Consider the following 54,644-nt stretch of genomic DNA (forward strand, 5'->3'; position numbering starts at 1 on the left):
AGGTGATGGTCTTTCAGCCCGCCGGCGTTGCACCGGCAACCCTTTGATTTTGAAGCTGCGATTGGTCGGGACGGCCGGATTTGAACCGACGACCCTCTGCCCCCCAGGCAGATGCGCTACCAGGCTGCGCTACGCCCCGACGTCGCAAAGAACTTCACCCACCGTCGCGGTGGGCCGCGCATCATACCGGATTCATCCGCGGGCGGGCACCCCACCGCGTTCCTTCAATGGCGTAAGCCGCGGCCGCGCCTTCAGCGGCGCAGCAGCTGCAGGACTTCTTCCAGCTCCAGGCGCACCTGGCGCACGATCTGGTTGCTCAGGGCCGATTCCTGCTTGGCGCCCTCGCCTTCCAGGCGCAGGCGCGCGCCGCCGATCGTATAGCCCTGTTCGTAGAGCAGGCCGCGGATCTGGCGGACCATCAGCACGTCGTGGCGCTGGTAGTAGCGCCGGTTGCCGCGGCGCTTGACCGGCTCCAGGCTGGGGAACTCGGTCTCCCAGTAGCGCAGCACGTGCGGCTTGACGTCGCACAGCTCGGACACCTCACCGATGGTGAAGTAGCGCTTGGCCGGGATCGGCGGCAATTCCTTGTTGCTGCCGGGATCAAGCATTCGGGTTGCCTCCTGCGTACGCCTCGACGCGTTCCTTGAGTTTCTGGCCCGGGCGGAAGGTGACCACGGTGCGGGCGGAGATCGGGATCTCCTCGCCGGTCTTGGGGTTGCGGCCCGGGCGCTGGTTCTTGCGCCGCAGGTCGAAATTGCCGAAGCCGGACAGCTTGACCTGGCGCCCCTGTTCCAGGGCGTCACGCAGCACGTCGAAGTACGCGTCGACGAATTCCTTGGCCTCGCGCTTGTTCAGACCGACTTCGTCGAACAGGCGTTCGGCCATCTCCGCTTTGGTCAATGCCATTGGTATTTCCCCGAGAGCCTCATCCGCGCATGCCGGCGCCGTGTTCCTGCGCCAGGGCGGCCACCGTTGCGGCGACCACCTCGTCCACATCGCGATCGTTCAATGTGCGCGTGTTGTCCTGCAAAATCAAGCCCATAGCGAGGCTCTTTTGACCGGTTTCGACCCCGGCGCCGACGTAGCGGTCGAACAGCAGCACCTGCCTGAGCAGCGGGCCGGCCGCCTTCCACACCGTCCGCTCAATGGCGGCGAAGGGCACCGCCTCGGCCACGGTGAAGGCCAGGTCGCGGCGCACCGACGGGAAGCGCGAGAGCTCGCCCGCACGCGGGATCTGGCGCTGGACCAGCGGCGCCAGGTCCAGTTCGAACGCCAGCACCGGCAGATCCAGGTCCAGCGCCTTGAGCAGGCGCGGATGCAGCTGCCCGATCCAGCCGATCACCCGCCCCTCGCGCAGCACCCGCGCCGAGCGACCCGGATGGCCGAAGCCCTCGCTCGCCGGCTCGAACGTCAGCGCCGCGCCCGACGCCGCCGCCAGGCTCTCCAGGTCGCCCTTGAGGTCGTGGAAATCCACCGCGCGCGCCGGCACGCCCCACTGCTCGGCATGCGCGTCGCCGCAGACCGCGGCGGCGATGCGCAGCGTCTCGCGCGGCGCCTCGCCCTGCCCGGCCGCGGCGAACACATTGCCCAGCTCGAACAGGCGGATCCGGCTGGTCTGGCGCGCCGCATTGCGCTGCAGGGCGGCGACCAGACCGGGCAACAGGGAGGTGCGCATCACGCCCAGCTCACTGCTGAGCGGATTGGCCAGCGGCACCGCGCCTTCGGTCAGCTCCCAGCGCGCCAGCAGTTGGGCGTCGACGAAGGCGAAGTTGACCGTCTCCAGCAGATCGCGCGCGGCCAGCTGGCGGCGCACGGTGGCCTGGTCCAGCCGGGTCTCGCTGTCGGCGGCGATGCGGGTGGCGCCGCCGGGCAGCGTGGCCGGGATGCGGTCGTAGCCGTGGATGCGGGCCAGTTCCTCGATCAGGTCTTCTTCGATGCCGATGTCGAAGCGCCGGCTGGGCGCGACCACCGACCAGCCCGCGTCGGTGGCGTCGACCCGCATGCCCAGCGCGCGCAGGATGCGCTCGATTTCGGCGTCCGGGATCTCCAGACCGAGCACGCGCGCCACGCGGGCGCGGCGCAGCGCGATCGGCGCCGGCGTGGGCAGATGCTGATCCAGCGCCGCCTGCACGACCGGGCCGGGCTGGCCACCGGCCAGCTCGACGATCAGGCGCGTGGCCACCTCGATGGCCTGCGGCGCCAGCGCCGGATCGACGCCGCGCTCGTAGCGATGCGAGGCATCGGTATGCAGGCCCAGGCGCCGGCCGCGGCCGATGATGGCGGCCGGCGCGAAGTAGGCCGACTCCAGGAACACGTTGCGCGTGGCATCGCTCACCTTGGTGTCCTGCCCGCCCATGATGCCGGCCAGCGCGACCGGACGATCGGCATCGGTGATCACCAGGAAGCCATCGTCCAGCGCCGCGGTGCGGCCATCGAGCAGCTGCAGCGACTCGCCGCTGCGGCCGTGGCGCACGCCGACCGGACCGGTCAGCAGATCGCGGTCGAAGGCATGCATCGGCTGGCCCAGCTCCAGCATCACGTACTGGGTGATGTCCACCAGCAGCGACACCGGGCGCACGCCGCTGCGGCGCAGGCGCTCGGCCATCCAGATCGGCGTGACGCGGGTCGGATCGACGCCCTCGATGACGCGGCCGCAGTAGCGCGGCGCATCGGCGCCGGCGTCCAGCGTCACCCGCAGCGCATGCTCGTGCACGGCAGGCACCGGCGTGGCGTCGAACGGCACCACGTCGCTGCCGCTGGCGGCGGCCACGTCGAAGGCGATGCCGCGCACGCTGAAGCAGTCGGCGCGGTTGGGCGTCAGCTTGATCTCGATGCTGGCATCGGGCAGGCCCAGGTAGTCGGCGATCGGCGTCCCCAGCGGGGCATCGTCCGGCAGCTCCAGCAGGCCGGAGGCGTCGGCATCCACGCCCAGCTCCTTGGCCGAGCAGAGCATGCCGTTGGAGTCCACGCCGCGCAGCTTGGCGGCCTTGATCGAGATCTCACCCAGCCTGGCGCCGACCATCGCCAGCGGCGCGACCAGCCCGGGGCGCGCATTGGGCGCGCCGCACACGATCGGCAGGCGCTCGCCGGTGCCGGCATCGACCTGACAGATCTGCAGGCGGTCGGCTTCCGGATGACGGGCGCAGTCGACGATGCGCGCCACCACCACCTTGTCCAGGCCTTCGCCCAGCGCGGTGACGTCCTCGACCTCCAGGCCGATGGCGGTCAGCGTCGCCGACAGTTCCTCGCGCGTGGCGCCGGTGGGGACATGGCTGCGCAGCCAGTTTTCGCTGAATTTCATAGGGGCTGGGAATGGGGAATGAGGAATGGGGAATCGGAGGCGCGAACTACTGGGGCGGAGACGGTGAGGGGGACTGGCCTTTGCTCTTTTCCATTCCCGATTCCCGTTTCCCGACTCCCAGCCTCAGGCGAACTGCCTGAGGAACCGCACATCGTTCTCGAAGAACGCGCGCAGATCGCTCACGCCGTAGCGCAGCATCGCGAAGCGCTCCACGCCCATGCCGAAGGCGAAGCCGGTGTAGCGCTCCGGGTCGATGCCCACGCTGCGCAGCACGTTCGGGTGGACCATGCCGCAGCCCAGCACCTCCAGCCAGCGCGTGCTGCCGTCGGGCTGCTGCCAGGCGATGTCCACTTCCGCGCCGGGTTCGACGAAGGGGAAGTAGCTGGGGCGGAAGCGCATCTCGAAATCGCGCTCGAAGAAGGCCCGCACGAACTCGCTCAAGGTGCCCTTGAGGTCGGCGAAGGTCGAATGCTCGTCCACCAGCAGGCCCTCGCACTGGTGGAACATGGGCGAATGGGTCTGGTCGCTGTCGCTGCGATACACCTTGCCCAGCGCGATCATGCGCAGCGGCGGAGCGTGCTCGCCCATGTAGCGCACCTGCACGCCGGAGGTGTGGGTGCGCAGCAGGCGGCCATCGCCGAAGTAGAAGGTGTCGTGCATGGCGCGCGCCGGATGGTGCGGCGGGAAGTTCAGCGCCTCGAAGTTGTGCCAATCGTCCTCGATCTCCGGGCCGTCGGCCAGCTCGTAGCCCAGCCGGCCGAAGATCTCGGCGATGCGCTCGATGGTGCGGCTGATCGGATGCAGGCCGCCGCGCGTGCCGTCGCGGCCCGGCAAGGTCACATCGATCGCCTCGCCGGCCAGGCGCGCGTCCAGCGCGGCGTCCTCCAGCACGGTCTTGCGTTCGGACAGCGCCTGGGCGATGGCGTCGCGCGCGCGGTTGATGGCTTCGCCGGCGGCCTTGCGCTGATCGGCCGGCAGCGTGCCGAGCGCCTTGAGCTGGGCGGTGACCTGGCCGTTCTTGCCCAGCAGCGCCACGCGCAGGGATTCGACCGCATCGGGCGCGGTGGCGGCGGCGATGTCGGCCAGCGCCTGCGCGGTGAGGGATTCGATTTGGCTCATCGGTCCTTGGAGGTCCTGGTAGGAGTCCGGCGGCGACCCGGCTCACGCCTTCGGGTCGCCCAAAACAAAATGGGGAAGGACTCGCGCCCTTCCCCATGCATGCAATGCTGTTTCCGCCGAAGCGCCGCGCACGGCGGCCACTTCGATGGATCGACACTTATGCCGCGAGCGCGCCCTTGGCCTTTTCAGCCAGCGCCGCAAAACCGGCGGCGTCGTGGACGGCGATGTCGGCCAGGACCTTGCGGTCCAGGGTGATGCCAGCCTTCAGCAGGCCGTTCATGAAACGGCTGTAGCTCAGACCGTTGATGCGGGCCGCCGCGTTGATGCGGGTGATCCACAGCGAACGGAAGTTGCGCTTCTTCTGCTTGCGGCCGATGTAGGCGTACTGCTGGGCCTTGATGACGGCCTGCTTGGCGACGCGGAACACCTTGCGGCGCGCGTTGTAGTAGCCCTTGGCCTGGCTGATGATCTTCTTGTGACGGCGACGTGCGGTCACACCACGCTTGACTCGTGCCATGGTCTAGTTCCTCAGAGGTAGGGCAGCATGCGGTTCAGACGGCCGGAATCTTCGGCGCGAATGATGTTCGTCGCACGAAGACCACGCTTCCGCTTGGTCGCCTTCTTGGTGAGGATGTGGCTACGGTTGGCGTGGCCAGCCTTGAACTTGCCGGAGGCGGTCTTGCGGAAACGCTTCGCCGCCGCCCGGTGGGTCTTGATCTTGGGCATTGCTAGATCCTTGTGGGTTTCGATAACTGGCTTGGGCGGTGGCCTGCGCCACGCTTTCCGTCCTGCCCCAACCGGCTGGTAAGTCGCTGATCCGGAACGGATCGGCGACAGGTTCCTATGGCCTTTCGGCCGCCCGGCGATAAACCGGGCCGCGCATCATACATGGCCGGCGATTTCCTTGCAAATCAGCAGGTTCGCAAAGGGCCAGTTTGATGAACCGGGCGCGGGCCCGGTCAGGCGGCTTGCGCCACACGGCGCCCGCGAGGGGGCGCCAGGGCAGGCTTACTGCTTCTTCTTCGGCGCGATCATCATGACCATCTGCCGGCCTTCCAGGCGCGGACGGGACTCGATGATGATGTCCTCGCCCAGGTCGCGCTCGATGCGCGAGGCCATCTCGCGACCCAGCTCCTGGTGGCTCATTTCGCGGCCACGGAAGCGGATGTTGACCTTGACCTTGTCGCCCTCTTCCAGGAAACGGCGCATGTTGCGCAGCTTGATCTGGTAGTCGCCCTCGTCGGTGACGGGGCGGAACTTGAGTTCCTTGATCTCGACCTGCTTGGTCTTCTTCTTGGCCTCGTTGGCCTTCTTCTGGGCTTCGAACTTGAACTTGCCGAAGTCCATGATCTTGCACACCGGCGGATCGGCCTGCGGCTGGATCTCGACCAGGTCCAGACCCTCGTCCTCGGCCATGGACAGCGCCTCGTCGCGCGAGAGCACGCCGATCATTTCGCCGTCGCTGCCGATCACGCGCACGCGCGGGACGCGGATCTCCTGGTTCTTGCGGTTTTGCTTGTTATCGGGGGTACTGATGTTGCAGTCTCCGTGATGGAATGGGGCCGGCACCCCTGACGTGCCGGTTCCTTAAAGGTCAGGCCGCTTGCTCGGCCGCGAGGCGTTCGGCGAAGGCCTGGACCGACATTGTGCCCAAATCCTCGCCTGTGCGCGTGCGCACGGCCACGGCGCCATTGTCCCTCTCGCGGTCTCCGACCACCAGCAGATACGGCACCCGCTGCAGCGTGTGTTCGCGGATCTTATAGCCGATCTTTTCGTTCCGCAAATCCGAAACCACGCGGAAACCTTGATTTGAAAGGGTTTTCGCCACCTGCTCGACGTACGGCGCCTGGGCGTCGGTGATGTTGGCGACCACCGCCTGGACCGGGGCCAGCCAGGCCGGGAAGGCCCCGGCGTGGTGCTCGATCAGGATGCCGATGAAGCGCTCCATCGAGCCGACGATGGCCCGGTGCAGCATGACCGGGTGCCGTTTCTGGCTGTTTTCGTCCACGTACTCGGCACCCAGGCGGCCGGGCATCATGAAATCGACCTGCATCGTGCCCAACTGCCAGGTGCGGCCGATGGCGTCGCGCAGGTGGTACTCGATCTTGGGGCCGTAGAAGGCGCCTTCGCCGGGCAGTTCCTGCCATTCCACCCCGCAGCTGCGCAGGGCCGAACGCAGCGCGTCCTCGGCCTTGTCCCAGGTGGCGTCGTCGCCCAGGCGCGATTCGGGACGCAGGGCGATCTTGATCTGGATGTCCTCGAAACCGAAGTCGGCGTACACCTTCAGCGCCTGCTGGTGGAAGGCGGTGACCTCGGCCTCGATCTGGGCCTCGGTGCAGAAGATGTGGCCGTCGTCCTGGGTGAAGCCGCGCACGCGCAGGATGCCGTGCAGCGCGCCGGAGGGCTCGTTGCGATGGCAGGCGCCGAACTCGCCGTAGCGGATCGGCAGGTCGCGATAGCTGTGCAGGCCCTGGTTGAACACCTGGACGTGGCCCGGGCAGTTCATCGGCTTGACCGCGTAGGTGCGCTTCTCCGACTCGGTGAAGAACATGTTCTCCTTGTAGTTGTCCCAGTGGCCCGACTTCTGCCACAGCGACACGTCCAGGATCTGCGGACAGCGCACCTCGCCGTAGCCGCTCTCGCGATAGACCCGGCGCATGTACTGCTCGACCACCTGCCACAGCGCCCAGCCCTTGGGATGCCAGAACACCAGGCCCGGGCCCTCTTCCTGCAGGTGGAACAGGTCCTGCTGCTTGCCGATGCGGCGGTGGTCGCGCTTCTCGGCCTCCTCGATGCGCTGGATGTAGGCGTCCAGCTGCTTCTTGTCGGCCCAGGCCGTGCCGTAGATGCGCTGCAGCTGCTCGTTCTTGGCATCGCCGCGCCAGTAGGCGCCGGAGATCCGGGTCAGCTTGAAGGCCTTGAGGAAGCGCGTGTTGGGCACGTGCGGGCCGCGGCACATGTCCACGTATTCCTGGTGGTAGTACATGCCCATGGCCTGGATGTCCTCGGGCATGTCCTCGATCAGGCGCAGCTTGTAGTCCTCGCCGCGGGCCTTGAAGATTTCGATCACCTCGGCACGCGGGGTCATGCGCTTGATCACGTCGTAGTCCTGCGCGATCAGCTCGGCCATGCGCGCCTCGATGGCGGCCATGTCCTCAGGCGTGAAGGGGCGCTCGGAATAGATGTCGTAGTAGAAGCCCTCGGCGATCACCGGGCCGATGACCATCTTCACGTCCGGGTAGAGCTGCTTGACCGCATGGCCGACCAGGTGCGCGGCGGAATGGCGGATGATCTCCACGCCTTCCTCGTCCTTGGGCGTGATGATGCGCAGGGTCGCGTCGTGGTCGATGACGTCGCTGGCATCGACCAGCACGCCGTCCACGGCGCCGGCGACGGTGGCCTTGGCCAGGCCCGCGCCGATCGACTGGGCGACCTGCATGACGGAAACGGGGGCATCGAACTGACGGCGGCTGCCATCGGGGAGCGTGATCGTGATCATGGGCTTTTCAGGGACTTGGGGCCGCGCCGACGACCGGGCGTCGGGGGGCGAGGACATCTGGGGACGGGTCTGCGCAAACACAAAGGGCGCCACACGGGCGCCCTTGCAGGTGACCATGTGCGTGGATCAGCGGTGGGCGGTGGTAGTGCTCATGTCGCACGCTCGGCCGGCGCGGGGCGCGGGCCACCTGACTCATCGTCGAAACGGACCTGCATGGTAGCGCAAAGCCCGCCGCGGCGGGCAACGAGGCCCGCGGACGCCGCCGCTATACTGCCGGCCCACCTGCCCGCCCGCGCCCGCCCGTGTCCCCCGAACCCGTCGTCGCCGAACTGATCGAACTGCTCAGCCTGGAGCGCCTGGAGGAGAATCTCTTCCGCGGCCAAAGCCGGGACATCGGCACCAAGTACGTGTTCGGCGGCCAGGTGCTGGGCCAGGCCCTGTCGGCGGCGCAGGCCACGGTCGACCCGGCCGCCCAGCGCCGTGCGCATTCGCTGCACGCCTACTTCCTGCGCGCAGGCGACGTGGAAGCGCCGATCGTCTACGACGTGGACCGCACCCGCGACGGCGGCAGCTTCTCGGTGCGCCGGGTCACGGCGATCCAGCACGGCAAGGTGATCTTCTTCTGCGCCGCGTCCTTCCAGGGCGACGAGCCCGGGGTCGAGCACCAGCCGGAGATGCCGCAGGTGCCGGCGCCGGAGGACATCGACGAGCAGCCCTCGGTGCCGCCGCAGGTGATGGCCACCCTGCCGCCCAAGGTGCAGCGCTGGCTCAACCGGCTGGGGCCGTTCGAGTTCCGCCACGTGCAGCCGCGCAACGAGCTGGACCCGCAGCGCCTGCCGCCGCGGCAGCAGTTCTGGTTCCGGCTGTCCGAGCGGGTCGGCGATTCGCCCGAGCTGCACCGCACGCTGCTGGCCTATGCCTCGGACTACCAGCTGCTGGGCACGGCCAACTTCCCGCACGGCATCAGCTACTACCAGCCGAATGTGCAGATGGCCTCGCTGGACCATGCGATCTGGTTCCATCGCCCGTTCCGCGCCGACGACTGGCTGCTGTACGCCATCGACAGCCCGACCATGCAGAACGCGCGCGGCATGGCGCGCGGGCTGATCTTCGACCGCGCCGGTCGGCTGGTGGCCAGCACCGCGCAGGAGGGCCTGATCCGCGTGGTCCCCAGCGCCGGCGATGCGGCCCACGTGCCGGCCAAGGAATAAGGCAGCCCCGTGCGCCAGATCTTCACCAGCCAGCGCGTGGAAACCGTCGAGGGCGTGGCCCAGCTGCTCGAGCAGGCCGGCATCGCCACCTACATCAGCAACGGCCGCTCCTATCACGGCCGACGCGGCAGCCAGTTCAAGTATTCCGACCCCACGCCCAAGGCCAAGCAGCCCACCGTGTGGGTGCGCCATGCCGACGACCAGCTGCGCGCGCGCGAACTGCTGCGCGCCCAGGGCCTGCTGGAGACCACCCGGCCCGGCGTGGCGCAGCCGCTGGCCTTCGCCGAGCCGGACCAGGACGTCCACAACAAGCGCCGCTGGGCGCTGCGCATCCGCCTGGTGCTGCTGGCGCTGATCGTGGCCGCGGCGGCGTTCACCTTCCTGCACCACCGCGCCCTACGCCAGCAGGCGCAGGCAGAAGCGCAAGCGGCCGCGCAGGCGGCCGCCCGCCAGGCGCGCACGCCGCAGGACGATGGGCTGAAGGACGACGAGCAGCGCGTGCGCATCCCGATGCTGCCGCCGGCTTCGCCGCCGCGCTGATCCGGTCACATCCGCCGGGCCGGCGCGTCATGGAACGAGGATTTCGACTGGAAGCCTTGCCATGCAGGCCCTGACCCTGGATGCCACGCTGCACCACGAACTGCCCGCCGCCCGGCGCGGCGACACGGCCGCCTACGGCCGGATCGTGTCGGCCTGCCAGAACACGATCACCGCCATCGCCCTGTCGATCACGCGCGATGTGGCGGCCAGCGAGGACATCGCCCAGGAGGCCTTCCTGCGCGCCTGGCAGCGACTGGACCGGCTGAAGAACCACGACAGCTTCCTGCCCTGGCTGCGGCAGATCACCCGCAACCTGGCCCGCGACCACCTGCGCGCGCGCAAGTACGCCGCCATGACCGGGCAGGACGCCGAGCTGGCCATCGCCATCGCCGCCGATCCCGCGCCCGAACCCGGCGAACGGCTGCTGGTCACCGAACAGGAGACCGCCGCGCTGGCACTCATCGACGCCCTGCCCGCCGAGAGCCGCGAGACGCTGCTGCTGTACTACCGCGAGGGCCAGAGCTCGCAGCAGGTCGCCGCGCTGCTGGGCCTGTCGGACGCGGCCGTGCGCAAGCGCCTGTCGCGGGCGCGCGAGCAGGTGCGCAGCGAGCTGCTGGCGCGCTTCGGCGAATTCGCGCGCGGCTCGGCGCCGGCGGCGGCCTTCGCCCTGGTCGTGACCAGCGCGCTGACGGTCGGCACGCCGCCGGCCGCGGCGGCCACCGCGCTGGGGCTGGCCGGGTCGGTCGGCGCCAAGTCCGTGGGCAAGCTGCTGCTGGGCGGCCTGGGCAGCATCGGGATCGGCGCGGCCGGCGCGGGCCTGGGCGTCTGGCTGGGCCTCAAGCGCAACCTGCGCGGCGCACTGGATGAGCACGAACGCACGCAACTCAAGCGCAGCGCGGCGCTGAGCGCGCTGCTTTCGCTGGCCTTCGTCCTGGGCATGCTCGCCTATGCGTCCTGGGGCCACGGCTGGCTGGTGCCGCTGCTGCTGACGCTGGGACTGTTCGGCGGCGTCAGCTACCTGGGGCTGGTGATCGAGCCGCGCATCAAGGCGCGGCGCCATGCCGTGGAAGCGCAGCGCGATCCGGTCAAGGCCGCGCGCGATCGCCGCCGCGAGCGCTGGATGGCCTGGGCCGGCTTCGTGCTGGGCATGGCGCTGGGCGGCGGCGGCCTGGTCTGGGGGATGATGGCCAGCGGTCGCCTGCCGTTCTGAGGCAGGAGCACCTGGGAAGGACCGCGCCATGCGTCGAGGCGTGGTCGTCCTGAAAAGCAAAACCCCGCGCCGTTACCGGCGCGGGGCTGCTTGAACCGCCATCGACCCGTTACGACTTGGCCGGTGCGTCGGCCGGCGGCGGCGGGGGCGGCGGCACGCCGTCCGGGCCACCGCGATGCCCACGCGGACCGCGCTCGTCGCCCGGACCATGCATCGGGCGGTCCGGCTTGGCCGCGTCGAACTCGGCCTTGCTCAACAGGCCGTCCTTGTTGGTGTCGGCCTTGGCGAACCATTCGTCGCGACGCTGCTTGATCTTCTGTTCGAAGTCGGCCTTGTCGACGAACCCATCCTTGTTGACGTCCATCTCCGCGAAGCGAGCGGCGAACTTGGGATCGGCCTTGGCTTCGGCGGCGCTGATGCGGCCGTCGTGGTTGGTATCCAGCCTGGACAGCCAGCCATCGGGGCCCGGGCCGTGGCCGCGTTCACCGCGCGGCGGGCGCGGCAACTCGTCGCGGCTCAGGAAGCCGTCCTTGTTCTTGTCCAGGGCGTCGAACTGCTTGGCCAGCCAAGGGTTGGCGGCGGCTTCGGCACGGCTGATCTTGCCGTCCTGGTTGGTGTCCAGGGCCTTGGGCGACGGCGGCGGCGGCGGGGGCGGTGTGCCGGCGTCCTGGCCAGCGGCCCAGGCCGTGCCGGCGCCCAGCGCAGCGACTATGGAAAACGCGATCAGGGTCTTGCGCATGCGTGCTTCCTTCCAGTGTCGTGGCAACGTGCCACTGGCAAGGAGAACGCCGCATCGCGGCCCGCGTTGACCCCAGGCAAGGGCGCATTAAGACGGCGGACAGCCGCGTCAAGACGAGGCGCCGACCAGCGGCGATGGCGGCGGCGGGCGGCAGGTCGTCTGCCCGCGCCCCGACGCAGACCCGATCTCACATGGCGGGACGGCGAGGGCACAGTATGCTGAGGCCATGCCGATGCTCCTGCCCCATCCGCTCTGCAACGCCGATCCGCCGCGGCGCGCGTGCGGCGCGCGGGGAGAAGGAGGCGCGGCATGATGGGCAGCGGCGCCCTGCCGCCGCGCGACGACGTGCGGCTGTTCCATACCGGCGAACATGCCTGCGGCTACTGGCCCGAGCGCACGGCGCGCGACCTGGTGCTCGACCCGCGCGATCCGCGCCTGCCGATGTTCTACCCGACCGCGCTGTCGTGGGGCTTCCGCCGCTCCGGCGATCTGGTCTATCGCCCGCATTGCCATGGCTGCCGCGCATGCGTACCGGTGCGCATCCCGGTGGCGCATTTCACGCCCGACCGCAGCCAGCGTCGCTGCGCGGCGCGCAATGCGGGGGTCGAGGCGCGCGTGGTGCCCGCCCAGCGCAGCGAGGAGCATCTGGCCCTGTACCAGCGCTACCTCACCAGCCGCCATGTCGGCGGGGGCATGGACGATCACGGCGCGAACGAGTTCGAACAGTTCCTGGTCGGACGCTGGTCGCAGACACGCTTCCTGGAACTGCGCGAGGACGGCCGGCTGATCGCGGTGGCCGTCACCGACCTGGTGCCCGGCGCCCTGTCGGCGGTGTACACCTTCTTCGACCCGGACCTGGCCGCACGCAGCCTGGGCACGCTGGCGATCCTGCGCCAGATCGACTGGGCCCGACGCGACCTGCGCACGCATCTGTACCTGGGCTACTGGATCGATGGCCACCGCAAGATGGCCTACAAGCGCCGGTTCGCGCCGCTGGAAGCCTTCGACGGACGCACTTGGGACCGCATCGAGGATGTGGCCGGCTAGTCGCTGACCCACCCCATCGTCGTTCCCGCGAAAGCGGGAACCCAAGGACGTTGGCGCCTACGTGCGAAAGTCGCTGGAGTCCCGCCTTCGCGGGAATGACGGGCGTTGAAGGCTAGCCAGGCGCCGGGTGTCATCTGCGGCGCATAGAATCCTGCGATGCGACTGACTTCCCTGCTCTGCCTGATGGCCCTGTCCACGCTTGCCGGCTGCGCGCACGATGCTTCCGTGCCGCCCGCCCCCTCTACTCCGCTGCGGGTGGCGACCTACAACACCTCGCTGTATTCGGACCAAGCCGGCGGGCTGATCGCCGAACTGGAAGGCGACAGCGCGCACGCGCGCAAGATCGCCGCGGTGCTGCAGGTCGTGCGGCCCGATCTGGTGCTGCTCAACGAGTTCGACTACGACCCGGCGCAGCGCGCGGCCGATCTGTTCCAGCATCGTTTCCTCGAAGTCGCCCAGCCCGGCGGCGGCGCGCCGCTGCGCTATCCCTACCGCTATCTGGCCGAGGTCAACACCGGCGTGCCCAGTGGCCTGGACCTGGACAACGATGGCCAGGTCGGCGGACCGGGACGCGCGGGCGGCAACGATGCCTGGGGCTATGGCCTGCATCCGGGGCAGTACGGGATGCTGGTGCTGTCCAAGTATCCGATCGATGCGGACGCGGTGCGCAGCTTCCGCCTGCTGAAGTGGTCGCAGGTGCCCGGCGCCGCCAATCCGATCGATCCGCGCAACGGCAAGCCCTGGTATTCGGCCGTGGCCTGGCCGCAGCTGCGGCTGTCGTCCAAGTCGCATTGGGACGTGCCGGTGCGCACACCGGGCGGCGTGGTTCACTTCCTGGTCTCGCATCCGACTCCGCCGGTGTTCGACGGGCCGGAGGACCGCAACGGCGCGCGCAATGCGCAGGAAATCGCGCTGTGGGGCCATTACCTGGACAACGCGCCTAGCGCCGCCTGGCTGTGCGACGACGCCGGCCGCTGCGGCGGGCTGGAGGCGGACGCGCGGTTCGTCATCGCCGGCGATCTCAACAACGACCCGGTCGACGGCGACGGTCGCCATGAGGCCATCGTCGAACTGCTCGAACATCCGCGCGTGCTGCGCCATCCCACGCCGACCAGCGCCGGCGGCGAGGCGACCGCGCGCGCCTATGCCGCCAAGGGCATCGCCCATCGCGGCGCCCCGGCCCAGGTCACCGGCGACTTCGGCCCCAAGGCCGGCGCGATGCGGCTGGACTACGTGCTGCCGTCGGTAGGCTTCTCGTACCTGGGCGGCGGCGTGTTCTGGCCCGCCAGCGACGATCCGCACGCGGCCATCGCCGATGGCAGCGACCATCACCTGGTGTGGGCGGACCTGCAGCGCTGACGATCGGCGCCGCTCGCGCGTTCCCGAACTTCAGGGCGAGACCAACAGCCGCTCGCTGAGGAAGTCCACCCAGACGCGCAGCTTCGGCGAGAGCTGGCGGCTGGACGGCCACAGGATGGAGAACTGCCCCGGTGTCTCCATGAAGGCCGGCAGCACGGACACCAGGCGCCCGTCCTCGATCGCATCGCGGGCGAGGAACTCGGGCATGTAGGCGATGCCCATGCCGCCGATGGCCGCCGCGCGCAAGGCCTCCATGTTGTTGCAGGTCAGCACGGCGCTCACCGACTGACCCGCATCGCCTTCGACCCCCGACAGCGACCAGGGCTGCAGCTTGCCGGTGGTCGGGAAGCGGAAGCGCAGCGCGTCATGCGCCTGCAGTTGCGCCGGGGTGCGGGGCGTGCCGCGCAGGGCCAGGTAGTCCGGCGATGCGCACAGGACGAAGTGGAACGGTCCGAGCCGCCGCGACATCAGGCTGGAATCGGGCAGCACGCCGCTGCGGATCACCGCGTCCATGCCCGATTCGACGACATCCACGATGCGGTCGTTGAAGTCCAGGTCGAGCTCGACCTGCGGATAAAGGCGGCGGAACTCGGGCAGCAGCGGCAGCAGGAACCGGTAGCCGATCACCGGCAGGCCGATGCGCAGGGTGCCGCGCGGCGTGCGCTGGGCCTGCGACAGCATGGCCTGGGCATCCTGCAGCTCATCCAGGATGCGGCGGCAGCGCTCCAGGAACAGGTGGCCGGACTCGGTCAGCACGATGCGGCGCGTGGTCCGCTGGAACAGACGCGCGCCCAGCGATTGCTCCAGCGCGGCGATCCGCTTGCCCACCGCCGACGCCGACAGGCCGAGCGAAGCACCGGCGGCGACGAAGCTGCGCAGCTCGGCGGCCTTGACGAAGACGTTGATGGCGGACAACTGATCCATGCCGCGGCTATTGCGGAGATTTTTTCCTCAATCTACGGAAATCCTGGTGGTTTTTCGAGCGTTGCATACGCCATAGCGTGTCAGGACGTTTTCCGCGCCCTGATGCCATGTCCCACGTCTCCTCCCCATCCCCTGTCGCGCATGGCGGCCTGTTGCTGCTGGCCGTCTGCGCCGTCGCCCTGGCCATGCCGCTGAGCTTTTCCGCCGGCGCGCTGGCCGTGCCGGCCATCGCCCACGATCTGCGCGGCAGCGCCGCGGCCCTGAACTGGGTCACCAATGCCTTCATGCTGGCCTTCGGCAGCCTGCTGATGGTGGCCGGCGCGCTGGCCGACCGCTTCGGCCGGCGGCGTCTGTTCCTGGCCGGCACGGCCGGGTTCGCGGCCAGCTCGGTGCTGCTGTGCCTGGCGCCCAGCCTGCTGTGGCTGGATCTGCTGCGCGCCTGCCAGGGCGTCGCCGCCGCCGCGTCCCTGGCCAGCGGCAGCGCGGCGCTGGCCCAGCGCTTCGAGGGCCCGGCGCGCCTGCGCGCCTTCAGCCTGCTGGGCACCACCTTCGGCACCGGCCTGGCGATCGGGCCGCTGCTAGCGGGCAGCCTGGTGGTCTGGCTTGGCTGGCGGGCGGTGTTCGCCGCCGGCGCGCTGCTGGCGGGTCCGGCCTGGTGGCTGGCGCGCCGCGCCATGCGGGAAAGCCGGGCGCCTTCGAGTGGGCCATTGGACTGGCCGGGCGCAGCGGCCTTCACCGCGACCGTTTCGCTGCTGACCCTGGCTCTGATGCAGGTGCCGCTGCATGGCTGGCTCGGCGCCGGCACGCTGGGCTGCGCAGGCGCGAGCCTGGCGCTGCTGGCGCTCTTCATCGCGATCGAGTGCCGTCGTCCGCAGCCGATGCTCGACCTCTCGCTGTTTCGCTATGCGCGCTTCGTCGGGGTGCAGGTGCTGCCGGTGGCCACCTGCTATGGCTATGTCGTCCTGCTGGTGCTGCTGCCCCTGCACCTGATCGGCATCGAAGGTCTCGACCCGGCGCGTGCGGGACTGGTGATGCTGGCTCTGTCGGCGCCGATGCTGGGCGTGCCGATGCTGGCCGCACGGCTCGCGCGCGAGGTGTCCGCGGGCGCCCTGTGCGGGCTGGGCCTGCTCGTGGCGGCGCTGGGGCTGGCCTGGCTGGCGAGCCGGATCGGCGGCCCGCCGGCCAGTCTGGTGGCGCCGCTGCTGGTGATCGGCGCCGGCACGGGCCTGCCCTGGGGGCTGATGGATGCGCTGTCGGTTAGCGTCGTGCCCACCTCACGCGCCGGCATGGCCGCAGGCATCTTCGGCACGATGCGCGTGGCCGGCGAAGGCATCGCGCTGGCGCTGGTGGGTGCCCTGCTCGCCGCCTTGAGTCGATCGCACCTCGTGCACATGGGCGCAGCGGGCGACCACGCTCCGGCGGCGGCGGCCGCGCTGGCCGCCGGCGACCTGGGGCAGGCCGCGCGCCTGATTCCCACGCTGCCCGCGGCACGGCTGGTCGCGCTGCAGACCGAAGCACTGCAACTGCTGCTCTGGGTGCTCTGCGCCATCACCGGCGTCGCCGCGCTGGTGGTGCTTGTCATGCTGCGCCGACCGGCCGCGCCCAGCGACGCGCGCGCGACCGCATCGGCCTGAGCGTCCCTGCCGTCCGGAAAGCGCAAGCGTCGTCCGGAAGCAGGCACGCGCCTGCAATCAACCGCCCGCGACGGGCGGCGGCGTTGGATCGATGCCCGAATCCCACTCGAAGAAGCCAGACACGCCCAGGATCCGATCGGCGGCAGCACGCAGCGCGTCGCTGGCCTGCTCGCCCGAGCCGGTGAGCGCCTGGCGCAACAGCGCCGACAAGGCCGGGTCGGCTTGCGAGAGCAGCGCCAGGCGCTCCTTGGGCCGAGGCAGGAACTGGTCCTGCTGCAGGCTCCGGTAGGCCACCAGCGACTCGACGGCCAGCGCGCGGGCCTGCGCCGCGTCGGCCACGTCTGGCTCGGCGATGAAGTCCAGCGCATCCTCCACCAGCGTGGCCGCTGCGTAGCGCTTGCGCGTCAGCGCCTGTTCGTCCAGGCCGGGGCCACGCTGCAGCCGTTCCGAGGCCAGGCGCTGCAAGTCCGCCATCGCGCCGCGGGGATCGGCCACCAGGACGCCGGTGGCCAGCATGTGCGCCATCACCGGCCGGCCCGCATCGGCCTCGCTATGGATCGCATGCAGCAGCCAGGCGCGGGAATTGAAGAACAGCTCGGCCGGCACACCGTTGAAGCGGCGCTGCACGCGCCGACGCCACGCCCCGTCATGGAGGATGACCACATCCAGATCGCTGGACGGCCCTGGATTGCCGCGCACGATGCTGCCCGACACGACCACGCCCGCCGGCGCGACGATCTGCGGCACCCAGGCCAGGAGCTCGACGAGGGCCTGCCGATGCCGTGGCTGCAATGTTTCGCCCAGCACGGCCCACGACCTCTGCGTCTGCTCCTGCATCGCGGCTCGCTCAGGCCAGCGTGATCTCGATCGCCGCCGCGGCCTCGCGCGCCTTGGCGCGGGCGGCGTCGATATCGGCGCCGCGGGCCAGGGTGACGCCGACGCGGCGCTGGCCTTCTACGCGCGGTTTGCCGAACAGGCGCAGCGCGGTGTCGGGCGCGGCCAGGGCGGCCTCGACGTGGGCGAACACGGGCACGCCATGCCCTTGAGCCAGCATCGCGCACGAAGCCGAAGGCGCGGCGGTCGTGATCGTCTCGCCATCGCCCGCGCCGACCGGCAGGCCGAGGATGGCGCGCGCATGCAGGGCGAACTCGCTCAGGTCCTGCGACACCAGCGTCACCAGGCCGGTGTCGTGCGGGCGCGGGGACACCTCGGAGAACCACACCGCATCGCCCTTGACGAACAGCTCCACGCCGAACAGCCCGCGCCCGCCCAGGTCGTCGGTCACCGCGCGGGCGATCTGCTGGGCGCGCGCCAGCGCGGCCGCGCTCATCGGCTGCGGCTGCCAGCTCTCGCGGTAATCGCCGTCCTTCTGCCAGTGGCCGATCGGCGCGCAGAAGCTGGTGCCGCCGGCGTGGCGCACGGTCAGCAGGGTGATCTCGTAATCGAAGTCGATGAAGCCCTCGACGATGCAGCGACCGGCGCCGGCGCGACCGCCGGTCTGCGCGTAGTCCCAGGCCGGGGCGATGTCGGCCTCGCCGCGCAGCGTGCTCTGGCCCTTGCCCGAGGAGGACATCAGCGGCTTGACCACGCACGGCAGGCCGATCGCCGCGACCGCGGCGAGGTAGTCCTCGCGCGTGTCGACGAAGCGGTACGGCGAGGTCGGCAGGCCCAGCGTCTCGGCGGCCAGGCGGCGGATGCCTTCGCGGTCCATGGTCAGGCGCGCGGCGCGCGCGGTCGGAATCACGTGCAGGCCGTCGGCTTCCAGCTCGACCAGGGTCGGGGTGTGGATGGCCTCGATCTCCGGTACCACCAGGTGCGGCCGCTCCTGGGCGATCAGCGCGCGCAGCGCGGCCGGGTCGAGCATGTCCAGCACGTGGCTGCGGTGGGCGACCTGCATGGCCGGCGCGTCGGCATAGCGGTCGGCGGCGATGACCTCCACGCCGAAGCGCTGCAGCTCGATGGCCACCTCCTTGCCCAGTTCGCCCGAGCCGAGCAGCAGGACGCGGGTGGCGGAAGGCGAGCGCGGCGTGCCGAGCGTGGTCATGGGGGGGCGGATCCAGGCAGAAGGGGCGGCCATTCTAGCCAGCCCGTCTCTCCGCCCCCGGACCGACCGGGCCCGCCTGCGCCGACGGATGGCGCTTGCAGAACGATATCAATTTGATATCTTCCCCTCGACATCCGAGGACACCGCCATGAAAGAACAACCCGTCCGTTCCCTGCCCGGCCTTCCCTTCCTGCTGATGCTGCTGGTGCTGCTGGCCGGCGCGGTGTGGCTGTTCGCCACCGGCCTGGGCCCCGACCCGGACGGCGCCGGCGTGGCCTCTGCGAGCCGGGTAGTGGTGTCCATCGTGCTGGCCGCGGCGCTGCTGTTCTGCCTGATCGGCCTGTACACCCTGCAGCCCAACCAGGCCGCGGTGATCAGCCTGTTCGGCAAGTACGTGGGCACCGACAAGCAGTCCGGTCTGCGCTGGAACAACCCCTTCTACGCCAAGAAGAAGGTCTCCCTGCGCGTGCGCAACTTCGAGAGCGGCCGGCTGAAGGTCAACGAGCTGGACGGCTCGCCCATCGAGATCGCCGCGGTCATCGTCTGGCAGGTCAGCGTGGCCTCCGAGGCGGTCTACAACGTGGACGACTACGAGAGCTTCGTGCACATCCAGTCCGAGGCGGCGCTGCGCGCGATGGCCACCAGCCATCCCTACGACCAGCACGAGGACGGCCAGATCTCCCTGCGCAGCCATCCGGCCGAGATCAGCGAGCAGCTCAAGCACCACCTGGACGAGCGCCTGACCCAGGCCGGCGTGGACGTGATCGAGGCGCGCATCAGCCATCTGGCCTACGCGCCGGAGATCGCCCAGGCCATGCTGCAGCGCCAGCAGGCCAACGCGGTCATCGCCGCGCGCACGCGCATCGTCGCCGGCGCGGTGGGCATGGTCGAAATGGCCCTGGCCGAGCTGGAAAAGAGCGGCACCGTGCAGCTGGACGAGGAGCGTCGCGCCGCGATGGTCAGCAACCTGCTGGTGGTGCTGTGCGGCGATCGGGCGACCCAGCCCATCGTCAACGCCGGCAGCTTGTACTGAGCAACGCCAGTGCCTGCCCATGTCTCCGCTGCCGCACTCGTCGTGCTGATCGTCGTGTTCGTCGTCCGGCGTGGGCGCCGGAACACGGACGGCTGAGCCCGCATGGCAGAGAAGAAGGCCTACCCGCTGCGCATCAGCGCCGAGGTGCTCGCCGCGGCCCAGAAGTGGGCCGACGACGACCTGCGTTCGCTCAACGCGCAGATCGAGTACCTGCTGCGCGACGCGCTGCGCAAGGCCGGCCGCCTGCCCAAACCCCCGATCCCCGATCCACAGGAAGACGACGCATGAGCACCGACCGCCGCTGGAGCTATCTCACCGTCGAAGTGAAGCCCAGCCTGCTGGGCGCCCTGAAGACCGAGCTGGTCCAGGAGGAACTCACCAGGCAGGGCAATCAGGGCTGGGAGCTGGTCAACCTGATCGTGCCGGCGCCGGCGCAGCCGGTGGTGCTGGTCTTCAAGCGTCCGCAATGAACGCCGTCCCCGCACCGGCCGCGCCGCGCGGCGTGGACGATCTCAAGCTCGCCGCGGTCTGGGGCGTGCTCGCCGCGCTGGCGGTGGTGGCGCTGATGCCGTATCTGGCGCAGACCATGCCCGAGCGCTTCGCCAGGCTGCCGGTGCCGCTGGGGCTGGTCATGGTGCTGCAGGCGCTGCAGACCGTGGTCCTCATCGGTGCGATGGCCTGGCTGGGCCTGCGCATGGGCCACCGCGTCGGCCTGGGCAGCCCGGTGCTGCGCGCCTGGCTGGTCGATCACACCCCGCTGGACTGGACGCGGCTGCGCCCGGCGACCAGCGCCCTGCTGGGCCTGGGCGCGGGCCTGGCGATCGTGGCGCTCTCGCCGCTGTCCGATCGCTGGCTGCCGCCGATGGCGCATCCCCCGGCGCACGTCGGCGCGCAGGCCTCGGCCATCAACGGCGCGCTGGCGTCGTTCTATGGCGGAATCGCCGAGGAACTGCAGCTGCGCCTGTTCCTGATGACCCTGCTGGTCTGGGGCGTGGCGCGCCTGCGTCGCGACCCGCCCGGTGCCGGCGTGTACTGGGCGGCGATCCTCGTCGCGGCGCTGCTGTTCGGCGCCGGGCACCTGCCGACGGCCGCCCAGGTCTGGGGTCTCACGCCCGGCGTGGTGGCGCGCACCCTGCTGCTCAACGGCGTGGGCGGGATCGTGTTCGGCTGGCTGTACTGGCGGCGTGGACTGGAGATGGCGATGCTCGGCCACTTCTGCGCCGACCTGGTCCTGCACGTGGCCATGCCGCTCATCGGCCTGGTGCGGCCATGACATCGCACGCACGATCGCATGCGGCGGGCGCGGCGCCGGCCCTCACGCCGCCGCCCGGCAGCGCGCGGCTCTGGCTGTTCGTGCTGGTGGTCGGCCTGCCGCTGCTGCTCAGCGCCGCAGCGCTGGCGATCGCGCCTCTGACGGGTCGGGCGACCCCGCAGCCGGCCGGTGGCGTCCTCGGCGCCATCGCCCTCCAACTGGCGTCGGTGGCGATGTTGACCGTGCCGCTGTGGGCCGCGCTGGACTGGGCGCTGCGCCGGCAGGCGCTGCGCATCGACCACGGCGAACTGGACGTGCGCAGCACCTTCTTCCGCAGCCGCGTGGCCCTGGCGCAGCTGCAGCTGGCGCAGGCGCGCGTGATCGACCTGGACGAGCACCTCGAACTGCGCCCGCAGCTCAAGACCCGCGGCTATTCCCTGCCCGGACTGCGCAGCGGCTGGTACCGGCTGCGCAACAAGCGCAAGGCCTTCGTCGCCACCGCCGACAGCCGCCACGTGCTGTGGCTGCCCACCGCGGCCGGCCACGCGCTGCTGCTGGACGTGCGCGATCCGCACGGGCTTCTGGCGCTGCTGCACAAGCGCTGCGGGCACGCACGCTAGAGTGGCGCGCATGTCTGCTCACCCCCTGCCCCAAACCGGCCTGCTGCTCAACACCGCCGAGGTGGAACTGTGGCCGGCGCCGCTGCTGCGCGCGCGCGCCAACGCCGATGCGCGCGTGCTGGCCCGCGCCTCGCGCGTCCTGCGGCGCAAGGACGACGGCCGCTACCTGGCCGCCGTGGTGCCCGAGGGCCTGGTCGGCCTGCTGCCCGGCTGGAGCCGCACGCCGGGCATCGACGAGGCGCTGGACCGCCTGGAGGCCATCGAACAGGCGCGCCCCCTGCCCGGCGCCGGCGAGGCGGACCTGCCCCTCACCGGCCTGCGCAGACGCCTGGACCGCCTGGGCCTGGACGCCGACGACTACGCCACGCGCACCGGCCTGGCGCTGATCGCCGAGCCGGCCACGCTCTGGCTGGCCGGGCGCGATCGCTACGACCGTCCGCTCTGGCTGACCCGCGCGGCCGGCCGCGCCTGGCGTGCCATGCAGGCCGCGGCATGGGAGGACCAGGTGCGGCTGGACGCGATCTCCGGCTATCGCAGCCACGCTTACCAACTGGGCATCTTCGAGCGCAAGCGCGCGCGCGGCCAGACGGTCGAGCAGATCCTCACCGTCAACGCCGCCCCCGGCTACAGCGAACACCATGCCGGCACCGCGCTGGACATCGGCACGCCCGGCGAGGCACCGGCCGAGGAATCCTTCGAACGCACGCCCGCCTTCGCCTGGCTGAGCGCGCATGCCGGCTGCTTCGGCTTCGCCATGAGCTATCCGCGCGACAACCTGCACGGCATCGTCTACGAGCCCTGGCACTGGCGGCACCAGGGCTGAGGGCCGGCACCCGGCGCGGCGCCCTCAGCGCCGCAGCACGTCCACCGCCCAGAGCAGCCAGGCCAGCATCATCGCCACCCCGCCCGCCGGTGCCAGCCCGCTGCTGACCCCGGCCAGATGGTGCGCGGCGATGCTGCCGGAAAACAGCAGCGTGCCGACCAGCAGCAGGCGCAGCGCCCACTGGCCCAGCGCGCGCCGGGCGCGCGGCGCCAGGGCCGCCAGCGCGATGCCGTGGCCGAAACCGTACAGGCAGGCGCTCTGCAGCGCGGCCTGCGCCTTGGCGTCGGCCACGCCGTGGGCGGCGTAGGCGGCCAGGCCGATGGACAGCGCGCACAACACCGCACCGATGGCCGCCAGCGGTGAGGGAACGGGCGAACGAAGCAGGATCATGCGACACCCCTGTGCAAGGCGCGGCCACGCCGGCCGCAAATGAAAACGCCGCGCCTTCGGGATGCGAAGGCGCGGCGCGTGGACATCGAAGCGGGCGCCCGTCAGGCGCCGGCGATCAGTACTTGATCGCCCAGTAGATGTCGTAGGTGGAGCTCTCGTCGGTGAACGACTTGTCCACGCCGCTGTTCCAGGTCTCGTACGGACGGTCGGTCATGGCATGGCCGTTGGTCAGCGCCCAGGCACGCAGGCCGTTGCGGGCGGCGTCCAGCTCGGACATGTAGCCGGTGTACTTGGCGGTGGCGGCCTGGTGCGCATCGGTGTGCACGTAGGTCACCGGGGTCCCGGCGGTCTTGACCTGCAGCTGCGCCGCATCGCCCGCCGGCGCCGGCGTCGCCGCGGCGGCATCGTCGGTCTTGGCGTCGTCGGCCTTGGCCGCGCCGCCCTTCTTGCGGACCGGCTGGGCCACGTCGAAGGTGTAGGTCTGCGTGGCCAGTTCCGTGGTGACGATGCGGAACGGACCGGCGGGCTCCAGGTCGTTGGCGTCCATCACGCGCTTGATCCACTCCTGGTTGGCCAGGATCGACTTCTTGATCGCGTCGTTGCTGCGCTCGATGCTGCCGGCGTTGACCACCAGCAGGTTCTCGGCGGGGACCTCGGTGATCTTCAGGTCGGTCAGCTTGGTCCCCTCGACGCGATAGTCGAAGTTGGGGATGGTCGCCAGGTTGGACGAGAGCTTGGCCAGGCCGGCATCAAGCGAGTCGCCGATCTGGCTCTTGATGTACATGCCCAGGAAGCGGCCGTAGAGGTTCCAGCCGTAGTCCACGTCATAGGACTGGCTGATGCGCACGTTGCGGTTGTTGCGGCCGGTCGGGGTCAGGTTGATCTCCGAGGACTTGTTGCTGCCCGGGGTCTGGTCGACGATCGCATAGACCACCTTGGCCGGGCCGCCGCCAGCGGGCGGGGCCTGGCTGTCGGTGATTTCCCAGCTGCCGCTCTTCCAGGCGCTGGCCACGTCCGAGGTGAACTCGACCTTGGCGCCCTTGCCGACGTTGCCATCGGCACCGCCGGAATACTTCAGGTGGGCCGGGTCACCCGGCAGCATCAGGCTCCAATCCTTGAGGCGCCGCACGTTGTTCACCGTGTCGTACACGATGGTCATCTTGCGGTTGCTTTCCACGCTTCCTTCGAGGTGCCGATGGGACGGCAGGACCACGCCGATGACCAGGAACAGCGCCAATACCAGCGCCAGGGCGATCAAGAACTCGAGCAAACGGGTCATTCAGCGGTCTCCGGGGCCGGTGAGAGGCCATGGGGGGTTAAGGAACAAGTCAGTCCTGAATCGTAGCAGGCTTGGATCGAGACGGTCAGCCGAAAAATGCACCGGAATCATTGCCTTCTGCTGCGAGAACGAAGTCTTAACAGACCAAGGGCATACCAGCTGGAGTGTGAGCGCTGTCGAAGGGCGCCTGTGCGGTGTGGTGGCGCGGTCGGAGACTGGCCCTGTGGGAGCAACTGTCTCCTCAATCCCGCAGCGGCCTGCCTGTAGAGCGGAGCTCGCTCCGCTGCTCTTCGTTCGGTTCGTGGGGACGGCCCCAGCGGAGCAAGCTCCGCTCTACAGGTGGGCGCCATGGCGGCGAAGGGCTTTACCGGGGAAGCCTCATCGCCGCCATGGCGTCTCCCACGGGGGATTGGTGCCGGCTCGTGCTCTTTTGCGGACCTGCCAACTCAAGGCAAAGGCCGGAGCTGAATGGGCGCGCCTGCGTGCCACGAAGCTGGACAGCACGGCTAACAAGAAAGGCCGTCGTTCCCGCGAAAGCGGGAATCTATGGAACCTCACGCGGTAGAGCCCCGAAGTCCCTGGATTCCCGCGTTCGCGGGAATGACGGTAGCGGAAAGCTCGGCGACGTTGGGAAAAGACTCCGCCGTTGGAGCCTCGGCCTCAGACCAGCTGCAGCTCGAAGGCCTTCAGCACCGCCCGGGTGCGGTCGCGCACGCCCAGCTTGGACAGGATGTTGGAGACGTGGTTCTTGATCGTGCCCTCGGCCACGCCCAGCGAATTGGCGATCTCCTTGTTGGAGAAGCCCGAGGCCATCAGGCGCAGGATCTCGGTCTCGCGGTCGGTCAGCGGGTCCGGGCGGTCCAGGCTGACGAACTCGTTGCGCATGTGCTCCAGGCCCGAGAGCAGGCGCTGGGTCACCGCCGGCTGCACCAGCGAGCCGCCCTCGGCCACGGTGCGGATGGCGCCGACCAGCTGTTCCAGCGAGACGTCCTTGAGCAGATAGCCCTTGGCGCCCGCCTTGAGCCCGGCCAGCACCAGCTGGTCGTCGTCGAAGGTGGTCAGGATGATCGAGGGCGGCAGCTGGCCGGCGCGGGCCAGCGCCTGCAGCGCCTCCAGCCCGGACATCACCGGCATGCGCATGTCCATCAGGACCACGTCGGGGCGGACCTGCGGGATCAGCTCGACGGCCTGGCGGCCGTCGGCGGCCTCGCCGACGACCTCGATGCCGTCGTCCAGGGCCAGCAGCGAACGGATGCCCTGGCGGACCAGGTTCTGGTCGTCGACCAGGCAGACGCGGATCATGGAAGTTCTCCGGAAGAAATCAGGGGCGCCGAGGCCGGCGTCAGCGGGCCGGACAGCAGCGGATCGTCGCTGGCCGCCGGCAGGCGCAGGGCCAGGCGGAAGCCCGCCCCCGGCGCGGTGTCCAGCTGCAGCTGGCCGCCATACTGGCGCAGGCGCTCGCGCATGCCGCGCAGGCCGTTGCCGCCGATCAGCTCGGCCGCGCCGCGGCCGTCGTCGCGCGCGTCCATCACCAGCTCGGCGCCCTCGCGCCGGCAGCGGATCCACAGATTGCGCGCCGCGGCATGGCGCACGGCGTTGGTGATGATCTCCTGGGCGCAGCGCAGCAGCACGTGGGCGCGTTCGGGATCCTCCAGGGTCAACGGCTCGTGCAGGTCCAGGTGGATGTGCAGCGAAGGCACGTGCTCGGCCAGCGGGCGCAGGGTGGCGGCCAGGTCGATCGAGCCGGATTCGCGCAGCTGGCTGACCGCCTCGCGCACGTCGTTGAGCAGCAGCCGCGCCAGGGTGTGCGCCTGGCGCACATGCTCCTGGGCGCGGCCCTCGGTGATGTGGCTGGCCACTTCCAGGTTGAGGCTGAGCGCGGTGAGGTGGTGGCCGAGCAGGTCGTGCAGCTCGCGCGAGATGCGGGTGCGCTCGTTGACGCGCGCGCTCTCGGTCAGCAGCACGCGGGTGGCGCGCAGCTCGGCGTTGAGCCGGCGCTGCTCCTCGCGCGCCTGGGCCTGCTGCCGGGCCACATAGGCGGTGACCAGCACGAAGGCGGCGAAGCCCACATAGAAGGAGGACTGGAACACCGACTCCCAGAAGTTGAAGTCGTCCAGCGCCATGAACGAGGGCACCAGCGGCACGTGGGCGAACATCAGCCACAGCACCGCCCAGCGCAGCTCCAGCATCCACGGCAGCACGCCGGCCACCACCGCCAGCAGCAGCGCGCCCAGGCCGGTGCGGGTATAGAAGCCCACCGCCACGGCCGAGGAGATCATCACCAGCAGCAACAGCACGCTGGACAGGCTGTGATGCTGCGGCGGGCGCTCGTGCAGGGTACGGGTGGCCAGCCAGTAGCACAGGCCGAAGGCCAGATAGGCCAGCAGCGACATCGGCACGTTCAGGCTGGCGCCCTCGGCCCCGCGCGAGGGCGGCAGGAACCAGGCGTTGAGCACGATGGGAATGCCGACCAGCGCCCAGGTGTAGAGCCCGGCGGCACGCAACAGGCGGGTGTGGGCGATTCGTCCGAGCATGGCGGCATCTTACGGGCGTGCCGCGACCCGCGACCCGGCCTGAAGTCATGCCTGCGCGCATCCGACCTGCCGCAGCGGCCAGCCACCCATGCGATAATCGGCCCGCCCCGGCGGTGTCGGGCGCAGTTTTCCCCCGGAGTTGAAGCCCGATGTCCATCGTCATCCGCGACGTGCGCGAGCGCGAGCTGGATTCCGTCCTGGCCCTGAACAACAACGCTGGTCTGGCGATCCTGCCGCTGGACAGCGCCCGTGTGCACGAGTTCTACGAGCGCGCCGAGTATTTCCGCGTCGCCGAGCGCGATGGCAACCTGGCCGGCTTCCTGGTCGGCTTCGGCGCCGGCCAGGAGCACGACAGCAGCAACTACCGCTGGTTCCAGGAGCGCTATCCGGCCTTCTTCTATATCGACCGCATCGTGGTGGCCAGCCGCCGCCGCGGCGGCGGCGTGGGCCGGGCCTTCTATGCCGATGTGCAGAGCTATGCCGAGCTGCGCTACCCGCAGCTGGCCTGCGAGGTGTTCCTGGACCACGGCGCCGACTCGGCGCTGCTGTTCCATGGCAGCTTCGGCTTCCGCGAGGTCGGCCAGCACGTCATGGCCGGCGTCAAGGTCCGCGCCAGCATGCTGATGAAGGAGCTGTGCAGCTATCCCTGGGTGCTGGAGACCTACGGCGGCAAGCTGCCGCAGACCCCGTGGACGCGCACCCGCGCCTTCACCCCCGCCGGCACGCAGGGGGCGAGCAACGCATGAGCAGCCCGTCCCCCACCACCCCCAACTACGAGCAGGCCGGCGAACTGAAGATCGGCCAGGTCGGCATCGCCAACCTGCGCGTGCGCACGCTGGACGTGGCCGCGCTGGTGCGCGAGATGCGCGAGCGCGTGGATCGCGCGCCCAAGCTGTTCGGCCGCGCCGCGGTGATCGTGGATTTCGGCGGCCTGATCCAGGCCCCGGACCTGACCACCGCCCGGGCGCTGGTCGACGGCCTGACCGGCGCCGGCGTGCTGCCGGTGGCCCTGGCCTACGGCACGGCCGAGATCGAGGCGCTGTCCGAACAGCTCGGCCTGCCGCTGCTGGCCAAGTTCCGCGCCCAGTACGAGCGCAGCGAGCCGGTCCAGGCCGCGCCGCCGCCTCCGCCTCCCCCGCCCGCCCCTGAGCCGCCCAAGCCCAAGGCCGTCGCGCAGCCGGGCATGGTGCTCAAGAACGCAGTGCGCTCGGGCCAGCAGATCTATGCCGAGCAGCGCGACCTCACCGTGCTGACCTCGGTCGGTGCCGGCGCCGAGGTCATCGCCGACGGCTCGATCCACATCTACGGCCCGCTGCGCGGGCGCGCGCTGGCCGGTGCCCAGGGCAACGAGGACGCGCGCATCTTCTGCAGCGCCTTCCACGCCGAACTGGTCGCCGTGGCCGGCCACTACAAGGTGCTGGACGACGTCCCGCGCGCGCTGCACGGCAAACCCGTGCAGGTGTGGCTAGAGGACGGACAGCTGAACATCGCCGCGCAGACCTAGCGCGGCAAAGATGGCCCCTCGCCGGGCCGTTCCCGCAACATGGCAACGCTCCACCGCATTTCACATTTCCCAGGAGAACACCATTGGCTGAGATCATCGTCGTCACGTCCGGCAAGGGCGGCGTAGGCAAGACCACCACCAGCGCCAGCCTGGCCGTCGGCCTGGCCCGGCGCGGCAAGAAGGTCGCCGTCATCGACTTCGACGTGGGTCTGCGCAACCTGGACCTGATCATGGGCTGCGAGCGCCGCGTGGTGTACGACTTCATCAACGTCACCCAGGGCGAGGCCTCGCTCAAGCAGGCGCTGATCAAGGACAAGCGTTTCGACACGCTGTACGTGCTGGCCGCCTCGCAGACCCGCGACAAGGACGCCCTGACCACCGAAGGCGTGGAGAAGGTGCTCAAGGACCTGGACGCCGACGGCTTCGACTTCGTGGTCTGCGACTCGCCGGCCGGCATCGAGAAGGGCGCTTTCCTGGCGATGTACTTCGCCGACAAGGCGATCGTGGTGGTCAATCCGGAAGTGTCCTCGGTGCGCGACTCCGACCGCATCCTGGGCCTGCTGGATTCCAAGACCCGCAAGGCCGAACAGGGCGGCACGCTCAAGCCAAACCTGCTGCTGACGCGCTACAACCCGGCGCGCGTGGAGACCGGCGAAATGCTCTCGATCAAGGACGTGGAAGAGGTCCTGGGCCTGAAGACCATCGGCGTGATCCCCGAGTCGGGCGATGTGCTCAACGCCTCCAACAAGGGCGAGCCGGTGATCCTGGATCTGGAATCCCCGGCCGGCCAGGCCTACGACGATGCGGTGGCGCGCCTGCTGGGCGAAGACCGCCCGATGCGCTTCACCACAACGGAGAAGAAGGGCTTCTTCAGCAAGCTGTTCGGAGGTTGAGCATGGGCATGTTCGATTTCCTCAAGGCCAAGAAGAACACCGCCGAGACGGCCAAGAACCGTCTGCAGATCATCATCGCCCAGGAGCGCACCCAGCGCGGCGGGCCGGACTATCTGCCGCTGCTGCAGCGCGAGCTGCTGGAAGTGATCAAGAAGTACGTCAACATCGACGCCGACGCGGTCAAGGTCGACCTGCTCAAGGAAGGCGATCACGACGTGCTGGACATCTCGGTGGCCCTGCCCGAAGGCAAGGCCTGATCCAACCCGGCGCGGGCCGCCATGCCCGCGCCTTGCGCGCAAGCACCGCCCCCATGTCGTCCCCGCACAACGCCCTGCCCGCTTCCGATTCCGCCCCGCCGCCCGGCAGCGAGGCGGCCATGGCCACGGTGCTGCGCGTGGACGAACTGCCGTTCGACACGCTGGCCGCGCTGCTGGCGCGCTTCGACCTGGTGCTGCACCGGGTGCCCGACGGCGTGCCGATCCCGGGCAGCTTCTGGGGCGATCCGGAGGCCGGGGTGATCGCGCACAACGTCTACGTGCGCGGCGACACGCCGGTGCACTCGCTGCTGCACGAGGCCTGCCACCTGATCGTGCTCACGCCCGAGGCGCGCGCGCTGGTGCACACCGATGCCACCGATTCGGACATCGAGGAAGACGCCACCTGCTACCTGCAGGTGGTGCTGGCCGACGAGCTGCCCGGCGTGGGCCGCGCGCGGCTGATGGCCGACATGGACGCGTGGGGCTATTCGTTCCGCATGGGCTCTACCGCCGGCTGGATGCAGCACGACGCCGAGGACGCGCGCCGCTGGCTGGCCCAGCGCGGCCTGCCGCACTGACGGCGCACGGCTTCGACGACCCACTTCTTCGCGTTCGGGGACGCGCATGGACACCACTGCCGCTCCCAGGCCCGGACAGGCCTGGAACCACATGATCGTGATCGGCCGCGGCGCCAACCGCGTGTGCGTGATCGACCGGCGCGACACGCGCCAGTGCCTGAAATTCATGCTGCCGCCGGCGCAGCGCACGCGCGTGGGCCTGCGCCAGCGGCTGGCGCGCTGGCGCGCGCGGCGCAAGCCCGCGCGCGATGAGAACCACGCCGAGCTGCGCGCCTGGCTGCAGCTGTCCGCGCGCATCCCGGCCGAGGATCTGGCGCCGCACCTGGCCACCGTGCTGGGCATGTTCCGCACCGTCTACGGCCAAGCCCTGTGCTGCCAGCGGGTGACCCTGCCCGAAGGCGGCGATGCGCCCAGCCTGTACGCGCTGCTGTTCGAGGCGCCGCGCTATCCGGCCGCGACCCTGTGCGCGGCGGTGAGCGTGTTCGAGCAGTGGCTGCTGCGCCATCGCATCCCGCTGTTCGACCTCAACGCCGGCAACCTGCTGGTGCTGCCCGACGGGGACGGCGTGCGCCTGGTCTGCGTGGACGCCAAGTCGGTGGTGGCCGGCAAGGAGATCGTGCCGTTCTCGCGCTGGGTCGGCGCGCTGGGCCGGCGCAAGATCCGCCGCCGCGCCGAGCGCCTGCGCGCGCGCATCCGCGCCGCCCTGCCCGACACCGGCGCGCCCGCGAGCGCGCCATGAGCTGCGCTTGCGGCGTCTGGTCGGCTTCTCTAGCCTGCGGGCTCACCGCCTGAAGCAAAGGAAGCGCGCCGTGCCGCCACGCCACCTCGTGTTCGCCCTGGGCGCCGTGTCGCTGCTGGCCCTGTCCGGCTGCGGTTCGGACCAGCCGCCGGCCGATGGGATCCACGCCGCGCCCGAGGGCGAGACCGCGCAGGCCTTCGTCGCGCGCGTCAACGCCGGCCTGCGCGAGAGCGCGCCGGAGGTGAGCGCGGCGCAGTGGCTGTCCTCGACCTATATCAATCCGGACAGCCAGCGCCTGGCCGCCGAGGCCAACGAGCGCGCGCTGACCCAGCTCAATGCCTGGATCGCGCAGTCGCGGCGTTTCGAGGGCCAGCAGATGGCGCCCTCCGATGCGCGCGCCATCCACCTGCTCAAGCTGATGAGCGCCATGCCCGCGCCGCAGGACCCGGCCAAGCTGGCGCGCCTGACCCAGCTGTCGACCGAGCTGGAAGGCATGTACGGCGCCGGCAAGGCCTGCACCGGCGACGGTCCGACGCGCAGCTGCCGCAGCCTGGGCGAGCTGGAACAGGTGCTGGCCCACAGCCGCGACTACGACGCCCAGCTGCAGGCCTGGAGCGGCTGGCACGATGCGGCCACCCCGATGCGGGCGCGCTATGGGCAGTTCGTCGACCTGATCAACGAGGGCGCGCGCGATATCGGCTTCGCCGATGCCGGCGAGCAGTGGCGCAGCGGCTACGACATGGCCCCGGGCGAGATCGCCGCGCAGACCGATCGCCTGTGGAACCAGGTCAAGCCGCTGTACCAGCAGTTGCACTGCTACGCGCGCACCCGGCTGGAGGCGCGCTACGGCATGCGCGGCCAGGTCGACGGCGGCCTGCTGCCTGCGCATCTGATGGGCAATATGTGGCAGCAGGACTGGAGCAACCTGTGGGGCCTGCTGCAGCCCTATCCCGAGGCCGACGCGCTGGACATCACCGGCGCGCTGCAGGCGCGCAACGATGCGCAGTACGAGCGCACGCTGACCGACGCTGGCCTGGACACCACCGACCCGTTCGAATCCGCGCGCGATGCGGCCTATGGCGCGCAGCTGCGTGCCGTGGGCCATGCGCCCGACGCTAACGAACGCGAGCGCCTGAGCCGCAGCGCCTACGACGCGGCCATCGCGCGCCTGGGCGACCTGCGCCGCGACGCGGATCTGGCCGGCGCCAAGGACATGGCCCGGCGCGCGCAGGACTTCTACACCTCGCTGGGCATGCCGCCGCTGCCGGAGAGCTACTGGACCCGTGCGCAGTTCATCAAGCCGCGCGACCGCGAGGTGGTCTGCCACGCCAGCGCCTGGGACATGGACATGGCCGGCGACGTGCGCACCAAGATGTGCATCCGGCCCGACGAGGACAGCTTCACCACGCTCTACCACGAGCTGGGACACCTGTATTACGACCTGGCCTACCACCGGCAGCCGCCGGTGTTCCAGGCCGGCGCCAACGACGGCTTCCACGAGGCCATCGGCGACACCATCGTGCTGGCGATGACGCCCCGCTACCTGGCCTCGATCGGCCTGGTGCGCGAGGCGACGCAGGATGAGCCGGCGCTGGTCAACGCGCAGATGCGCATGGCGCTGAGCAAGGTGGCCTTCCTGCCGTTCGGCCTGATGATCGACCGCTGGCGCTGGGGCGTGTTCGACGGCTCGATCAAGCCGGACCACTACAACCGCGCCTGGTGGCAGCTCAAGGCGCAGTACCAGGGCGTGGCCCCGGCCACGCCGCGCGGCGAGAAGTACTTCGACGCCGGCGCCAAGTACCACGTGCCGGCCAACACGCCGTACACGCGCTACTTCATGGCGGCGATCCTGCAGTTCCAGTTCTACAAGGCGCTGTGCGATGCCGCCGGCCACACCGGCCCGCTCAACCAGTGCAGCTTCTACGGCAACAAGGTCGCCGGGCAGAAGTTCTGGGCGATGCTGAGCCAGGGCGCCAGCCAGCCCTGGCCGCAGACGCTCAAGGCGCTGACCGGCAGCGAGACGATGGACGCCGGCCCGATGCTGGAATACTTCCAGCCCCTGCAGGCCTGGCTCAATCAGCAGAACGAGGGGCGCAGCTGCGGCTGGCAGGTGCCGGCGGCCGCTGCGGCCGACACCGCGGGCTGAAGCCGCTAGAAGCCGGCCTCGTCGGCCAGCAGCGCCCAGCGCTCGTGGTCCTGCCAGATGCCGTCGATGCGCAGATAGCGCGGCGAGAAGCCTTCCAGGCGGAAGCCGGCGCCGCGGGCCAGCGCGATCGAGGCGGCGTTGCCAGGCTGGATATTGGCCTCGAGGCGATGCAGGCCGACCTCGCCGAACAGATGCGCGGTCACCTGCGGCAGCGCCTCGCGCATCAGGCCGCGCCCTGCGCAGGGCACGCAGGCGTAGTAGCCCAGGTAGGCGCTGAGCAGGTTGCCGCGGCTGATCTGGCTGGCGTTGAACACCCCGACGATGGCGCCGCTGTCGCATTCGCGCGCGATCAGGCTCACGTAGTCCTCGGCCAGGGTGCGGGCGAACCAGGCCTCGAACCCGGCCCGGTCCAGGCAGGGCGACACCCAGGGACGATGCAAGGCCACGCTGGCGCGGTGCGCGGCGATCAGCGCGGTCGCATCGGTGCGCAGCAGCGGCCGCACGCCGACGCGCGAGGCGGAAGCGGCCATGCGGCTCAGTGGGTCTCCGGCTCGCCCTGCAGGCCGGCCACCAGCTGCTGGCGAAACTGGTCGAAACTCAGGCCCTGGCCGGCGGCCTCGGCATGGGCGGCATGCTTGAGATCGTCCGAATAGACCAGGCGCACATTGGTGCCGGCGCGGTCGTGCAGTTCGGCCGCGCGCAGGATCAGCGCCAGCACGTGCGCGGCGCTGTCCGATTCGCCGGCGATGCGCCCGTCCATGCCCAGCACCCACTGCCCGTCGCGGCGCACGATCCCGGCCAGCAGCTGCTTGTCGTCGTCGCGCAGCTCGGCATGCGGTTCGATCGGCGAGGCCGCGTCAAGGCCGGCGGCGGCCTGGTTGCGGGCCCGTTGCTCGCGGCGCTTGCGCGCATCGCGCCGCTGCTTGGAGGTGATCGACATGGCATCGGCCCGGGACGATAAGGGGCCGATAGGGTACCGCGGCGGAGTCTGGCCCGGGCCTGTCGACAGGCCCCGGGACGCCATCAAGAGTGTCCGAACCGTCGTTGCCGCGAAGGCGGGAACCCGGAACTTCGAGGGTTAGGCGTCGTGTCTCGATGACGACAGGGTCGCCCCAAGAAACGGCAGGGCCCGCTGGTAACAACGAGCCCGTTCCGCTTCCCGCCCTAAGCCGCCTTCGCCGGCGCCAGCGCCTCGGCGGCCAGCCGATACGAATGCTTGCGCGCCCCGTGGTCGTAGATGTTGGCCACGATGATCAGCTCGTCCGGGCGATGGCGATCGATGAAGGCCTCCAGCCCCTTGCGCACGGTCGCCGGCGCGCCGACCACGCTGCAGGCCAGCGCGCGCTCGACCCCGGCCTTCTCGTGCGGCTGCCAGTAGGCCTCGATATCGTCGATCGGCGGCGGGATCTTGCCCGGCCGGCCGCGGCGCAGGTTGACGAAGGCCTGCTGGGCGGTGGTGAACAGCCGGCGCGCCTCCTCGTCGGTATCGGCGGCGATCACGTTGAGGCCGAGGGCGGCGTAAGGCTGCTGCAGATGGCGCGAGGGCCGGAAGTCGCGGTGATAGACCGCCAGCGCCTGGTCCATCGCATCGGGCGCGAAGTGCGAGGCGAAGGCGAACGGCAGCCCCAACTGCGCGGCTAGGGTGGCACTGAACAGGCTCGAGCCCAGCAGCCACACCGGCACGTCCAGGCCGGCGCCGGGCACGGCCTGCACCAGCTGTCCGGGCTCGGCCGGGGCGAAGTAGCGCAGCAGCTCGGTCACATCGGCCGGGAACTGGTCGGCGCTGTCGAAGTAGCGGCGCAGCGCGCGGGCGGTGGGCTGGTCGGTGCCCGGCGCGCGGCCCAGCCCCAGGTCGATGCGTCCGGGATACAGCGAGGCTAGCGTGCCGAACTGTTCGGCCACCTGCAGCGGCGCGTGGTTGGGCAGCATCACCCCGCCCGAGCCGACCCGGATGGTCGAGGTGCCGCCGGCGACATAGCCGATCAGCACCGCGGTGGCGGCGCTGGCGATGCCGGGCATGTTGTGGTGCTCGGCCAGCCAGTAGCGGGTATAGCCCAGGCCTTCGGCGTGGCGGGCCAGATCCAGCACGTTGGCGAAGGCCTGGCTCGGCGTGCTGCCCTCGCACACCGGGGCCAGGTCCAGGACCGAATAGGGAATGATCGGGGAAGAGGTACTCATGCCCCTTGAGATGGGGCCAGGGCGCCCGGCTTCCAGCCCTGCCGGTGCGATGCTGTATTCAGCTCAGCAGGTCGTACGGCCCGCCCTGGGCCAGCGCGCGCTGGTAGGCAGGCCGGGCGTGGATGCGCTGGATGAAGCCCGCCAGCAGCGGATGGCCCTCGAAGCCGTAGCGCGCCTGCGCGGCCTCCAGCGGGAAGCTCATCTGCACGTCGGCGGCGCTGAAATCCTCGCCGGCGAACCAGGCGTGGCGGCCCAGCTCCTGCTCCAGATAGTCCAGGTGCAGCTTGATCTGCGGGCGTGCGAAGCCGGCCATCGCCTTGTCGGCGATGCCGCGGGCGATGGGCTTGGCGAAGAACGGCATCGGCGCGCTGCGGATCCGGCTCAGCACCAGGGTGATCAGCAGCGGCGGCATCAGCGAGCCTTCGGCATAGTGCAGCCAGTAGCGATAGCGCAGGTGGGCATCGGTGCCCGGGGTCGGCGCGAAGGCGCGGGCCACGTCGTAGCGCTCGACCAGGTATTCGATGATCGCCCCGGATTCGGCCAGCAGCCGGCCCTCGTCCTCGATCAGCGGCGACTTGCCCAGCGGGTGGATCCTGCGCAGTTCCGGCGGCGCCAGCATCGTGCGCGGATCGCGCTGATAGCGGACCACGGTGTAGTCCAGGCCCAGTTCCTCCAGCAGCCACAGCACGCGCTGGGAGCGGGAATTGTTGAGGTGATGGACGGTGATCATGAACGGGAGGCTTCCAGGGCGGGCAATCGGTCAGGATAGCCTCGGACCCCGCTGCATCGCGTCGTCGTCAATTTGAGTATCGTGTCACCCTGGAATCAGGGGGCTGGTCACGGATGGGTTGGTTCAACGGTCGGGTCGATGACCTGGCTCCGGAGCAGCGCAGCGCGCTCATCGAGCAGCAGCAGCGCGAATCCGGGCGCTATGTCGAAGTGCTGTTCGTGGCGACGCCGCTGGTGTTCGTCATCAGCGGCATGCGCGACCTGCTGACCGGACAACCCGACGCCTGGCGGCTGATGGCCGTGCGCGGCGCCACCGCGGTGGCGGTCCTGATCATCGGCTGGGTCGTACGGATGCGCGGGCTGCGCTCGGACACGGCCGGCAGCCTGGCGGTGCTGGGCGTGCTGATCGCCAGCGGCGCGCTGGCTTACAGCGTCACCCTCGACCCCCACGGCCTGGGCCTGGCCCATGTGGTCCTGCTGCTGATGGCCATGCACGCCCTGCCGCTGAGCCTGCGCCTGCGCGATGCGATCGGCATGGGCGCGGCGCTGCTGCTGCCGTCGCTGGCGATGCTGGTGCTGGTGCACGCCTCGCTGGCGAGCTGGCTCCCCGACCTGGCCCTGCTCGTGCTGGGCATCGGCGCGGGCCTGATGCTGCGCCGGCGGCGTCTGGACATCGCCCTGGAGCTGTTCGAACTGCGCAGCAAGCTGGAGCTGCGCGTGGACATGGACATGCTGACCGGCCTGCTCAACCGCGAGGGCTGGTTCCGCGCCGCGCGGGTGGTGTTCACCCTGACCCGCGATGCGCGTCGGCCCATGACCCTGGCCTACCTGGACCTGGATCACTTCAAGCGCATCAACGACGAGCTGGGCCACGACGCCGGCGACCGCGCGCTGGCGCTGGTGGCCGACGCGATGCGCCGCTACGCGCGCCGCCAGGACATCGTCGGCCGACTGGGCGGCGAGGAATTCGTCCTGCTGATGCCGGGCCTGCCCGAGATGCAGGCCGTGCGCCAGATCCAGGACCTGTGCGAGGCGGTGCGGCGGATCGAGTTCGGCCGCAGCATCACCTTCAGCGCCGGCCTCAGCCAGGTGCGCACCACCGACCGGCTGGAGGACACCATGCGCCGCGCCGACCACGCCCTACTGCAGGCCAAGCGCGACGGCCGCGACCGGGTGCTGCGCGCGCCGGCCAACTAGGCCTAGCCGGCCGCGACCGGGCGCAGGTCCGGCGTCAGCGCCAGGCGGTCGTCGAACACGAAGCAGGCGCCGTCGTAATGCCGCCCACCGACCTGCTCGAAGTAACCCAGGATGCCGCCCTCCAGCTGCAGCACGTTGGCCATGCCGGTGTCGTGCATCCACAGCGCGGCCTTCTCGCAGCGCACCCCGCCCGTGCAGAAGCTCACCACCGTCGCGTCGGCCAGCGCCGCGCGGTGCGGCGCCAGCGCCTCGGGCAGCTGGGTGAAGTCGGTGATCGGCAGGGTCAGCGCGCCGGCGAAGGTGCCGTGGCCGACCTCCTCTTCGTTGCGGGTATCAAGCAGCCGCACCGGCTTGCCCGCGTCGTCGTGGCCCTGGTCCAGCCAGCGCGCCAGCGTCTGCGGCGTCACCGCCGGGGCGCGGTCGCGGCCCAGCGGCTCGCTGCCGGGATGACGGAAGGTGATGATCTCCGGCTTGACCTTGGCCTTGAGCCGGGCGAAGGGCACCGCATCGCTCCAGCTCTCCTTGATGACGATCTGCGCCAGGCCCGGCTCGGCGCGCAGCGCCTGGACGAAGTCGCGTACCGCCGGCGCCTGCCCCGCCAGGAACACATTCAGCCCCTCCGGCGCGACCAGCAGCGTGCCGCGCAGGTCGGCGGCCTGCGCGCGCGCCAGCAGCGCATCGGCCAGGGCCTGCGGGTCGTCGATGGCGACGAAGTGATAGGCGGCGATGTTGAGGATCATGCCGGCCATTTTACGGGGGCTCAGCGCAGCAGCCACCACGGCAGTGCCAGGGTCAGCGCCAGGATCGCGACGATTGCCAGCAGCATCCCGGCCACGTACAGCGGCCGCGCGCACAGCTGGCGGGCGAAGGTGTCGGCGGTGCCGTCCTGCTGCGCCTGCTGGCGCGCCGCCCGGGCCCGTTCGCCACGCTCGGCCTGGTACTCGGCCATCAAGGCCTTGGCGCGCGGCAGGTCCGCCTCGTCCTTCAGCCAGATGCCGCCATGGCTGATGCCCCAGCTGCTGGGCTCGGTCTCGTAAAAAGCGATGCCCGCGCGCGTGAGCCATGCGCGCACCTCGCCGGCTTCGTCGTCGGGTACTTTGCGCAGGTTGAGCAGGAGCTTGGCCATGCGCACAGGATAGCGGGCTGCTACCTTGGCGCGCCTTGCCACCTCTACAGGAGCGCACGATGCGCCGATGGATTCCTCTGGCCCTGACCCTGGCGCTGGCCGCCTGCACGCCGCCGCGCCAGCCGATCGAACTGCACGGCGGCGTGGACACGCTGCAGGTGCATGAGATCAGCGTCGGCCAGGGCGCACTGGCCAAGCCGGGCGACAACGTCAGCGTGCACTACACCGGCTGGATCTACGACGACACCAAGCCGGACAAGCACGGGCCGAAGTTCGACAGTTCCATCGATCGCGGCACGCCCTTCACCTTCCCGCTCGGCGGCGGCCAAGTCATCAAGGGCTGGGACCAGGGCGTGGCGGGGATGAAGGTCGGCGGCAAGCGCACGCTGATGATTCCTGCCGCGCTGGGCTATGGCGACGAGGGCGCCGGCGGCGTCATCCCGCCGGGCGCCTCGCTGGTGTTCGACGTGGAGCTGCTGGACGTCAAGGCGCCGTAGGCATCCAGCGCTCGGTGGGAGCCGCCATGGCGGCGCTGGAGCTTTCCCGGTAAAGCCTCATCGCCGCCATGGCGGCTCCCACATGAAAAGCCTCGTAAGCGCGTGCTTTTCGTGGCGGCCGCCACTGCGGCCTTATCGGCCTATGGCGGATCCCACCTGTAGAGCGGAGCTTGCTCCGCTGTGGCTTCCCGACGATCCGTCCGAAAGGCAGCGGAGCAAGCTCCGCTCTACACAGAGGCTGCGACTCGATCTGAGGCCCTGTTGCTCCCACGTAAGGCCTATTGCGCCTTCGTCGCCTTCACCGGCTTCAGCGCCAGATCCTGGAAGTCGAAGCTGAAGTCGGTCAGCGGCGAGATCGGCTCCATGCCGGCGCTGGTGATCTGGCCGTCGGCATCCAGCTGGAAGGTGAGGAAGGCATCGGCGTTGAGCCAGCGCTCGCGCCAGCGCACCACGAAGGTGTCGTGCTGCCAGTGGCTGAGCTCGCCGACCAGCTGCGGCGTCTTGGTGAAGCGGATCACCAGCTTGCCGTTCTCCTGCGCGATCACGATGTCGCCATACCAGGCATCGCGATAGGTCTGCGCGTAGCGGGCCAGCGGCAGCGAGGGCTTGGAGCTGGCGTCGCGCGCGGCCTGGTGCTTGGCCCAGCTCTCGTCGGCATCGCCGTGCGACTTGGCCACGGCCTTGGCGTAGGCGGCGTTCCAGTCGGTCTTCGGCGCGTCCAGGTAGGCGTCCAGCGCGCGCAGGGTGACCGCGTTGAAGGCGGCGCCGACCTCCTGATTGGTCAGGACGATCACGCCCAGCTTCTCCTGCGGGACCAGGGTGATGCGCGAGACCATGCCCGGCCAGCCGCCCGTGTGCCAGACCAGCTTGCGGCCGCGATAGTCCGAGAGCATCCAGCCCTCGCCATAGCCGAAGTAGTTGGGCTTGACCGCGGCCAGCTCCGGCACCGAGGGCTCGGACACCGGGATGGGCGTGAGCATGGTCCACATGTCGGCCTGGCGCTTGGCGCTGAACAGGCGCTTGGCGCTTTCGCCTTCCCCGGAGATCACCCCGCCGTTGAGCTGGGCGATCACCCACTTGGACAGGTCGTGCACGCTGGAATAGATCCCGCCGGCGCCGCCGACGTTGGACCAGGTCATGCGCGGCGCGGGCACCAGCCGGGTGAAATCCTCCTTGGAATGACCGGTGGCCACATCGTCGCCGGGCTTGAGGTCGTCGCTGTTGTAGACCGTGTCGTCCATGCCCAGCGGCTTGAAGAAGCGCTGCTGCAGGAACTGCTTGTACGGCATGCCCGAGGCCTGCTCGATCACCAGCTGGGCCACGCCGAACAGGATGTTGTCGTAGGCGTACTGGTAGCGGAACCCGCCCTTGATCGGCACGTCCTTGAGCCGCTGCGCGACCTCCTGGTTGGTGTAGGTGGTCGTCGGCCAGTACAGCAGGTCGCCGGCGCCCAGCGACAGGCCGCTGCGATGGGCCAGCAGGTCGCGGACGCGCAGCTCGTGGGTGACCATGGGATCGGACATGCGGAACCACGGCAGGTGGTCGATGACGCGATCGTCCAGGCTCAGCTTGCCCTCGTCGGCGAGCATGGCGATGGAGGCGGAGGTGAAGGCCTTGGTGTTGGAGGCGATCGCGAACAGCGTCCTGGCGTCCACCTTCTCCGGCTTGCCCAGCTCGCGCAGGCCGTAGCCGCGCTCGAGCACCACCCGCCCGTCCTTGACGATGGCCACCGCGATGCCGGGCACATCGAAGGTCTCGCGCGTCTTGTCGACATAGGCGTCGAAGTCCACCAGCTGCGCCGGCGGCGGCTCGACGGACAGCGCCTGCCCGGAAGAGGCGGCGCCCAGCAGGCCAGCAGTCAACAGCGCCCCCGCAAGGGTCGGCATCACGCGCATCGAAGTTCCCCGGTTGGAAAGAGACAGCCTCGCACGATAGCCGCCGCGCGCGACAACGTGGCCTGCCATCGGTCATGCGCGCGGCCCTTCATAATGGCGCGATGTCCCAAGCTCGCTCCCCTGCTCCCACCCTGGCCGTGATCGGCGGCGGCCCGGCCGGCCTGATGGCCGCCCAGACCGCGCGGGAGGCAGGCCTGGAAGTGGCGGTCTACGAGGCCAAGGGCTCGGTCGGGCGCAAGTTCCTGATCGCCGGCAAGGGCGGCATGAACCTCACCCATTCCGAGCCGCGCCCGCAGTTCGACGCCCGCTATTTCGAACGCGCCGCGCAGGTCGGCGCCTGGCTGGACGACTTCGATGCCGATGCGCTGCGCGCCTGGGCGCGCGGACTGGGCGTGGAGACCTTCGTCGGCAGTTCCGGGCGCGTGTTCCCCAGCGACATGAAGGCCGCGCCGCTGCTGCGCGCCTGGGTGCGCCGGCTCAAGGACCAGGGCGTGCGCTTCCACGTCCAGCATCGCTGGACCGGCTGGGAGGCGGACGGGGCGCTGCGCTTCGACACGCCGCAGGGCCCGCTGCGGGTAGCGGCCGATGCGACGGTGCTGGCCCTGGGCGGGGCGAGCTGGCCGCAGCTGGGCTCGGACGGCGCCTGGCAGCCGTGGCTGGCCGCGCGCGGCGTGGACGTGGTGCCGCTCAAACCCGCCAACTGCGGCTTCGACATCGCCTTCAGCGCGCACATGCGCCCGCACGCCGGCGCGCCGCTCAAGCCGGTGGTGGCGCACTGGCGCGACGCGGACGGCGCGGCGCACGCGCTGCAGGGCGAATGCGTGCTCACCGAGACCGGCATCGAAGGCAGCCTGATCTATGCCATCGCCCCGGCCCTGCGCGAGGCGATCGCGCGCGAGGGCCAGGCCACGCTCGAACTCGATCTGGCGCCGGGCCGCGACCTGCCGCGCCTGATCGCCGAGCTGTCGCGGCCGCGCAAGGGCCGCTCGGTGGGCGAACACCTGCGCCGCACCGTGGGCATCGAAGGAGCCAAGGCCGCGCTGGTGTTCGAGACGGTGGCCGGTGCCGCCCGGCAGGACGCCACCGCATTGGCGCAGGCGGTCCACCGCCTGCCGCTGACGCTGCTGCGCCCGCGCCCGGTGGCCGAGGTCATCAGCAGCGCCGGCGGCGTGCGCCTGGAGGCGCTGGACGCGCAGGCGATGCTGCAGGCGGTGCCGGGCACGTTCTGCGCCGGCGAGATGCTGGACTGGGAAGCCCCGACCGGTGGCTATCTGCTCACCGCGTGTTTCGCCTCGGGCCACCGCGCCGGCGTGGGCGCGGCAGCCTGGGCGAAAGGTCGTCGCGTCGGGGACTGACGACCGTATTGGTCGTCCGCGAGGGCCGGAAGGAAGTCTTGCTTCAACCCCGGCGGTCGCGGAACGTGGGCGCATGATGCGCAGCCAAGTGTTCAAGTCCGGTGACGCGGACCGGTCGTGAACATGACAGATCGCGTGTGCGGTGCAGCAAAGCCTGCAGTGGCGCGGGCTGCGCCGATGAACGCTCGCAGATGATGATGTTGATGTGGTTAGGCGCGGCCAACCAAAGCGCGCCGCGGACTGATCCAACCCCCTCCCGGCCTCCCCCTGCTGCGCAAGAGGAGGAGCTGAGCGCGGGCGCCAAGTGTCGTGGCGAGGCCTGACTCAGCACGTCGCGCGCCGCAGGTTCGCGCGCGCGGCCGCGTCCAGGCGCGCGTGGAAGAAATCGCTGAGATAAATGCGCTCGCGCTGCAGCAGGTCCTTGAGGAACTGCTTGCGCTTGCGACGGAAGATGAAGCCCGGCACCACGCCCGCGTATTCGCTGGCGATGCCGCGGTCGTAGGCGTCGAAGACCTCTGGCGCCGCGCCCAGGATCGCCATGTCGCAGTCCAGGAACAGCGCCGCCTCGGCATCCACATCGCCGGGCGAGAGGGCGCCATGGCGCGCGGTGAGTTCGATCAGCTCGACCACGCGGGCCGCGTCCACGCCCGGCTGCGGCCATTGCGCGAGATGGGCCTGCGCCAGCTGCGCCGAACGCGCCTCGTTGTCGCCGCGGCCGGCCACATAGATCGCGTCGTGGTATAGCGCGGCCCACTGCACCTCGCGCGGCTGGCGCCAGCCCGGCCCCTGCGCGACCGCGTCGACCTGGCGCAGCACCTCCTGCACATGGTCGATGGCGTGATAGGCGCGCGGCGGCGTGGCATAGGCCTGTTCGAGCGCCTGGCGCTGCGCGGGCGGCAGCTGCGCGAGGATCGGGTGCATGGCGGACTCCTGTGTGGCGGCAGCCTACACCGCCGGTGTGCGGTGGTTGCGCGCACGGGTGGGTTGACCCAGGACGGATAACAGTCCCGTCGCTCCCGCGAAAGCGGGAGCCCAGCGACTTTCGCGCGGAGAAACCAAGGCACTGGGTTCCCGCTTTCGCGGGAACGACGGTAGAAGTTTTTTCACGCAGGCTGCAGCGTTGCCCATTGCCCTCTTACCGCCCGCTTCTTGCTCCCCACTACCTGTTGCCTGATCGACCCCAGGGCATCCAGTCCGTGGCTCAGCCCGGCGCGTGCTCCTGACCGGTCGCCGGCGGCGCCGCATCGACGATCCGCACATCCTGCGGCGTGACCAGCGCGATCTGCGCGTCGGCCAGGGCCTGGAGCAGCTGGAAGAACAGGTCGCTGCGCGTGCCATAGGTCGCGCGCGGGCTGGACACATAGGCGAAGCTGTTGATGGCGATCATGCCGCCGGCGATCGAGTCGATGAACACCGACGGCGCCGGCTCGGCCAGCACGTTCTCGTGCGCGGCGTACAGGTCCATCAGCAGCGTGCGCACCGCTCCCACGTCGGTCCCCAGCGGCACCGAGAACTGCAGCTGCACGCGGCCCAGCGGACCGGCCATGGTCATGTTGCGGATGGTCTTGGTGATCAGGTCCGAGTTGGGCACGATCAGCGTGGAACGGTCGGACACCTGGATCTCGGTGGAGCGCACGTTGATGCGGCGCACGTCGCCCTCGGCATCGCCGATGCGCACCCAGTCGCCGATCTTCACCGGACGCTCGGCCATCAGGATCAGCCCGGAGATGAAGTTCTGGGTGATCGCCTGCAGGCCGAAGCCGATGCCCACCGACAGCGCACTGGCCACGATCGCCAGCTTGGTCATGTCCAGGCCCAGGGTCACCAGCACGCACAGGGCGACCAGGGTGATGCCCAGGTAGCGCATCACCGCGGCCACCGAGGCGCGCGTGCTCAGCTCCAGCTCGGTGCTCGGCAGGTAGGTGCGCACCAGCCAGCGGTGCGCGGCCTTGACCAGGGCCAAGCCGATCAGCGCCACCAGCACCGCGCGCAGCACATCCCAGGGCTGCAGCGGCAGGCCGCTGGCGGACCAGGCCTTGCGCGCCTGCACGATCCAGTCGGTGATGCTGGTGAAATTGGCTCCGTAAGGCACCAGCAGCGCGCCGATCACCATCAGGACCAGCCACAGTCGCGCCACCGCCGCGGTCAGCACGGCGGCCTGCTCCATGTGGCTGGAGCGCAGCCCCAGACCCACGCTGGCGGCCTTGCCGAAGCGGCTGTCGGGCTTGAACAGCCACTGCGACAGGTCGTCGGCGAACATCATCAGCAGCCCGCCCGCGCCGCAGACCACCACGGCCCAGATGATCTGCTGGGTCGCGGCGCGGGCGAAGTTGACATAGCCCAGCAGCGCGCCGACCAGGGCCGCGGCGACCACCAGCTGCGCCAGCAGCGAGACCAGCACCACCACGCCGGAGCGGCGCTGCGGCACGGCCGGCGCGGCGGCCTCGCCGCCTTCGGCCGCGGCCTCGACCGGCCCGCGGTGGATGCGCAGCAGGCTTACCAGCATGGCGATCACCAGCGCCACGAACACCAGCGCGATCACCCCATCCACGCCCACCCCGGTCACCGGGTTGGTGCGCGCCACGCGGTTGAGCGCGGTCAGCATGCCGCTCAGCCACACCGCCACCGAGGTCAGCCAGGCATAGCGGCCCAGCTTGACCGCCGTGTCGTCGTCGAATGGCAGCAGGCGCCACGACGGCTGGCGCGGCAGCAGCAGCGCCGCGCTCGTGGCGCCGACGAAAGCGGAGAAGAAGGTCACCCGGACCACCGCGTCGGCCAGGCCGTCCAGGTCCTCGGGGATGGCCTGGATCGCGCGCAGGGTATCGATCAGCACCCAGGCCGCGATCGTCGGCAGCGCCGTGCCCAGCACCAGCGTCCAGACCGCCAGCGCCGAGCGCCGCAGGCGCCCGCCCGGCGTGCGTTGGATCACATAGCGCTGGCCGACCCAGCGCAGCGCCAGTGCGCCGGGCAGCAGGATCAGCAGCGCGATCGCGATGCCGGTGGCCAGCGGCGCGGTGCCATGGGTGGCCACGCCCTGTTGGAGCGCCTGCGTGAGGTCCTGTCCGACCGCGCGCAGGCGCTGCAGGTCATCGGGCCAGGCCTGGGCCATCTGCCGCCACAGGGTCGGCGAGAGCGGCGAGGCGACGCGGGCGAACAGCTGCTCGCTTAGCTGGCGCGCGCGCGCCTTCTCGATGGCATCGCCCAGCTGCTGGGCCTCGACCGAGAGCAGCTTGGCGCGCTTGATCGCCCCGTCCAGGCGGTCGTGGCTGGCCTGCAGCTGCTTGCGCTCGGCGGCGATGTCGCTGGCCTCGCGCGTGCCCGGGGCCAGATCGCCCAGCTGCTTGAGGCGCTCGTCGATCTCGTCCAGCTGCGGCTGCAGGGCCAGGGCCTGGGCATCGGCCTGGCGCTGGGCGTCGGCCACCTGCAGGCCCAGGGCGTGCAGGTTCTCGGGGACCTGCTCGTCCTTGGACTGGTCCTGCAGCGTGCTCAGCGCATCGTCGATCTGCTGCAAGGCCTCATCGACGCTGGGCGCCGGCGCGGCCGGTCCCTGCGCCAGCGCCTGGCCGGCGGCCAGGACCAGCAGCGCACTCAGCAGCCACAGCCGCCGGGCGGCACGCGAAACGGAATGGAAGGACACGATCACGACACGGACAACGCGTGGACGCCACGCACCGCCGCCGATGATAAGTCAGCGCCCGTCGCCGGCCGGGCGGCGCATGCCGCCGGCTTTCACCACCGGCTCAGGCGCCGGCCAGGACGTGGCCGACCAGGGCCTGGTAATCGGGCCCGATCGGCTCGGCGTGGGCCGGGCGCAGCAGCAGGTCGGCCAGGGCCGGGGGCACCCCAACCGGGCCCACCAGCGGCTCGACCACGCTCTCGAACTTGGCCGGGTGTGCCGTGGCGGCCACCGCCCAGTCGCCGCCCTCGCCCTGGTTGCGCAGGTCCTCGAGCACCTTCACCGCCGTGGCCGTATGCGGGCAGAACACCTCGCCGAAGTGCCGATAGCGGCGCGCGATCACCAGCCGGATCGCGTCGTCGTCCACGCTGGCGGAGGCGAAGGCCGCGCGCAGCGCCGCGTCGTCGCCGCGATACAGCCAGCGCAGGCGCTCGAAGTTGCTCGGCGCGCCCACGTCCATGGCGTTGGCGATGGTCGCCACACTGGGCTGTGGCGCGTACTCGCCGCCGTCGAAATAGTCCGGCAGCACGTGATTGGCGTTGGTCGCCAGCACGATGCGGCCGATCGGCACGCCCATCGCCCGCGCCAGGATCGCGGCCATCGCATTGCCCAGGTTGCCGGTGGGGATGACGAAGTTCAGCGTGTTGCCGCTGCGGGCGTGGTGGCCGAGCGCGGCGTGGGCGTAGTAGCTCATCTGCGGCAGCAGGCGCCCCAGGCTGATCGAATTGGCCGAACTCAGCGGCGCGCGCGCCTGCAGCTGCGCGTCGTTCAAGGCGCGCTTGACCAGCGCCTGGCAGTCGTCAAACGAACCGGCCACGCGCAGGGCGGTGATGTTGTCGCCGAAGCAGCCCAGCTGATGCGCCTGGCGCGGCGAGACGCGCCCGTCCGGGTACAGCACGATCACGCGCAGATTGGGCTGGCGATGGAAGGCGGCGGCCACCGCCGCGCCGGTATCGCCGGAGGTCGCCACCAGGATGGTCAGCGGCGGCTCCTGCGCGCCGCGCAGGCGGGTCAGGCACTGCGCCAGGAAGCGCGCGCCGAAGTCCTTGAATGCCGCGGTCGGGCCATGGAACAGCTCCAGCACATGGTCGTTCGGCGTGGCCAGCGGCAACAGGGGCGCGGGGAAGTCGAAGGCCGCCTTGCAGATGTCCGGCAAGGCGCCCTCCAGGCCGTCGCCCTCGAACAACGGCTGCAGCAGCGTGGCGGCGGTGCCGGCCAGCGACTCGCCGGCGGCCAGCGCGCGCACCGGCGGCAGGGCCTGGGGCACGTACAGGCCGCCATCGGGCGCCAGGCCGGCGGCGATGGCCGCGCTCAGCGAAGCGGCGGGCGAGGCGTTGCGGGTGGAGACGAAGTGCATGGGTGAGGTTTTCCGAAAAGCGGAGGATTGGCGATGGATGCGGTTGTTTCTGTGTGGGAGCCGCCATGGCGGCGATGGGCTCTACCGGTAAAGCCTCATCGCCGCCATGGCCGCTCCCACAGGCAAGAGGATGAGTCTCCGAGTGCCAAGAAGGTCAGAGCACGCGCGCCCCAGGCGCGGCGATGCGCGAGACCCAGGCCTGCGAGGTGAAGCCGGCCTGCTCGAACGCCGCCTGCACCGCCGGCGCCGCGGCCTGCGCCTCGGCACGCGTCTCGAACCAGCCGAAGATGCTCGGCCCGGCACCGGAGATGCTCGCCCCCATCGCCCCGCCGGCCAGCATCGCCGCCTTGGCCGCGTCGAAGCCGCCGATCAGCGGCGCGCGCCGCGGCTCGACCAGCACATCGGCCAGGCCGGCGCGCACCAGGGTGGCATCGCCTTGATAGCAGCCGGCCAGGACCAGCGCGAGATTGGCGCTCTGGTGGACGAAATCCTTCAGCTCGTAGGCGCCGGCCAGCGCGGCGCGCGCGCGGCGTGTCTCCAGCACCGCGTCGGGATGCACCAGCAGGCTGTGCCAGCCCTGCGGCACCGGCACGCTGGCCAGGTGCTCGGCCGTGGCCAGCACCAGCCCGCCCAGCAGCATCGGCCCCAGGTTGTCGCCATGCCGGCCGCCGCTGGCCACCGCCTCGCCGACCAGGGTGAACGGGTACAGCGCCTGCGGGCTCAGCGGTTCGTCGAGCAAGGCATTGGCCGCGACCACCGCCGCCACGCAGGAGGCGGCCGAACCGCCCATGCCCGAACCCAGCGCGATGCCCTTGTCGATCTCCACCTCGAAGCCGAACGGCAGCTCCAGCGCGTCGCGCATCGCGATCAAGGCCGCGCCCGCCGTATTGGCGGGCGCCTCCAGCGGCAGGTCGAGCGTGGTGCCGCGGATGGCGGCGATCCGCAGCACAGGCTCCTCGATGCGGCGCACGGTGACCGTATCGCCCGGGCCTTCGATCACATGCCCCAGGATGTCGAAGCCGACCCCGACATTGCCGACCGAGGCCGGCGAGAACGCGCGTGCCTCCCGCCTCACAGGCGCGCCCCCTGCCCGGCCGCCACGCGCAGCACATCGGCGAACACGCCGGCCGCGGTCACTTCCGGGCCGGCGCCGGGGCCCTGCACGATCAGCGGGTTGTCGCAGTAGCGACGCGTGGTGAACTGCACGACGTTGTCGGTCTGGCGCAGGTTGGCGAAGGCATGGTCGGCGGGCAGTTCGACCAGGCCGACGCTGGCGCCGTCCTGGTCCAGGCGCGCGACGTAGCGCAGCACCTTGCCGGCCGCCTTCGCCGCGGCCAGGCGCTGGGCGAAATCGGCGTCCACCTCGTCCAGGCGCGCCATGAAGTCCTCCACGCTGGCCTGGCGCAGCGCCTGCGGCACCAGGCTCTCGATGCGCACGTCCTCCAGCGACAGCGCACGGCCGGCCTCGCGCGCCAGGATCACCAGCTTGCGGCCGACATCGGTGCCGGACAGGTCGTCGCGCGGATCCGGCTCGGTATAGCCCATCGCCCGCGCCTGCCGCACCAGTTCGGAGAACGGCACGCTGCCGTCGAAGCGGTTGAACAGCCAGGCCAGCGTGCCGGAGAAGATGCCTTCGATGCTGGTCACCGCATCGCCGGTGTCCACCAGGTCGCGCAGCGTGGTGATCACCGGCAGGCCGGCGCCGACGGTGGCCTCGTAGCGGAAGCGCGCTCCGCTGGCGGCGGCGGCCTCGGCGATGGCCTCGAAGCGCTGCAGCGAGCCCGAGCCGGCCTGCTTGTTCGGCGTGACCACGTGGATGCCCGCGGCCAGCCAGCCGGCGTAACGATCGGCCACGGCCGGGCTGGCCGAGCAGTCCACGATCACCGTATGCGGCAGGTGCGAGGCCAGCAGGTGCTCGGTGAAGCGGTCCAGGTCCAGCGGCTCGCGCGCCTGGGCGAAGACGCCGCGCCAGTCGTCCTCGATGCTGCGTTCGGCCAGCAGCATGCGGTGCGAGGAGGCGATCGCGCGCAGGCGCAGGTCGACATTGGCCTTGCCCAGCAGCTGCGGCTGCGCCGCGCGCAGCTGATCCAGCAGCGCGCCGCCGACATGGCCCGGCCCGATCACGCCGACCGCGAAGGTCTGCGGCGAGAGCCAGAAGCCGGCATGCGCAGCGCGCAGCGCCTTGGTCGCATCGCTGCTGGCGATGGCCACCGAGATGTTGCGCTCCGACGAGCCCTGGGCGATGGCCAGGATGTTGACCCGCGCGCGGCCCAGCGATTCGAACAACCGCGCCGCCACGCCCGGCAGGCCGGCCATGCCGTCGCCCACCGCGGCCAGCACGCTGACCCCGTCGGTGAGCTGCACGCGCTGGATCTGGCCGATCGCCAGCTCGTGGGCGAAGGCGGTCAGCAGCGCGGTGCGCGCACGCGCGGCATCGACCGCCTTGACCACACAGCAGATCGAATGCTCCGAGGAGCCCTGCGAGATCATCACCACCGACACGCGTTCGGCACGCAGCGCCGAGAACACGCGCTCGGCCGTGCCCGGCACGCCGATCAGGCCGGTGCCTTCCAGGTTGACCACCGCCAGGTCGGGCGAGAGCGTCAGGCCCTTGACCGGGCCGGCCGCGTCCTTGCGCGCGGTGATGCGCGTGCCCGGATGCTCGGGCTGGAAGGTGTTGCGGATGATGATCGGCAGGCCGCGCTCGATCGCCGGCGACATGGTCTGCGGATGCACGACCTTGGCGCCGAAGTAGGCCAGTTCGCAGGCCTCGTCGTAGCTGAGCGATTCCAGCTGCACCGCCTCGGGCACCACGCGCGGATCGGCCGAGAGCACGCCGTCCACGTCGGTCCAGATATGCAGCTCGGCGGCGTTGAACAGCGCGGCGAAGATCGCCCCGGAGTAGTCGCTGCCGTTGCGGCCCAGCGTGGTGATGCGATTGGCGCGATCGCGCGCGACGAAGCCGGTCACCACCACGCGCCGGGCCGGGTGGCTGGCACGCCATTGCGCCAGGCGCTGGGCGCTGGTCTCCCAGTCCACGTCCACGCCCAGCTCGCCGCGATCGACCACCAGCACATCGCGCGCATCGAGCACCGCGCAGTCCTGGCCGCGGCTGCGCAGGTGGTCGCCCAGCAGCCGCGCCGAATATACCTCGCCCAGGCCCTGCACGCGCTCGAGCACCTCGCGCGGCAGCTCGCCGATCACCGACAGCGCCTGCAGCACCTCGGCCAGCGTGTCGAACTGCCCGTCCAGCCATTCCACCGTCGCCCCGGAATCCTCGCCCAGCAGCGCGACGGCCGCGCCGCGATGGCGCGCACGCAGCTCGTGCCAGCGCTCGCGCCAGTCGGCCAGGTTGCCGGCCGCGCGCCCGGCCAGGTCGATCAGCGCATCGGTCACGCCCTTCATCGCCGAGACCACGGTGACCTGCTCATCCTCATCGCGCGCCAGCAGCAGGTCGGCCACGTGGCGGTAGCGCGTGGCATCGGCCACGGAGGTGCCGCCGAACTTGTGGGCGACGGTTTTCAGCGGTTGGGCGGATGCAGCGGGCGACGACATGGAGACCTCGGGTGGGGAGAAGGCCTCGCGCGCATCAGGATGTGGGGCTCCCGCATCCTGATCCGGGTGCGGGGCGGTGTTTGCGAAGAACCTACGCTTGCACGGCCACCAGCACCCGGGTCCGGGTGATCGTGGTGGTGGTAATCGTGCCGATGCCCGCCGCGCCCGCGACGAAGCCCGCGCAGGGTGCGCTGGCGGTCACGGCAGGGGTGGGCAGGTGCGTCATGGGCGGCTAATGAACCGCATGCACCGCAAGCCTGTCAAGCGCTGTGAAACAAGGCATCTCATGGTTTCACGCGCAACTTCGAAGGCCGGCACGGCGCTGGTGAAATTTTCGCCACGCCTGGCTGCGCGATGGTGACCCCGGCCCGATTCGAACGGGCGACCTTCCCCTTAGGAGGGGGACGCTCTATCCAGCTGAGCTACGGGGCCATGCGCGGGGAGCGATTGTACCGGCTGGACGCGGGCTGCGGGCCGCGGGTCACAGCGGCAGGTACAGCGTCATGGCCGCCGAGGCCGTGCGGCGAAAGCCGAAGCCCTCGTAGAACGCCGCGGCGCGCGCGTCCTTGGCATCGACGACCATCACGCGCACGCCCAGCGTGGAGCGCACCGAGAGGGCGAGATTGACCGCATGGCCCAGCAGCAGCTGGCCGTGGCCACGCCCTTGCTCGGCCTGCGCCACCGCCAGCCGGCCCAGGCGGATCGCCGGCACCGGATAGGCGGGCAGACGCTTGCGATCGGCCGGCTTCAGCTCGGTCAGATGCAGCTGCGCGGCCGACAGCGCGCAGTAGCCGAGCAACCGCGCGGGGGCGGCATCGTCGATCAGGACATGGGTGGTGGCGATGCCGTCGCGCTGGTGCTGCCCCGCGCGCTGGCGCAGATAGTCGTCCAGCGCCGCCACGCCGCAGCTGAAGCCGTCGCGGTCGTGCCGCCTGCCGTCCAGGACTGCGAAGGCCAGCGCCACGGATCAGCGCTTGGCCACGCGCGCCGCGGCGTCCATCGCCTTCTTCAGGCGTGCGTTGGGGCGCAGCGGTGCGTCGAGCGCCTCCAGGAAGTGACGCGATTCGGTCCTGGACAGGGTCACGACCGCGTCGGCCGCGATGGCGGCATCGGCCTCGCGCAGCACGGCGTCGCGCACGAAGGATGACACCGGCATGCCGCGCAGCGCGGCGGCGCGGGCGATGCGTTCCTTGTCGTGCGTTGCGAGACGCAGATCCAGACGGGCGAGTGAGACGCTCATGACAGGGCTCCTGTACTTGTACGGAAGTATACCGTACGACCGGTCTGCGCGTGGATCGCAGTTCAGGGCGCATCCGTGGCCATGACCGGGCCTTTGTCCTGTATCGAACGCCCCGGCCCGGCTGCCCACTTAGGCACACAGACAAGCGCTCGACGCTGCGGACGCCAGTCACCCCGCGGACAGCCCGCCCACACCCCGCGTGCTACGTTGCCAGGCCTGTTTGAACGGGCGAGGAGCGGCGGCGTCATGTGTCCGAGCAAGGTGGCCGAAGGCGCGGCGCGGGGCTGGCTGGTGCCGATCGGCGGGGCCGAGGACAAGGGGCGCGATGCGCGCATCCTGCGCCGCTTCGTGGCGCTGGCCGGGGGCAAGGCGGCGCGGATCGCGGTGATCCCCACGGCCAGCCAGTCGCGTGAGGCCGGGCCGCGCTACGAGCAACTGTTCGACGAACTCGGCGCGCGCCAGGTGGAGGTGCTGGACTTCGGCACCCGCCGCGACGGCCAGGATCGCGCGCGGCTGGCGCGGATCGAGCAGGCCAGCGCGATCTTCTTCACCGGCGGCAACCAGCTGCGGCTGTCCACGCTGCTGGGCGGCACGCCGGCCGCGCAGCTGATCCGCGCGCGCAACGCCGCCGGGATCCCGGTCGGCGGCACCAGCGCCGGTGCGGCGATCCTGTCCGAGCACATGATCGCCTTCGGCCGCGAGGGCGCGGCGCCGCAGGCCGATTCGGTGCGCCTGGCGCCCGGCCTGGGGCTGACCAACCGCTTCGTGATCGACCAGCACTTCCGCCAGCGCGACCGATTGGGCCGGCTGCTGGCGGCGCTGGCCTACAACCCCTTCGCCATCGGCATCGGCCTGGACGAGGACACCGCCGCCTTCATCGGCCCGGACAACACGCTGGAAGTGGAAGGCTCCGGCGCGGTCACGGTGGTCGATGCGGGCGAGCTGGAGTTCTCGTCCATGGCCGAGGCCAGCGAGCGCGACCCGGTGTGCATGCTCGGCCTGAAGATGCATCTGCTGCTGGCCGGGGCCACCTACAACCTGGCCACGCGCACGGCCTCGCCCGGCACGCTGGCGCGGGAGCCGACATGAGCCGGTCCCTGCGCATCGTCGAACGCGCGGTCTATCTGGGCCCCTCGATCTACGCGCACGAGCCGGTGATCCGGCTGGACCTGGACCCGGGCGATCTGCGCGAATGGCTCAGCGGCCGGCTGGGGCCGGACTTCGCCGAGGCGCTGCTGGCCGCCCTGCCCGGCCTGGCCACGCACGGCGACTTCGCCCAGCACCTACGCGCGGGCGATGGCCTGCCGCTGAGCGAGGTCCTGCAGCACATGGCGCTGGCGGTGCAGGCCATGGCCGGCGAGGACGTGCGCTTCGGCGCCACCCTGCTCGGCGAGGATGCGCCGCCGGGCCTGGACCGGGTGGTCTACGCCTACACCCAGCGCGAGGAAGGCTTGGCCGCCGGCGAACTGGCCCTGCGCCTGCTCACCTCGCTGCTGCCCGCGCCCCTGCGCGGCGACGCGGCACCGGACGATGGCTGGAGCTGGGACACGGCCAGGGTCGACTACATCCTCTACGCGCAGCGGCGCGCACTGGGCCCGTCCACCGCCGCGCTGGTCGCCGCGGCGCAGGCGCGCGGGATTCCGTGGCTGAGGCTGGACACCCATTCACTGATCCAGTTCGGCCACGGCCGCTATCAGCAGCGCATCCAGGCCACGCTGACCGGGCGCACGCCGCATCTGGCGGTCGAGCTGGCCAGCGACAAGGAGGCCACCAACCATCTGCTGGCCGGACTGGGCCTGCCGGTGCCGCAGCAACGACTGGTCACCACGCTGGAAGGCGCGGTGCGCGCCGCGCGCGCGCTGGGCGGCCCGGTCGTCACCAAGCCCTACAACGGCAACCACGGCCGCGGCATCAGCATCGACCTGTCCACGCCGGAGGAGATCGCCGCCGGCTTCGAGGCCGCGCGCGAACACGCGCGCTCGGTGATCGTGGAGACCTACATCGCCGGCGACGACCATCGCCTGCTGGTGGTGGACGGCGCGCTGATCGCCGCCACGCGGCGCACGCCCGGGCATGTGGTCGGCGATGGCATGGCCGACATCGCCGAGCTGGTCGACCGGGTCAATGCCGATCCGCGCCGCGGCATCGGCCACGAGAAGGTGCTGACCCACCTGGAGCTGGACGAGCAGGCCGACGCCATGCTCGAACGCGTCGGCTACGGCCACTTCAGCGTGCCGGCGGCCGGCGAGGTGGTGTACCTGCGCGCCACCGCCAACCTGTCCACCGGCGGCACCGCCACCGACGTCACCGACCTGATCCACCCCGACAACCGCGACATGGCCGTGCGCGCGGTGCGCGCGATCGGCCTGGACGTGGCCGGCGTGGACTTCATCAGCCCGGACATCGCGCGCAGCCATCGCGAGGTGGGCGGGGCGATCTGCGAGGTCAACGCCGCGCCCGGCCTGCGCATGCACGTGGCGCCGAGCGAGGGCCGCCCGCGCGATGCGGCCGGGCCGGTGCTGGACATGCTGTTCCCGCCCGGCACGCCGTCGCGCGTGCCGATCGCGGCGCTGACCGGCACCAACGGCAAGACCACCACCGTGCGCATGCTGGCGCACATCGCCAAGATGGCCGGCCACGTGCCGGGCATGACCAGCACCGACGGGGTGTATATCGACGGCCAGCGCACCGTCGAGGGCGACATGACCGGCCCGCTCGCCGCGCGCATGGTGCTGGGCGATCCGCAGATCGACATCGCCCTGCTCGAGACCGCGCGCGGCGGCCTGCTGCGCGCTGGGCTGGGCGTGCCGGAGGTGGACGTGGGCGCGGTGCTCAACGTCGCCGCCGATCACCTGGGCGCGCGGGGCGTGGACACGCTGGCGCAGCTGGCGCGGGTCAAGCGCATCGTGGTGGAGGTGGCGCGCGACTGCGCGGTGCTCAACGCCGACGACGCGCTGGTGCTGCGCATGTCCGCCTACACGCAGGCGCGCAACGTCTGCTACGTCACCACCAATCCTGCCCATGCGCTGGTGCGTGCGCATATCCGCGCCGGCGGCCGCGCCTGCGCGCTGGAGGACGGCGTCAACGGCCAGATGATCACGCTCTACGACAAGGGCGCGCATCTGCCGTTGCTGTGGACGCATCTGATCCCGGCCACGCTGGAG

55 protein-coding genes and 2 tRNA genes (1 of these 57 running past the window's edge) are annotated in these 54,644 nt (G+C 70.6%); 24 read left to right on the forward strand and 33 right to left on the reverse strand.

The genetic code is table 11. The annotated features are described in order from the left end of the window. Nucleotides 1–62 precede the first annotated feature (62 nt). The 9 genes from WFQ05_RS18890 to thrS all read right to left on the reverse strand — a co-directional run bounded on the left by WFQ05_RS18890 (nt 63) and on the right by thrS (nt 7,919). A tRNA-Pro gene (locus WFQ05_RS18890) sits at nt 63–139 on the reverse strand. A gap of 112 nt (nt 140–251) precedes the next feature. Next, nucleotides 252–608, reverse strand: coding sequence for a MerR family transcriptional regulator (locus WFQ05_RS18895; RefSeq protein ID WP_093136322.1), 357 nt, complete (start codon nt 606–608; stop codon nt 252–254). Next, the gene (locus tag WFQ05_RS18900) at nt 601–906 is read right to left on the reverse strand and encodes an integration host factor subunit alpha (protein ID WP_093136318.1); all 306 of its coding nucleotides are present in this window, start codon (nt 904–906) and stop codon (nt 601–603) included. The genes WFQ05_RS18895 and WFQ05_RS18900 overlap by 8 nt, the downstream gene beginning before the upstream one ends. 19 nt (nt 907–925) lie before the next feature. After that, nucleotides 926–3,301 carry a phenylalanine--tRNA ligase subunit beta gene (pheT, locus tag WFQ05_RS18905; RefSeq protein WP_337054916.1) on the reverse strand — a complete coding sequence of 792 codons (2,376 nt, stop codon included), beginning with the start codon at nt 3,299–3,301 and terminating at the stop codon, nt 926–928. Nucleotides 3,302–3,424: 123 nt separating this feature from the next. Then, on the reverse strand, nt 3,425–4,420 hold the full coding sequence (pheS, locus tag WFQ05_RS18910; protein WP_130517552.1) for a phenylalanine--tRNA ligase subunit alpha: 996 nt from the start codon (nt 4,418–4,420) through the stop codon (nt 3,425–3,427). Between the two features lie 157 nt (nt 4,421–4,577). Then, nucleotides 4,578–4,937, reverse strand: a complete 360-nt coding sequence (gene rplT / locus WFQ05_RS18915; RefSeq protein WP_130517550.1) for a 50S ribosomal protein L20 — start codon at nt 4,935–4,937, stop codon at nt 4,578–4,580. A gap of 11 nt (nt 4,938–4,948) precedes the next feature. Next, nucleotides 4,949–5,146: a 50S ribosomal protein L35 gene (gene rpmI, locus WFQ05_RS18920; protein ID WP_014160066.1), complete on the reverse strand. Its 198-nt coding sequence runs from the start codon at nt 5,144–5,146 to the stop codon at nt 4,949–4,951. 282 nt (nt 5,147–5,428) lie between these two features. Next, on the reverse strand, nt 5,429–5,956 hold the full coding sequence (gene infC, locus WFQ05_RS18925) for a translation initiation factor IF-3 (protein WP_224096549.1): 528 nt from the start codon (nt 5,954–5,956) through the stop codon (nt 5,429–5,431). A gap of 58 nt (nt 5,957–6,014) precedes the next feature. Next, the gene (gene thrS / locus WFQ05_RS18930; RefSeq protein ID WP_337054917.1) at nt 6,015–7,919 is read right to left on the reverse strand and encodes a threonine--tRNA ligase; all 1,905 of its coding nucleotides are present in this window, start codon (nt 7,917–7,919) and stop codon (nt 6,015–6,017) included. A 302-nt stretch (nt 7,920–8,221) separates the two neighbouring features. Between thrS and WFQ05_RS18935 the strand changes: the two genes are divergently transcribed. The 3 genes from WFQ05_RS18935 (at nt 8,222) to WFQ05_RS18945 (ending at nt 10,880) form a co-directional block, all read left to right on the forward strand. After that, nucleotides 8,222–9,130 carry an acyl-CoA thioesterase II gene (locus WFQ05_RS18935; RefSeq protein WP_130517544.1) on the forward strand — a complete coding sequence of 303 codons (909 nt, stop codon included), beginning with the start codon at nt 8,222–8,224 and terminating at the stop codon, nt 9,128–9,130. Nucleotides 9,131–9,139: 9 nt separating this feature from the next. Continuing rightward, complete coding sequence (locus WFQ05_RS18940; RefSeq protein ID WP_337054918.1) at nt 9,140–9,670, forward strand: pathogenicity-like protein; 531 nt, start codon at nt 9,140–9,142, stop codon at nt 9,668–9,670. 61 nt (nt 9,671–9,731) lie between these two features. Next, nucleotides 9,732–10,880 (forward strand): sigma-70 family RNA polymerase sigma factor, encoded by a 1,149-nt coding sequence (locus tag WFQ05_RS18945; protein ID WP_337054919.1) that lies wholly within the window; start codon nt 9,732–9,734, stop codon nt 10,878–10,880. Nucleotides 10,881–10,989: 109 nt separating this feature from the next. Here the strand turns inward: WFQ05_RS18945 and WFQ05_RS18950 are convergent, their stop codons facing one another. Continuing rightward, on the reverse strand, nt 10,990–11,619 hold the full coding sequence (locus tag WFQ05_RS18950; RefSeq protein WP_131660743.1) for an EF-hand domain-containing protein: 630 nt from the start codon (nt 11,617–11,619) through the stop codon (nt 10,990–10,992). Nucleotides 11,620–11,931: 312 nt separating this feature from the next. Here WFQ05_RS18950 and WFQ05_RS18955 point away from each other — a divergent pair, with 312 nt between their 5' ends. Next, entirely contained in the window at nt 11,932–12,666 is a 735-nt protein-coding gene (locus tag WFQ05_RS18955) for an arginyltransferase (RefSeq protein WP_130528766.1), read from the forward strand. 183 nt (nt 12,667–12,849) lie between these two features. Then, complete coding sequence (locus WFQ05_RS18960; RefSeq protein WP_337054981.1) at nt 12,850–14,025, forward strand: endonuclease/exonuclease/phosphatase family protein; 1,176 nt, start codon at nt 12,850–12,852, stop codon at nt 14,023–14,025. 30 nt (nt 14,026–14,055) lie between these two features. On the opposite strand, the gene WFQ05_RS18965 is transcribed toward WFQ05_RS18960, so the two are convergent. Beyond that, nucleotides 14,056–14,949, reverse strand: a complete 894-nt coding sequence (locus WFQ05_RS18965) for a LysR family transcriptional regulator (RefSeq protein ID WP_337054920.1) — start codon at nt 14,947–14,949, stop codon at nt 14,056–14,058. Nucleotides 14,950–15,056: 107 nt separating this feature from the next. Between WFQ05_RS18965 and WFQ05_RS18970 the strand changes: the two genes are divergently transcribed. Further along, nucleotides 15,057–16,583: an MFS transporter gene (locus WFQ05_RS18970; protein WP_337054921.1), complete on the forward strand. Its 1,527-nt coding sequence runs from the start codon at nt 15,057–15,059 to the stop codon at nt 16,581–16,583. A gap of 57 nt (nt 16,584–16,640) precedes the next feature. Here WFQ05_RS18970 and WFQ05_RS18975 read toward each other — a convergent pair whose 3' ends face one another. After that, nucleotides 16,641–17,420, reverse strand: coding sequence for a nucleotidyltransferase domain-containing protein (locus WFQ05_RS18975; RefSeq protein ID WP_337054922.1), 780 nt, complete (start codon nt 17,418–17,420; stop codon nt 16,641–16,643). A 10-nt stretch (nt 17,421–17,430) separates the two neighbouring features. Continuing rightward, nucleotides 17,431–18,627, reverse strand: a complete 1,197-nt coding sequence (purT, locus tag WFQ05_RS18980; RefSeq protein WP_337054923.1) for a formate-dependent phosphoribosylglycinamide formyltransferase — start codon at nt 18,625–18,627, stop codon at nt 17,431–17,433. Nucleotides 18,628–18,775: 148 nt separating this feature from the next. Between purT and WFQ05_RS18985 the strand changes: the two genes are divergently transcribed. From WFQ05_RS18985 to WFQ05_RS19010, 6 genes are all read left to right on the forward strand, one after another. Then, nucleotides 18,776–19,660, forward strand: coding sequence for an SPFH domain-containing protein (locus tag WFQ05_RS18985; protein WP_337054924.1), 885 nt, complete (start codon nt 18,776–18,778; stop codon nt 19,658–19,660). A gap of 102 nt (nt 19,661–19,762) precedes the next feature. After that, entirely contained in the window at nt 19,763–19,948 is a 186-nt protein-coding gene (locus tag WFQ05_RS18990) for an Arc family DNA binding domain-containing protein (RefSeq protein ID WP_130528578.1), read from the forward strand. Beyond that, nucleotides 19,945–20,130 carry a DUF4177 domain-containing protein gene (locus WFQ05_RS18995; protein ID WP_130517522.1) on the forward strand — a complete coding sequence of 62 codons (186 nt, stop codon included), beginning with the start codon at nt 19,945–19,947 and terminating at the stop codon, nt 20,128–20,130. Before WFQ05_RS18990 ends, WFQ05_RS18995 begins: the two co-directional genes overlap by 4 nt. Continuing rightward, the gene (locus WFQ05_RS19000) at nt 20,127–20,933 is read left to right on the forward strand and encodes a CPBP family intramembrane glutamic endopeptidase (RefSeq protein ID WP_337054925.1); all 807 of its coding nucleotides are present in this window, start codon (nt 20,127–20,129) and stop codon (nt 20,931–20,933) included. The genes WFQ05_RS18995 and WFQ05_RS19000 overlap by 4 nt, the downstream gene beginning before the upstream one ends. Continuing rightward, complete coding sequence (locus tag WFQ05_RS19005; protein WP_337054926.1) at nt 20,930–21,532, forward strand: hypothetical protein; 603 nt, start codon at nt 20,930–20,932, stop codon at nt 21,530–21,532. Before WFQ05_RS19000 ends, WFQ05_RS19005 begins: the two co-directional genes overlap by 4 nt. A gap of 10 nt (nt 21,533–21,542) precedes the next feature. Further along, on the forward strand, nt 21,543–22,355 hold the full coding sequence (locus tag WFQ05_RS19010; protein WP_337054927.1) for a M15 family metallopeptidase: 813 nt from the start codon (nt 21,543–21,545) through the stop codon (nt 22,353–22,355). Nucleotides 22,356–22,379: 24 nt separating this feature from the next. Here the strand turns inward: WFQ05_RS19010 and WFQ05_RS19015 are convergent, their stop codons facing one another. The 4 genes from WFQ05_RS19015 to WFQ05_RS19030 all read right to left on the reverse strand — a co-directional run bounded on the left by WFQ05_RS19015 (nt 22,380) and on the right by WFQ05_RS19030 (nt 26,558). Further along, on the reverse strand, nt 22,380–22,745 hold the full coding sequence (locus WFQ05_RS19015; RefSeq protein WP_130517514.1) for a DUF423 domain-containing protein: 366 nt from the start codon (nt 22,743–22,745) through the stop codon (nt 22,380–22,382). A 115-nt stretch (nt 22,746–22,860) separates the two neighbouring features. Continuing rightward, a complete protein-coding gene (locus WFQ05_RS19020; protein WP_337054929.1) occupies nt 22,861–24,024 on the reverse strand; it encodes a polyketide cyclase in 1,164 nt (387 codons plus the stop codon). Nucleotides 24,025–24,684: 660 nt separating this feature from the next. Then, nucleotides 24,685–25,326, reverse strand: a complete 642-nt coding sequence (locus WFQ05_RS19025) for a response regulator transcription factor (RefSeq protein WP_130517510.1) — start codon at nt 25,324–25,326, stop codon at nt 24,685–24,687. Next, nucleotides 25,323–26,558 (reverse strand): sensor histidine kinase, encoded by a 1,236-nt coding sequence (locus tag WFQ05_RS19030; protein ID WP_130517508.1) that lies wholly within the window; start codon nt 26,556–26,558, stop codon nt 25,323–25,325. Before WFQ05_RS19030 ends, WFQ05_RS19025 begins: the two co-directional genes overlap by 4 nt. Before the next feature lie 149 nt (nt 26,559–26,707). On the opposite strand from WFQ05_RS19030, the gene WFQ05_RS19035 reads away from it, so the two are divergent. The 7 genes from WFQ05_RS19035 (at nt 26,708) to WFQ05_RS19065 (ending at nt 32,675) form a co-directional block, all read left to right on the forward strand. After that, nucleotides 26,708–27,304 (forward strand): GNAT family N-acetyltransferase, encoded by a 597-nt coding sequence (locus WFQ05_RS19035; RefSeq protein WP_337054930.1) that lies wholly within the window; start codon nt 26,708–26,710, stop codon nt 27,302–27,304. Continuing rightward, nucleotides 27,301–28,062, forward strand: coding sequence for a septum site-determining protein MinC (minC, locus tag WFQ05_RS19040; protein ID WP_337054931.1), 762 nt, complete (start codon nt 27,301–27,303; stop codon nt 28,060–28,062). Before WFQ05_RS19035 ends, minC begins: the two co-directional genes overlap by 4 nt. A gap of 83 nt (nt 28,063–28,145) precedes the next feature. Then, nucleotides 28,146–28,955 carry a septum site-determining protein MinD gene (gene minD / locus WFQ05_RS19045; protein WP_130517502.1) on the forward strand — a complete coding sequence of 270 codons (810 nt, stop codon included), beginning with the start codon at nt 28,146–28,148 and terminating at the stop codon, nt 28,953–28,955. A gap of 2 nt (nt 28,956–28,957) precedes the next feature. Next, nucleotides 28,958–29,212, forward strand: coding sequence for a cell division topological specificity factor MinE (minE, locus tag WFQ05_RS19050; protein ID WP_130517500.1), 255 nt, complete (start codon nt 28,958–28,960; stop codon nt 29,210–29,212). A 119-nt stretch (nt 29,213–29,331) separates the two neighbouring features. Next, on the forward strand, nt 29,332–29,790 hold the full coding sequence (locus WFQ05_RS19055) for a hypothetical protein (protein WP_205953537.1): 459 nt from the start codon (nt 29,332–29,334) through the stop codon (nt 29,788–29,790). 46 nt (nt 29,791–29,836) lie between these two features. Further along, nucleotides 29,837–30,529, forward strand: coding sequence for a YrbL family protein (locus WFQ05_RS19060; protein ID WP_337054932.1), 693 nt, complete (start codon nt 29,837–29,839; stop codon nt 30,527–30,529). Nucleotides 30,530–30,599: 70 nt separating this feature from the next. Further along, nucleotides 30,600–32,675 carry a M2 family metallopeptidase gene (locus WFQ05_RS19065; RefSeq protein ID WP_337054933.1) on the forward strand — a complete coding sequence of 692 codons (2,076 nt, stop codon included), beginning with the start codon at nt 30,600–30,602 and terminating at the stop codon, nt 32,673–32,675. A gap of 5 nt (nt 32,676–32,680) precedes the next feature. Here the strand turns inward: WFQ05_RS19065 and WFQ05_RS19070 are convergent, their stop codons facing one another. The 4 genes from WFQ05_RS19070 to WFQ05_RS19085 form a co-directional block, all read right to left on the reverse strand. Further along, nucleotides 32,681–33,205 carry a GNAT family protein gene (locus tag WFQ05_RS19070; RefSeq protein WP_337054934.1) on the reverse strand — a complete coding sequence of 175 codons (525 nt, stop codon included), beginning with the start codon at nt 33,203–33,205 and terminating at the stop codon, nt 32,681–32,683. A 5-nt stretch (nt 33,206–33,210) separates the two neighbouring features. Beyond that, complete coding sequence (locus tag WFQ05_RS19075; RefSeq protein ID WP_337054935.1) at nt 33,211–33,615, reverse strand: hypothetical protein; 405 nt, start codon at nt 33,613–33,615, stop codon at nt 33,211–33,213. 224 nt (nt 33,616–33,839) lie between these two features. Next, on the reverse strand, nt 33,840–34,835 hold the full coding sequence (locus WFQ05_RS19080) for an LLM class flavin-dependent oxidoreductase (RefSeq protein WP_130528764.1): 996 nt from the start codon (nt 34,833–34,835) through the stop codon (nt 33,840–33,842). A 76-nt stretch (nt 34,836–34,911) separates the two neighbouring features. Next, the gene (locus WFQ05_RS19085; protein ID WP_130524837.1) at nt 34,912–35,583 is read right to left on the reverse strand and encodes a glutathione S-transferase; all 672 of its coding nucleotides are present in this window, start codon (nt 35,581–35,583) and stop codon (nt 34,912–34,914) included. 113 nt (nt 35,584–35,696) lie between these two features. On the opposite strand from WFQ05_RS19085, the gene WFQ05_RS19090 reads away from it, so the two are divergent. Further along, the gene (locus tag WFQ05_RS19090; protein WP_130554018.1) at nt 35,697–36,779 is read left to right on the forward strand and encodes a GGDEF domain-containing protein; all 1,083 of its coding nucleotides are present in this window, start codon (nt 35,697–35,699) and stop codon (nt 36,777–36,779) included. A 2-nt stretch (nt 36,780–36,781) separates the two neighbouring features. On the opposite strand, the gene WFQ05_RS19095 is transcribed toward WFQ05_RS19090, so the two are convergent. Together WFQ05_RS19095 and WFQ05_RS19100 are read right to left on the reverse strand one after the other, a co-directional pair. Then, complete coding sequence (locus WFQ05_RS19095; protein WP_337054936.1) at nt 36,782–37,519, reverse strand: sulfurtransferase; 738 nt, start codon at nt 37,517–37,519, stop codon at nt 36,782–36,784. Between the two features lie 20 nt (nt 37,520–37,539). After that, a complete protein-coding gene (locus WFQ05_RS19100) occupies nt 37,540–37,905 on the reverse strand; it encodes a DUF6164 family protein (protein ID WP_337054937.1) in 366 nt (121 codons plus the stop codon). A gap of 59 nt (nt 37,906–37,964) precedes the next feature. On the opposite strand from WFQ05_RS19100, the gene WFQ05_RS19105 reads away from it, so the two are divergent. After that, nucleotides 37,965–38,402 (forward strand): FKBP-type peptidyl-prolyl cis-trans isomerase, encoded by a 438-nt coding sequence (locus WFQ05_RS19105; RefSeq protein WP_337054938.1) that lies wholly within the window; start codon nt 37,965–37,967, stop codon nt 38,400–38,402. Between the two features lie 278 nt (nt 38,403–38,680). On the opposite strand, the gene WFQ05_RS19110 is transcribed toward WFQ05_RS19105, so the two are convergent. Further along, complete coding sequence (locus WFQ05_RS19110) at nt 38,681–40,288, reverse strand: serine hydrolase (RefSeq protein WP_337054941.1); 1,608 nt, start codon at nt 40,286–40,288, stop codon at nt 38,681–38,683. 110 nt (nt 40,289–40,398) lie between these two features. Here WFQ05_RS19110 and WFQ05_RS19115 point away from each other — a divergent pair, with 110 nt between their 5' ends. After that, a complete protein-coding gene (locus tag WFQ05_RS19115; protein WP_337054942.1) occupies nt 40,399–41,652 on the forward strand; it encodes a TIGR03862 family flavoprotein in 1,254 nt (417 codons plus the stop codon). A gap of 324 nt (nt 41,653–41,976) precedes the next feature. On the opposite strand, the gene WFQ05_RS19120 is transcribed toward WFQ05_RS19115, so the two are convergent. The 9 genes from WFQ05_RS19120 to WFQ05_RS19160 form a co-directional block, all read right to left on the reverse strand. Beyond that, complete coding sequence (locus WFQ05_RS19120) at nt 41,977–42,573, reverse strand: hypothetical protein (protein ID WP_337054944.1); 597 nt, start codon at nt 42,571–42,573, stop codon at nt 41,977–41,979. A 280-nt stretch (nt 42,574–42,853) separates the two neighbouring features. Continuing rightward, a complete protein-coding gene (locus tag WFQ05_RS19125) occupies nt 42,854–45,289 on the reverse strand; it encodes a DUF3772 domain-containing protein (protein WP_337054945.1) in 2,436 nt (811 codons plus the stop codon). A gap of 103 nt (nt 45,290–45,392) precedes the next feature. After that, nucleotides 45,393–46,685, reverse strand: a complete 1,293-nt coding sequence (gene thrC, locus WFQ05_RS19130; protein ID WP_337054946.1) for a threonine synthase — start codon at nt 46,683–46,685, stop codon at nt 45,393–45,395. 154 nt (nt 46,686–46,839) lie between these two features. Beyond that, a complete protein-coding gene (locus WFQ05_RS19135; RefSeq protein ID WP_337054947.1) occupies nt 46,840–47,760 on the reverse strand; it encodes a homoserine kinase in 921 nt (306 codons plus the stop codon). After that, on the reverse strand, nt 47,757–50,240 hold the full coding sequence (thrA, locus tag WFQ05_RS19140) for a bifunctional aspartate kinase/homoserine dehydrogenase I (RefSeq protein ID WP_337054948.1): 2,484 nt from the start codon (nt 50,238–50,240) through the stop codon (nt 47,757–47,759). The genes WFQ05_RS19135 and thrA overlap by 4 nt, the downstream gene beginning before the upstream one ends. 91 nt (nt 50,241–50,331) lie before the next feature. After that, nucleotides 50,332–50,466: a hypothetical protein gene (locus WFQ05_RS19145; protein ID WP_268961177.1), complete on the reverse strand. Its 135-nt coding sequence runs from the start codon at nt 50,464–50,466 to the stop codon at nt 50,332–50,334. Between the two features lie 129 nt (nt 50,467–50,595). Continuing rightward, nucleotides 50,596–50,672, reverse strand: a tRNA-Arg gene (locus WFQ05_RS19150). Between the two features lie 49 nt (nt 50,673–50,721). Beyond that, nucleotides 50,722–51,204 (reverse strand): GNAT family N-acetyltransferase, encoded by a 483-nt coding sequence (locus WFQ05_RS19155; RefSeq protein WP_337054949.1) that lies wholly within the window; start codon nt 51,202–51,204, stop codon nt 50,722–50,724. A 3-nt stretch (nt 51,205–51,207) separates the two neighbouring features. Then, the gene (locus WFQ05_RS19160; protein ID WP_337054950.1) at nt 51,208–51,480 is read right to left on the reverse strand and encodes a DUF1778 domain-containing protein; all 273 of its coding nucleotides are present in this window, start codon (nt 51,478–51,480) and stop codon (nt 51,208–51,210) included. Nucleotides 51,481–51,726: 246 nt separating this feature from the next. On the opposite strand from WFQ05_RS19160, the gene WFQ05_RS19165 reads away from it, so the two are divergent. Further along, nucleotides 51,727–52,569: a cyanophycinase gene (locus WFQ05_RS19165; RefSeq protein ID WP_130524845.1), complete on the forward strand. Its 843-nt coding sequence runs from the start codon at nt 51,727–51,729 to the stop codon at nt 52,567–52,569. Beyond that, nucleotides 52,566–54,644, forward strand: the 5' portion of a protein-coding gene (cphA, locus tag WFQ05_RS19170) for a cyanophycin synthetase (protein ID WP_337054951.1). 693 nt of this gene lie beyond the right edge of the window; the window shows 2,079 of its 2,772 coding nt (coding positions 1–2,079); the start codon lies at nt 52,566–52,568; its stop codon lies off the right edge, out of view. Before WFQ05_RS19165 ends, cphA begins: the two co-directional genes overlap by 4 nt.

The organism is Pseudoxanthomonas sp. USHLN014 (assembly GCF_037153335.1).
GTDB lineage: Bacteria > Pseudomonadota > Gammaproteobacteria > Xanthomonadales > Xanthomonadaceae > Pseudoxanthomonas_A > Pseudoxanthomonas_A winnipegensis.

What these genes read in the sequence shown, in the direction of transcription:
- WFQ05_RS18895 (WP_093136322.1), bottom strand. Translation starts at nt 608, where the DNA reads ATGCTTGATCCCGGCAGCAACAAGGAATTGCCGCCGATCCCGGCCAAG.
- WFQ05_RS18900 (WP_093136318.1), bottom strand. Translation starts at nt 906, where the DNA reads ATGGCATTGACCAAAGCGGAGATGGCCGAACGCCTGTTCGACGAAGTC.
- pheT (WP_337054916.1), bottom strand. Translation starts at nt 3,301, where the DNA reads ATGAAATTCAGCGAAAACTGGCTGCGCAGCCATGTCCCCACCGGCGCC.
- pheS (WP_130517552.1), bottom strand. Translation starts at nt 4,420, where the DNA reads ATGAGCCAAATCGAATCCCTCACCGCGCAGGCGCTGGCCGACATCGCC.
- rplT (WP_130517550.1), bottom strand. Translation starts at nt 4,937, where the DNA reads ATGGCACGAGTCAAGCGTGGTGTGACCGCACGTCGCCGTCACAAGAAG.
- rpmI (WP_014160066.1), bottom strand. Translation starts at nt 5,146, where the DNA reads ATGCCCAAGATCAAGACCCACCGGGCGGCGGCGAAGCGTTTCCGCAAG.
- thrS (WP_337054917.1), bottom strand. Translation starts at nt 7,919, where the DNA reads ATGATCACGATCACGCTCCCCGATGGCAGCCGCCGTCAGTTCGATGCC.
- WFQ05_RS18945 (WP_337054919.1), top strand. Translation starts at nt 9,732, where the DNA reads ATGCAGGCCCTGACCCTGGATGCCACGCTGCACCACGAACTGCCCGCC.
- WFQ05_RS18950 (WP_131660743.1), bottom strand. Translation starts at nt 11,619, where the DNA reads ATGCGCAAGACCCTGATCGCGTTTTCCATAGTCGCTGCGCTGGGCGCC.
- WFQ05_RS18955 (WP_130528766.1), top strand. Translation starts at nt 11,932, where the DNA reads ATGGGCAGCGGCGCCCTGCCGCCGCGCGACGACGTGCGGCTGTTCCAT.
- WFQ05_RS18960 (WP_337054981.1), top strand. Translation starts at nt 12,850, where the DNA reads ATGGCCCTGTCCACGCTTGCCGGCTGCGCGCACGATGCTTCCGTGCCG.
- WFQ05_RS18965 (WP_337054920.1), bottom strand. Translation starts at nt 14,949, where the DNA reads ATGGATCAGTTGTCCGCCATCAACGTCTTCGTCAAGGCCGCCGAGCTG.
- WFQ05_RS18970 (WP_337054921.1), top strand. Translation starts at nt 15,057, where the DNA reads ATGTCCCACGTCTCCTCCCCATCCCCTGTCGCGCATGGCGGCCTGTTG.
- WFQ05_RS18975 (WP_337054922.1), bottom strand. Translation starts at nt 17,420, where the DNA reads ATGCAGGAGCAGACGCAGAGGTCGTGGGCCGTGCTGGGCGAAACATTG.
- purT (WP_337054923.1), bottom strand. Translation starts at nt 18,627, where the DNA reads ATGACCACGCTCGGCACGCCGCGCTCGCCTTCCGCCACCCGCGTCCTG.
- WFQ05_RS18985 (WP_337054924.1), top strand. Translation starts at nt 18,776, where the DNA reads ATGAAAGAACAACCCGTCCGTTCCCTGCCCGGCCTTCCCTTCCTGCTG.
- WFQ05_RS18990 (WP_130528578.1), top strand. Translation starts at nt 19,763, where the DNA reads ATGGCAGAGAAGAAGGCCTACCCGCTGCGCATCAGCGCCGAGGTGCTC.
- WFQ05_RS18995 (WP_130517522.1), top strand. Translation starts at nt 19,945, where the DNA reads ATGAGCACCGACCGCCGCTGGAGCTATCTCACCGTCGAAGTGAAGCCC.
- WFQ05_RS19000 (WP_337054925.1), top strand. Translation starts at nt 20,127, where the DNA reads ATGAACGCCGTCCCCGCACCGGCCGCGCCGCGCGGCGTGGACGATCTC.
- WFQ05_RS19005 (WP_337054926.1), top strand. Translation starts at nt 20,930, where the DNA reads ATGACATCGCACGCACGATCGCATGCGGCGGGCGCGGCGCCGGCCCTC.
- WFQ05_RS19010 (WP_337054927.1), top strand. Translation starts at nt 21,543, where the DNA reads ATGTCTGCTCACCCCCTGCCCCAAACCGGCCTGCTGCTCAACACCGCC.
- WFQ05_RS19015 (WP_130517514.1), bottom strand. Translation starts at nt 22,745, where the DNA reads ATGATCCTGCTTCGTTCGCCCGTTCCCTCACCGCTGGCGGCCATCGGT.
- WFQ05_RS19020 (WP_337054929.1), bottom strand. Translation starts at nt 24,024, where the DNA reads ATGACCCGTTTGCTCGAGTTCTTGATCGCCCTGGCGCTGGTATTGGCG.
- WFQ05_RS19025 (WP_130517510.1), bottom strand. Translation starts at nt 25,326, where the DNA reads ATGATCCGCGTCTGCCTGGTCGACGACCAGAACCTGGTCCGCCAGGGC.
- WFQ05_RS19030 (WP_130517508.1), bottom strand. Translation starts at nt 26,558, where the DNA reads ATGCTCGGACGAATCGCCCACACCCGCCTGTTGCGTGCCGCCGGGCTC.
- WFQ05_RS19035 (WP_337054930.1), top strand. Translation starts at nt 26,708, where the DNA reads ATGTCCATCGTCATCCGCGACGTGCGCGAGCGCGAGCTGGATTCCGTC.
- minC (WP_337054931.1), top strand. Translation starts at nt 27,301, where the DNA reads ATGAGCAGCCCGTCCCCCACCACCCCCAACTACGAGCAGGCCGGCGAA.
- minE (WP_130517500.1), top strand. Translation starts at nt 28,958, where the DNA reads ATGGGCATGTTCGATTTCCTCAAGGCCAAGAAGAACACCGCCGAGACG.
- WFQ05_RS19055 (WP_205953537.1), top strand. Translation starts at nt 29,332, where the DNA reads ATGGCCACGGTGCTGCGCGTGGACGAACTGCCGTTCGACACGCTGGCC.
- WFQ05_RS19060 (WP_337054932.1), top strand. Translation starts at nt 29,837, where the DNA reads ATGGACACCACTGCCGCTCCCAGGCCCGGACAGGCCTGGAACCACATG.
- WFQ05_RS19070 (WP_337054934.1), bottom strand. Translation starts at nt 33,205, where the DNA reads ATGGCCGCTTCCGCCTCGCGCGTCGGCGTGCGGCCGCTGCTGCGCACC.
- WFQ05_RS19075 (WP_337054935.1), bottom strand. Translation starts at nt 33,615, where the DNA reads ATGTCGATCACCTCCAAGCAGCGGCGCGATGCGCGCAAGCGCCGCGAG.
- WFQ05_RS19085 (WP_130524837.1), bottom strand. Translation starts at nt 35,583, where the DNA reads ATGATCACCGTCCATCACCTCAACAATTCCCGCTCCCAGCGCGTGCTG.
- WFQ05_RS19090 (WP_130554018.1), top strand. Translation starts at nt 35,697, where the DNA reads ATGGGTTGGTTCAACGGTCGGGTCGATGACCTGGCTCCGGAGCAGCGC.
- WFQ05_RS19095 (WP_337054936.1), bottom strand. Translation starts at nt 37,519, where the DNA reads ATGATCCTCAACATCGCCGCCTATCACTTCGTCGCCATCGACGACCCG.
- WFQ05_RS19100 (WP_337054937.1), bottom strand. Translation starts at nt 37,905, where the DNA reads ATGGCCAAGCTCCTGCTCAACCTGCGCAAAGTACCCGACGACGAAGCC.
- WFQ05_RS19105 (WP_337054938.1), top strand. Translation starts at nt 37,965, where the DNA reads ATGCGCCGATGGATTCCTCTGGCCCTGACCCTGGCGCTGGCCGCCTGC.
- WFQ05_RS19110 (WP_337054941.1), bottom strand. Translation starts at nt 40,288, where the DNA reads ATGCCGACCCTTGCGGGGGCGCTGTTGACTGCTGGCCTGCTGGGCGCC.
- WFQ05_RS19115 (WP_337054942.1), top strand. Translation starts at nt 40,399, where the DNA reads ATGTCCCAAGCTCGCTCCCCTGCTCCCACCCTGGCCGTGATCGGCGGC.
- WFQ05_RS19120 (WP_337054944.1), bottom strand. Translation starts at nt 42,573, where the DNA reads ATGCACCCGATCCTCGCGCAGCTGCCGCCCGCGCAGCGCCAGGCGCTC.
- thrC (WP_337054946.1), bottom strand. Translation starts at nt 46,685, where the DNA reads ATGCACTTCGTCTCCACCCGCAACGCCTCGCCCGCCGCTTCGCTGAGC.
- thrA (WP_337054948.1), bottom strand. Translation starts at nt 50,240, where the DNA reads ATGTCGTCGCCCGCTGCATCCGCCCAACCGCTGAAAACCGTCGCCCAC.
- WFQ05_RS19145 (WP_268961177.1), bottom strand. Translation starts at nt 50,466, where the DNA reads ATGACGCACCTGCCCACCCCTGCCGTGACCGCCAGCGCACCCTGCGCG.
- WFQ05_RS19160 (WP_337054950.1), bottom strand. Translation starts at nt 51,480, where the DNA reads ATGAGCGTCTCACTCGCCCGTCTGGATCTGCGTCTCGCAACGCACGAC.
- WFQ05_RS19165 (WP_130524845.1), top strand. Translation starts at nt 51,727, where the DNA reads ATGTGTCCGAGCAAGGTGGCCGAAGGCGCGGCGCGGGGCTGGCTGGTG.